The organism is Paenibacillus sp. FSL H7-0756 (genome assembly GCF_038006765.1).
In the GTDB taxonomy this organism is placed as follows: domain Bacteria; phylum Bacillota; class Bacilli; order Paenibacillales; family Paenibacillaceae; genus Paenibacillus_AQ.
The window spans coordinates 519,044-576,714 of record NZ_JBBOVT010000001.1 but is presented as its reverse complement, the minus strand read 5'-3'; the positions used below and the strand labels follow the sequence as shown (position 1 = coordinate 576,714).

The following is a 57,671-nucleotide window of genomic DNA, read 5'->3' as shown; positions in this document are numbered from 1 at the left end:
GCAGAGATTCCAGCTGCAGTGGATTCGGCTGAAGCTGAATCTGGTCCGCTGGTATATGGATAATGCAGAATATGAACAGGCCTTCAAGCACATTGAACAGGTCTGCACCCGCTATCCGTTAGAGGAGCAAGCGCAATTATTGTACATGCAGATTTCGGACAGAATGGGCTTTCATTTTCTGGTGCAAAGACAGTATGTGTTGCTGGAAACGGTGATGGAAGCAGAGGTTGCGGAGAAACCAAGCCGGGAGATTGTCAAATGGTATAGGGATTGGGATAACAAGCGTCAAAAAGGGTGAGTCCTTGGATTCATCCTTTTTGCCCTATCTAAATTATGATATATTTGATCTTGAATATTTCGTTCTGCAAAGTTCCGGCGAAGGAGAACCCCATGACCCAATTTGTCTACAAGCAGATTATTGCTGACCTCAAAACGAAGATCTTTGCCGGGCAGTACGCCGATATGAAGCTGCCGGATGAGCGCAGTCTCAGCGAGGCGTATCAGGTCAGCCGCAGTACCATCAAGCGTGCGCTGATGAAGATGGAGAGCTCGGGCATTATTTTCAAGAAACGCGGCTCCGGCACCTTCATCAACCCGTTATACATAAAGAACGATTCGATCTTCAACTACGAAGGCTCTAACCTGGGGGTGTCGGATAACTTCCAGATGCACGGCAAGAAGCCGGAGATCCAGGTGCTGAGCTTCGAGGTCATCCGGCCCACGGAGGAGCTTCAGCGGGATTTGTTCCTGATGCCCCATGATTTCGTGTATAAGATCGTGCGTCTGCGCCTGTTTGAAGGTGCGCCCTTCATGATTGAGACGGGATATATTCCGATCAAAATTGTGCAAAATCTCGACCAGACGATTATCGAGGGGTCGATTTTTCATTATCTGGAGGAGTCGCGCAATTTGGCGGTGACCAAATCCTTTTTGTCTATTTTTGCCGAGCCTTCGCTGCCTGAAGATCAGGAATTGCTCCATCTGAAGGAGAATGAACCTGTGGGGATTATGGAGGGGATCTTCTTCCTGGATAACGGCACACCGTTCGAATTCTCGCATATGCGGTTCCATTATGAGTATCTGAAGTTCAACACGTTCGTATCTGTGCATTAACGGACGGACGGTGTAAATAGCCTAACTGAGGTAGAGCAGGCCGGGAGGAGTCCCGGTCTTTTTTTGCATCTTTTATTTATACCAAATTAATCCATAATTATAAAAATGAACATCTTTTTGTGCGTGATTTGCAGCGAATTTCATACTATGTTCAAAATTTCACAATATTGGACCGTATTAATTTCTAAAAAGATTGAATTTCTGAAATGCCGATGTATGATGTAACTGTAGAAGTGATACATTCAATTTACAAAGAAAAAGATTAGGGAGTGGAAGACATGGGATTAACAATCGAACAGGTGGATTATTCCTCCAAAACGTATCTGGCAAAGCTTGACGCTTACTGGCGTGCAACGAACTACATCTCCGTAGGCCAGCTTTATTTGAAGGATAACCCGTTGTTAAGAGAACCGCTGAAGGATGCAGATGTCAAAGTGAAGCCGATCGGACACTGGGGCACCATCCCTGGGCAAAACTTTATCTATGCACACCTGAACCGTGTAATCACTAAATATGATCTCAACATGTTCTATATTGAAGGCCCGGGTCATGGCGGTCAGGTTATGGTGTCGAACTCTTATCTGGATGGCAGTTACACCGAAATCTATCCGCAGATCACTCAGGACATTCCTGGCCTGAAAAAGCTGTTCAAGCAGTTCTCCTTCCCTGGCGGTGTTGCTTCCCATGCTGCTCCCGAAACACCTGGATCCATTCACGAAGGCGGCGAGCTGGGTTACTCCCTGTCGCATAGCGTGGGTTCGATTCTCGATAACCCTGATTTGATCTCCGCAGTCGTTGTAGGTGACGGCGAAGCAGAGACCGGCCCTCTGGCCGCTTCCTGGCTGTCCAATCGGTTCATCAACCCGATTACAGACGGTGCTGTATTGCCGATTCTGCATTTGAACGGCTTCAAGATCAGTAACCCGACCATCCTCTCCCGGATGAGCAGAGAAGAATTGACCGCCTATTTTGCCGGAAACGGCTGGGAAGCATTCTTCGTAGAAGGCGAGAACCCGGATCTGATGCACCCGGAAATGGCTAAGGTGCTGGATACGATCGTAGAGCGCATTGCCGCAATCCAGAAGAATGCCCGTGAAAATAACGATACTAAACGCCCTGTATGGCCGATGCTGGTCTTCCGCTCCCCTAAAGGCTGGACCGGTCCGAAATCGTGGGACGGCGTGCCGAATGAAGGCTCCTTCCGTGCCCACCAGGTGCCGATTCCGGTTGATCAGAAGAACATGAAGCATGCTCCGGCCTTGCTTGAATGGCTGAACAGCTACAGACCTGGAGAATTGTTCGATGAGAACGGCCGCCTTAACGCAGAGCTGGCTGAAATTCTGCCAACCGGGGACAGACGTATGGGAATGAACCCGGTAACCAATGCCGGCAAGCTGATCAAAGACCTGCACAAGCCGAATTTCCGTAACTACGCCCTGGATAATTCCGTTCCGGGTCAAGTGATTGCGCAGGATATGGCTGTACTGGGCAAATACCTGAAAGAGGTTGTTACCCTCAACGAAGAGAACCGCAACTTCCGGATTTTTGGACCGGATGAGACGATGTCTAACCGTCTGGGACCTGTATTCGAAGTGACCAAGCGCCAATGGATGGATGCCATTCAGGAACCGCAGGATGAATTCCTCGCTCCATACGGCCGTGTCATTGACTCCCAGCTGTCTGAGCATCAGGCTGAAGGGATTCTGGAAGGTTATGTCCTGACTGGACGCCACGGTTTCTTCGCCAGCTATGAAGCCTTCCTGCGCGTGGTCGATTCGATGATCACCCAGCACTTCAAATGGCTGCGTAAAGCGACAGATCAGACCTGGAGAGAAGATATTCCTTCCCTGAATGTGATCGCTACATCTACCGTGTTCCAACAGGACCATAATGGCTATACCCACCAAGATCCGGGTCTGCTCGGCCATCTGGCTGACAAGAAGCCTGAATTCATCCGTGAGTATCTGCCGTCTGATGCGAACAGCCTGCTGGCCGTATTCGACACGATCCTGAATGACCGTCAGAAGATCAACCTGATCGTATCCTCCAAGCATCCGCGTCCGCAGTGGTTCTCGGCTGACGAAGCTCAGGAGCTGGTAACTAAAGGCCTCAAGATCATTGACTGGGCCAGCACCGACAAAGGCGGAGAGCCTGATCTCGTCATTGCTTCTTCGGGTACAGAACCAACTATGGAAGCCTTGGCTGCCATTTCGATCCTGCATGAGAAGCTGCCTGAGCTGAAGATTCGTTACATCAACGTGGTCGATCTGCTGAAGCTGAGAAGCCAGAAGCTTGATCCGCGCGGCTTGTCTGACGAGGAGTTTGATCAATTTTTCACAAAAGATAAACCGGTCATCTTCGCCTTCCACGGCTATGAAGGCCTGATCAAAGACCTGTTCTTCGACCGCCACAACCACAACCTGCATGTGCATGGCTACCGCGAGAATGGCGACATCACGACACCGTTCGATATGCGCGTACTCAACCAGATGGACCGCTTCGATCTTACGAAGGAAGCAGTACTCAGCCTGCCGGAAGCAAGCAAATACCAGGCTATCGCTGACGAGATGGATGCCATCGTGCAGAAGCATCATGCATATATCCGCGAAGAAGGCATCGACCTTCCAGAGGTTGAGAACTGGGTATGGAAGGCTTTGAACTAAGCTTCATACGATAGTGTTATTTCATTAATAATATAGCAAGCTTCAATCAGGGAGCGCCCCGGTTAGTCATGTTGATGTCTGCGGGGCGCTTTTTGTGTCTGATGATTGAAGTTGGATGTCCGGGATCGATGAGGTCTCCGGCTGCAATGCCTTCTTCTTCTGCCCCGCAGTAAGTACAGGCACACCGCCCCTGCCGTTCATCTCCACCATGTGCTTCCAGTAGCGCTTCGGCATTAGTGAGGAACGCAGCCGGTCGTTGTAGCGCTCCTTGATGCCGATGGCATTGTAAAAGCCGGTCCATAAGCGGCGGTACGCTTCCTCCGTCTCATCGGGCTCGGGCGGGGTCCACCCGCTTAAGGGCACGATGGCCTCCCGCCCGGGCTCATGAATCAGCGCCGCTCCATGCGTCTGATCGTAGATCATGAAGCTCTCCCCCTGGAACCGGTCGCAGAAATGCTCCTGAATTACAGGAAGCACATAGCCCTGCGGTTCAATGACTGCGGCCATGACCGGGCCGTATACGGAGAAGCGGACGAAGCCCGTATACAGATGCGCCTCATGCCGGAGCTGCTGAACAGCCTTCATCAGCGTGTTAACGGTGTCATCGGCCAGCATATTCATCACCTTACGGCCATGCTTGAAGCCGAGATACAGGAAATTCAGCAGCAGCATTTCCTTATCAGGGGTGCAGCTCCAGAAGCCCAGACGCACCAGTTCCTCAGCTTCGCGGCTGATCCGCAACGGCAGGGATTTCAGTACCCGCGCGGCCTTGTCCTTGTCGGTCTCGATCCATTTTGCTTCCAGCAGCAGGCCTATTTCCCCGCCCTCAGCATGAATTGCCAGTGGTATCTCCTTCCAGGCATAGCTCTCAAATACACAGCACAGCAGACCCTCGAAGCTTCCGTCATAGGTGTACGCCAGTGCGGACGGCTTGAACATCAGGCCTTCGCTCCTTTCTTGAGCAGGTTCCAACCATCCGCTGCCGGAAGGGCCGACAGGTTAAAGTCGTCGAACAGCGTGAGCTGCTCCACCTTCGGCTGCTGGAGAGCAAGCTGTTCCCCGGACATGAGTGAGCGAAGCAGCGTATGTTCGCTTACCTTCAGCCCCTCCAGCGGCTTATCCTTACAGGTGATGAAGAACTGGGCACGCTTCAGGACCACTCCCAGCTTCTTCAACGCATGGAAATCGAGCGATCCGGCCCGTCTGGCCTTTACGATCCGCTGTGCGCTTCTTACGCCGATGCCGGGCACACGCAGCAGCATTTCGTACGGGGCGCGGTTGATCTCAACGGGGAACTGCTCCCGGTGGTTAACGGCCCAGCTGCATTTGGGGTCCAGCAGCGGGTTGAAGTTCGGCACGGCCTCATCCAATAATTCATTCGCCTTGAAGCCGTAGAAGCGCAGGAGCCAATCGGCCTGATAGAGCCGGTGTTCCCGCAGCAGCGGCGGCTTGGTGTCTAGAGCGGGCAGGAGGGAATCCTCCACAACCGGGGTGTAGGCGGAGAAAAAGACGCGCTTGAGCGAGTATTTACGGTATAAGCCTTCCGTCAGATTAAGGATCTGGTAATCTGTATCTGGCGTTGCACCCACGATCATCTGGGTGCTCTGTCCAGCCGGAGCGAAGCGGGGTGCATGATTATACCGGACGATATCGGAGCGGTTCTCCTTGATCCGGCTGCTAATCAGCCCCATCGGCTTCAGGATGGACACCTTGCTCTTATCGGGAGCGAGCCGTCCGAGGCTCTCCTGGGAGGGCAGCTCGATGTTGACGCTCATGCGGTCGGCGAGCAGACCAAGTCTGGACAGCAGGGCTTCGTCTGCTCCAGGGATGGCTTTTACATGGATATATCCGTTGAAATGATAGACATTGCGAAGCAGCTCAAGTGCAGCAATTAACTGCTCGGTGGTGTAGTCCGGACTGCGCATAATGCCTGAGCTGAGAAATAATCCTTCTATATAATTACGGCGGTAGAATTGCATGGTGATATCTGCGATCTCTTCGGGGGTGAAGGCCGCCCGGCGGATGGGGTTGGACTTGCGGTTGATGCAGTACGCACAATCATACACACAGCCGTTGGTCATAAGTACCTTCAGCAGCGAAATACAGCGGCCATCCGCCGCGAAGCTGTGACAGATGCCCATTGCGGAGGTGTTGCCGAGTGCCCCGGCCTGGCCTTTGCGGTCGGAACCGCTTGAAGTGCACGCCACATCGTATTTAGCTGAAGCGGTCAGAATCTCTAGTTTCTCCATTACATCCACGGTCTCAATCCCCCTCATATGTGAGCATTATATACCGAACATACGTTCTTGTCAAAAGTATAAACCACCACTCCGGCCGCCTGCAAAATGTATGCGCATTCCTTCTTGTGCTATAATAGAAATTGATGGTTCACGGAATGAGGAATCATACGGTTATTGAAAATCAGGTTAGGAGTGTTGCTGAAGTGAGAGGATATAACATCTGGCGGCCTATTATGCTGATAGCCGTCGCCCTGCTGACAAGACAGCTAGTGACAAGTGTGTGCCTGATGTTCGGTATGTCGCAGGAATCGGCAGGCAGTGTAGCCATGCTGGGTATGATCGTCGCTGCTCTTATTATGTACAACCGCATGATGAAGGGCCGCCGCCGCAGATAAAATAAACAGAAGATCCGGACGTATCTATTCAATACGGTACGGATTGCATAGGAACAGGCTTAAGAGACGCCCGCACAGGTGTCTTTTTATTTTAGATGTGTCTTTTTTACTAAAAAAGTTTATACAAACACGTGCGAATCCCGGCGATCCGGCAAGCGGTGCTTGAATAATATGGCTGAAGCTTATATTCTTAGAAGGATATGCTATATGAAGGACCATACAGATTCAAGGTAACGTACATTCCCTTCGGGAGGGCGTTATTTATAGAATCAACCCACAGCATGGGAAATGAACATACAGGAGGAAACCAATTGAGTACACAGAACATTGGAGTGCCGTTAGAGGGTTTTGCAGAATTTAGCCGGACGGTAGCCGCAGAAGGTGCGGTACTGCTGAAGAATGAGGGACAGGTGCTTCCGCTGGGTAACGGTGAGAGCGTTGCTGTTTTTGGCAGAATACAGGTGAATTATTACCGCAGCGGTACTGGATCGGGCGGTAGCGTTCACGTTGCATATACGACGAATCTGCTGGATGGACTGCGCAGCAAGAAGAACATTAGCGTGAATGAAGAACTGGCTGCAGCCTACGAGGCCTGGATCGGGCTTAACCCGTTCGATGACGGCGGCAAGGTATGGGCTGCGGAGCCGTGGAACCAGAAGGAAATGCCGCTTACGGACGAGCTGGTGAAGCAGGCACGAAGCCAGTCAGCCAAAGCGGTTGTGGTGATTGGACGTACGGCGGGCGAGGATCAGGATAATGCCGACACCGCAGGCAGCTACCGGCTGACGGAAGATGAGAAGGCGATGCTGGTCTCGGTTACGGCTTATTTTGAACAGACAGTTGTGGTACTCAATGTGTCCAATATCATGGATATGAGCTGGGTAAATGACGCTGCTTATGTGAATCCTATCTCTGCTGTGATCTATTCCTGGCATGGCGGCATGGAGGGCGGTCACGCGATTGCTGATGTTCTGGCCGGAGAGGTTACGCCAAGCGGCAAGCTGACGGATACCATTGCCTATTCCATTGACGATTATCCGTCGACCCGCAACTACGGCAATGAATTCAAGAACCTGTACGAGGAAGATATCTATGTAGGCTACCGTTATTTCGAGACCTTCTGCCCTGATAAGGTTCAGTATGAATTCGGCTACGGGATCTCGTACACGACCTTTAAGCTGGAGCCGGGGGAAGCGAAGCTGGTAAACCAGGCGGGTGAGCCGCAGATCGAAGTCGGCGTCACTGTAACGAATACGGGAGCCGTATATGCTGGTAAAGAAGTCGTGCAGGTGTATTACGAAGCGCCGCAGGGACAGCTGGGCCAACCGGCCAAAGCGCTGGCAGCCTTCGCTAAGACCAAGCTGCTGGAGCCTGGTGAGTCTCAGCGCCTTACCGTGAGCTTCCCGCTCCATTCCATGGCTTCCTATGATGACGCCGGAGTGACCGGGCATGCTTCCGCTTATGTGCTCGAAGCCGGTACCTACCGTTTCTATGCAGGCACCAGTGTCAAAGCGGTGTCAGCAGTGCTTCTGGACGGACAAGAAGGTTATGTGCTGGAAGAGCTTAAGGTCGTGGAACAGCTGGAAGAAGCAATGGCGCCTACTGAGAGCTTCATGCGGATGAAGCCGGGTGCCCGTAAGGCAGACGGTTCGTATGAGCTTGTCTCGTCTGAGGTACCTACACGCAAGGTGGATCTGGCGGAGCGGATTGAACGCAATCTGCCGCAGACGCTTCCGCAGACCGGCAATCAGGGATATACTCTGAGAGATGTTCATGACGGAAAAGTCAGCATGAGCACTTTCATTGCCCAGCTAAGCGACCAAGACCTGGCGGCGATTGTCCGGGGCGAAGGAATGAGCAGCCCGCTGGTAACTCCGGGTACGGCGTCTGCGTTCGGGGGCGTCAGCGACAGTCTGTTCAGCTACGGCATTCCGGTTGCAGCTACAGCGGACGGCCCATCCGGTATCCGTATGGACAGTGGAGCGAAGGCTACACAGGTATCGATTGGCACCCTGCTCGCCGCTACCTGGAATGCAGAGCTGGTGGAAGCACTGTATGTCATGGAAGGCCAGGAATTATTGCGTAACCAGGTGGATGCGCTGTTGGGACCGGGGCTGAATATCCGGCGCAGCCCGCTGAACGGGCGTAACTTCGAATATTTCTCCGAAGACCCGCTGATTTCGGGGATCTTCGCTGCCGCATGCACACGCGGAATTATGAAGGGCGGCTCTAATGCGACGCTGAAGCATTTTGCCTGCAACAACCAGGAGAAGCACCGCAGTAAGGTCGATGCTGTCGTATCGGAACGTGCGCTTCGTGAGATCTACCTGAAGGGCTTCGAAATTGCAGTCAAGCAGGGCGGAGCCAATTCGATCATGACCTCCTACAACCCGGTGAACGGGCATTGGGCGGCTTCTAACTATGACCTCAACACCACGCTGCTTCGCGGCGAGTGGGGCTTCCAGGGGATCGTCATGACCGACTGGTGGGCGATCATGAATGATGTGGTGAACGGAGGACCGGCAGACCGTAAGAATACGAACTGGATGGTTCGCGCCCAGAACGATCTGTACATGGTTGTTAGTAACTATGGGGCAGAGGTTAACGCTTACGATGACAATACAATCGCATCTCTGGAGAACGGTACGCTTACCCGCGGGGAGCTTCAACGCTGCGCGATCAACATCTGTGAGTTCATTATGAAGGCTCCGGTATTCTCCAGAAAGCACGAGATTATTGAAGCGGTTGATACGTTCAAGGCTGATCCGGCTATCGGAGCTGAGCAGGTGCAGGTACTGAGCGAGAACGCACAGGTAACCCCTGCGGTGTCCGGGCCGACCTACATTCAGGCTGACGAGGCGGGCCAGTACCGCATTATTGTCAGCATCATGTCTCCTGAGCCTGAGCTTGCACAGAGCGCCTGCAACCTGACGCTGAATGGACAAGCGGTAACCACTATTCAGACGAACGGAACGGAAGGCCGGTGGATCCGGCAGAAGCTGGTCAAGGTGGAGCTGGAAGCCGGACGGTATGAGCTGAAGCTGGACTTCGTCAAGCCCGGCCTGCAGATTGAATGGATTGAATTCAAGCAGGTATAGTGTCAGCACCATTTATAGCAACAGTATTAAGGCACCCTCCGGGGTGTCTTTTTTTGCAATATAAGAATTTACATGAGCGGCCTGATTTCGCATACCCGCAGGGCCGCCGAATAAAATAGAGATAAAACGGCTACTATGAAGGGATGGCAGGAACGTATGCAAATACATGTAGTGCAGCCGGGCCAGACGCTGTATGGCATTGCGCAGGCCTACGGAACCAGCACGGATACGATAACTGAGGCGAATCAGCTCTCTGCGCCGGGAAGGCTGGTGGCGGGGCAGGCGCTGGTAATCCCGATTGCCGGGCAATATTATTGGGTGCAGCCTGGAGACAGCTTCTATAGCATCGCCAAGCGGTTCGGCCTGAAGGCAAGCGAGCTGGCGGAGGTGAACGGGCTGACGCTGAATCAGCCGCTGCAGGCCGGGCTCCGTCTGTACCTTCCCCCTGGACCCAGGCGGCAGGCGGAAGTGAACGCATATGTGGAGCCCCGGGGGGAGAGTGTCTCCCAGCCGCTGCAGAATGCTGCACGTGAGGCCGCTCCTGAGCTGACGTATCTCGCACCGTTCAGCTTCCGGATCAAACGGGACGGAACACTGGTGCCGCCGCCCCTGGACGGCCTCGCTTCCATTGCCGCAGAGCATCAGGTGACGCTGATGATGGTCGTGACGAATCTGGAGGATGCCCAGTTCAGCTCAGAGCTCGGGCGCATCATTCTGAACGATCAGGAGGTCCAGGACCGGCTGCTTGAGAACATCATCGCGGAAGCGAAGCGGCTGAACTTCCGGGATATCCACTTTGATCTGGAGTTTCTCCGGCCGGAGGACCGTGAGGCGTACAATGCTTTTCTGCGGAAAGCGGCAGAGGCCATTCACAAGGAGGGCTTCCTGCTGTCCACCGCCCTTGCTCCCAAGACCAGCGCGTCACAGGTTGGGGCCTGGTATACGGCGCATGACTACAAGGTTCACGGTGAGGTGGCCGACTTCGTCATTATTATGACGTATGAATGGGGCTATAGCGGGGGACCGGCAATGCCTGTCTCGCCCATTGGGCCCGTCCGTCAGGTACTGACCTATGCAGCAAGTGAGATGCCCGCCGGTAAAATCATGATGGGCCAGAATCTGTACGGTTATGATTGGACGCTGCCTTTTGTAGCAGGGGGGCAATATGCCAAAGCGCTCAGTCCGCAGGCAGCCATTGATCTGGCCAGGAACAGGAATGCAGCCATTCAGTATGACTATAGAGCCCAGGCGCCGCACTTCAATTACACCGATGACGAGGGGCGGCAGCATACGGTATGGTTTGAGGATGCCCGCTCGATTCAGGCCAAGTTCGATCTGATCAAGGAGTTAGGGCTGCGGGGCATCAGCTACTGGAAGCTGGGACTGCCGTTTCCGCAGAATTGGCTGCTGCTTACGGATAACTTCAAGGTGGTAAAAAAATAGACCGGAGACGCTGCGGCCAGCGGCGGCGTAAGAAGCTCCGCACCAAAACGGATGTGCCCATGCGAAATGGCAGCACATCCGTTTTTTTGAGCATATACGTGTTAGCCCATTAAGCCCTTGAGCCCGCCCAGAAAAGGCCGGATGGACTTGATCATGTTGTAGCCCATCTTCATCACCGGCATCGCCTTCTGCACCATTCCGAACATGCCCATGAACCGTCCGAGACCCCCGCCGATACCGGCCGCCCCGCCTCCTCCGCCCATCAGCGAGCCGAGTAAAGGCATGAAACTGGACACCTCTGCTCTGCGCGCAGATGAAGAGGATTTGCGTTTCGAAGGTGGCCCCTTACGCGTGCTGGGTCTGGACAGAATCACCGCCTCCTGGTTCAGGTCTGTAATCCACCCTACGTAGGAACGCCCATTATGCAAAGTGATGCAGACCGGCTGGCCTTTCAGCTGCTGTGCCCGCTTGCGGAGCTTTGTTGAATTTGCCATTCGTCATTCACCTCACTGTTCTATTTACTTTATTTTACTCAGAACCTGGGGGGCGGCTTGTGCGGGTATGGAGTTCTGCGGATTATTTTTGAACAACCCGGGGGTGTCTTTGGGAGCGGGATGTTCTAAAAATATACAAATTGTGAATTCAAATTAATTGTAGTGAAATATTTTACAGTGAAAAAAAGGGAAACGGATATCCATGTAGAATTACCCTGAAGTACTGGGTTTAAAGTGGGAAACCATGACTTTAGTCCCGGTTCTAATTCTATTGGGGAGTGACCTAATCTCTTGGCTATCCATCGTTTATTAAGAAATACTTGCTTCATCGTCTTATTATTTGTTCTGCTACCCTTTACACGGAGTTACGCCGCTGCCGGGCAAATGGCAGACATCAAAGGACACTGGGCAGAATCGGATATTCAGGAATGGCTGGATCAAGGACTTATTACCGGCTATCCCGACCATACCTTCCGGCCGGGGGCTGAAGTGTCCAGAGGTGAGTTCGTAGCGCTAGTGAACAGAGCGTATAAGTATTCGGATACGAAGGCTATCAGCTTCAAGGATCTGAAGCCGGCGAATTTTGCGTACATAGAAGTGCAGAAGGCTACCGCTCAAGGATATATCAGCGGATTCAGCGACAATACCTTCCGTCCTGACAAGCCAATCACAAGACAGGAAACTGCAGTGATCCTATCCAGAATATTAGGCTTTGACAGTAAAGGTGCAACGGTCTCAGTCTCTGTACAGGACGCGAATCTTATCCCTGCCTGGAGCAAACCCGCTGTCCAGTATCTTCTGGATCAGGGGATCATGAGCAAGAATGCGGATGGAACCTTCCAGCCTCAGCGCAATATGACCCGTGCCGAAACTGTAGTGGTCATTAAGAAGGCGCTGGCTCTGAGTACAGTGGTCTATGATCAGACAGGTACTTTTGGAGAGTCCGCAGTTAGCACAGTACAGCACAATGTAAGAATTACAGCTTCCAATGTCACGCTCCGCAATATGCATATCCGGGGTGACCTCGTTATTGCTAAAGAGGTGGCAGACGGGGACGCCTACCTTGAACAAGTTCAAGTAGACGGTGTAACCCGTATTGAAGGCGGAGGCAGCAACAGTATTCATATCCGGAACAGCAAACTAAACACGGTATCTGTGAATAGGCTGAATCATGCGGTGAGAGTTGTAGCTGAGGGTACAAGCGCTGTGCAGGACGTACAGATTCTATCCAGCGCGGTTATTGAGGAGAAGGATATTGCCGGCGATGGTTTTGTGAATGTAACCGTGCTTCCTGCTGCCCAGACAGCTTCATCAGAGCGCACAGTGGTGCTTGCCGGAGACTTTAAGAAGGTTTCTGTAGGCGGCAGCCTCAAAGAGTTCAGTGTTCGCTCAGGCAGCGTAGCTAATTTGCTTATTCAAGAAAATCTAGTAATCTCTACTCTGAATTTCAGCAAGAATGTTGTTATTGAGCAGCTGGAAATGAAGAGTAAGCTGACAATCTCCGGCGAGGGCCAAGTCAAAGGAGTTGTATTGTCGCAAGGCGTACCCGACCCTACGCTGCCAAAAGACCAAACGCCTGCTGCACCTGCAACTGGCGGCGGGGGTGGAGGCTCCTCTAACCCTGGCCCAGGGGGCGGTAGTGGCGGTGGTTCTCCTGATCCGGGTACTGGCGGCGGCAACGGGGCTACTCCTGTACCGGCGTTGGCTGTAACCGGAATTACTGCTGCAAACGGCATGGTAGAAGTCCAATTTAACCGGAACCTGGACAGCCTGCCGGATGCTGCTGATTTCGCCGTTCTCGAACAGGTCAATCATGGCGAATTTCATAAGGTTGAGGTAACTTTGGTTACGCTGCTTGACAATAAAGCAACAGTTCAACTTACAATTCCTTCGATAGCGAATAGTGAGGCTGAGCAACTGGCGGTATACTCCGTGTCTTATAAGGGTGGAAGCCCTGTATTATCTGAAGCGATTACTGTGCCTAAGGCTAATGTAAACGTAACTGGGCGTTTGTTTATTCAGCCTTATACGAAGGATAAGCCGGTTCCTGCCTACGACCTTCGTATCTATTTAAGAGGAGTGCAGGATACTCGGGGGACTTATACAGCTATCGTTGAAAAAGGCGGAGAATTTACTTTTGAAAATGTGGTGCCGGGTACTTATGCAGTATTTATGCCGCTTTCTACGTACAACTATTATTCAGATGAATTTACTGTGAAAGCAGGTGAAAATCTGGTTCTGCCAGATTTCACGATCATAGAGAATCCGCCTGAAATACAGGTTGAACAAATTACTTATACGGATATCCCTTATATCAACGGAAGGATTATGAACGTTTATGATTCCTTCAGTGTGAAAATTGAGCTTGAGAACGGGGAACAGTTGAACAGTCCTGCCGAAAAATACAGAGTGTACTTTAATATTAATCTATTTGAATTTAACCCGGACCTGCACCTGAAGGCTAATGATAAATTATTTGTGACCGTGTACACGGATCGCGGCTGGTCCAGCCAGCGCTTTGAGGTGAATGTAATGGAACGGCCGCAGACTAAGGCGCCTGTAGTAACCAGCGTAGTGTATGACGATACCAATAGGATAAAAGGCACCATAGAAGAACCTTATGCTGATATTACATTAACCAGGGAAGATGGAACAATAATTGGGAGAGCTAATAGCTATGGTAACATGTTTGATATCTACCTTAGTAATTCTAATTCCCCGCTTTTCCATGTTGGTGAGAAGCTGAAGGTTTATGCTCAGGCGAGAGATAAAAGAAAGAGTGAGCCTGTCAACATCACTGTCGCAGTACCTACGGCTGTAACAGCACAACCGGTTGTTACGAAAGTTGTGTATGAATATGATTGGGAAATCTATGGCACAGCCGAAGGATACTCAGACATAGTTGTCACACGTGCGGACGGAACCATTTTGGGGCAGGCAAAAAACTTTGGCCCATCCGCCGGATATTTTTGGATGTCACTTGATTCACAACTTGTTGCCGGAGAGACTCTATTTGTAACCGCCAAGGGATACGAGAAACTCCCTAGCAAGCCTGTTGAGGTTGTAGTAGCCAGCAAACCAGTTACTCCGACACCTACGGTGGTTGGTGTGGTGTATAGTGATAGTACGAAGATAGACGTATATGTCCCTGGTCTATCCGGCGAATCGCATTTCTTTCTTAAAACTATGGATGGTAATGTAATTGGAGAGTTTTTTATGTTCGGTGAACGAGCTTCCTACTGGTATTTTACTAAGCTTGCTCCTAATACCCAATATCAAGCGACGGTTGCTGGCCTACTAATGAAAGAGAGCGAACCTTTCTTCTTCACAGTGATAGACCGAACCAAAGATGCTGAATAATGAAGCAATTATAGTAAAATATCAAAAAAGGACACCTGCGGGTGTCTTTTTTGATTGACCTTTAATACAGTGCAACTCAAGTCATATCTACACTCTAGGCCTCTGCTAAAATCAGCAATGGAAGGAGGAGAACAACAATGTACGAATGGAATGAGATGGTTCAGCGCATGATTGACTGGGTGGAGGAGGATCTTGCGGCTTCGCCCACCCTATTGAAAATGTCTGAGCAGCTGGGGTATTCGCCGTATTACTGCACCAGGCAATTTCATGCGCTGACCGGGATGACGCTGCGGGATTATGTCTGGCAGCGCCGAATTGGCCGGGCGGCACTGGAGCTTAGGGACACGGAGGCGCGCATCCTGGATATTGCCGTGATGTTCGGCTTTTCCTCCCAGGAGGCGTTCACACGGGCCTTTCTCAGAGCCTTCAAGCTCACTCCCCATGCCTACCGCAAGGCTCCACAGCCGATTCCGCTGGCCATTCGTGCCGAGGTGTTCTCTCCTTATCATTATCTGATGAAGGAGCGGGATAGAATGAGACAGGTGCATTTGCAGGAAGCGGAGATTAAGCTTGAGTGTATACCGGCGCATAAGTTTATCGGCATCCGCGATATTGGCTCTAACAACTACGGAGGATTCTGGGAGAATGGGCATGACTGCGATGAGGTCTCCGGAACCCTTGAAAGTATGTCGCATCATACGCTGCCCGGCCAATTGGGCCAAACGGCAGGCTGGTTCTATCGGGAAGGGCGTAAAGGCTATCTGTATGGTATCCTTGTCGCGGCCGACTACAACGGGGTGGTTCCGGAGGGCATGGAGTGCTGGGATATCCCGGAATCGGAGTATCTGGTCTTTTTTCATCCTCCCTTTGATTATTTGCAGGACAATGGGCAGGTGATGCGTATTGTTGAGGAAGTGGCCTGGAATTATGATCCTGCGGTTATGGGCTATATGTGGGACGAAGAGGAGAAACAGGATTATCAGCGGCATTTTCCGGAGGGTTACGGGTATGCGGTGCTGCGTCCGGTGCGTAAATTAGACTAACTCTGAACAGTAGCAGTCTGGCTTAAGCAAAAGCGTCCGGCGCTTTTGCTTAAGCTGCTGCCTGTTGCACAACAATTCTACGTCGGGCCAGACCCGGCACAAGAGTCGTTATACATCCATACTCTATTAGATTAGGCTCAGAACCGTTTGTGCAAGTGTATCTCCCCGATGTTCCAGCGAAGCGATCATCGCCAGCAGCTCTGCCTGCTCTTCACGCTGCCGGGTCGTCCAACTGGCTCTGGGGGCAGCGCCGGTTGTGCGGAGAACTGTCGGGTCGGACATCTCCTTATAGTATCTATCCAGCAGACCAGCCATCTCTTCGTAGATCTCAGTCATCTCCGCTAAGGCAGCATTTTGTTGCAGATCATGCAACAGCGGCAGGGATTCACGCAGGTAAGCGGCGCCACAGCGGCGGGCATCTGCCAGGGCCATCATGCAGAAGTGATTAACGGATAACCTGCGGCTGAAGGCTGCTTCGTCCGCTGCGGCATACCATGAATAATCCAGTAGCCCTTCTCTCCATAGCTCCAGTGCTTTGTATCCTACAGAATATGTGCTGTTGTTGGCTATGGTCTCAGCCTGCATAGATTCGAGCTTAACGCGGAGCGATGCATACAGATTCTCAAGCGCAGACGGGGCTTCTGACTGATCGCCAAGGCGGAGCAACCGGTAAGGCCATTGATCCACATAGAGATACCCTTGGCTTATCCTCATATGAGCCTGGAATTCAGGATCAGCTTCAAGCTCACTGAAGGTCTCATCGTCAAAATAACTGCGGCACAGCAGCACATCCCCCTCCGCCAGATATCCTGTAATGACTCCCCACTCCGGCGCTACCCTGAGGTTAATGGCAAGGGGCAGCCTGCCTTGGTGGATATCCTCCAGAATCGCCAGCTTCTCGGCTGTGCGCTGCTGCGGCTCTAACCGGTTGGCTTGGCGGGTGATTAGTCCATAAGCCTTGCAGGCGGGGATAGAGTAGTCATAGATGACAAGGGCATCTGCAGCGCTGTAATCCCATACCGGTTCAAAAGCCACTCGCCAGCAGGCTCCCGAATAGCCCATCACCTGCTCATAGGTGGTCTCTATGCCTCTGGCGGTAAGAGCGAGCGTCATGGCCCCTGCCCAGGAGCAATCCTGTCGCCGTCCGAAGCCCAGTCGCGGAATCCCTTCAATGATGCATTGATCCCGGGAGGAGCGGATCTGAGAGAGATGACTACGGTCCCGGCTGTAATGAATCTGTTCGCCTTCCGCGCAGCTTACGGCATGAATACCTTCGGCATTCAGGTAGACCAGCAGCAGGTAGTCTTGACCCCCGCAGTCGATCAGACTGGGAAACAGCTCATGTGTGGCGGTGAACTGAGTCCACCGGAAATGCTCGTAATGCTTCATTTTGGCCGCAACGCTGCGGTGTGCCTGTTCATTCCCATAATGTGCAGCAATAATCTGCAGCTCATTACTGCTTGAGACATACCCGTTCGAATGGATATTTATCGTAAGCAGCTGGTCCTTCAGCACAAAGGCCGAATACATGCCGTCAGGGGTCTCGTAGGTAACAAGCAGCAGCTTCAGGCGGCTGTCATTCCATGAGTGGGGAAAGAGGTGCTCCCCGGGGATTAAGCTTAAGCGGTCTGAAGCTACGAACTGGTTCACAAGCTGGGTAACATCCAGCTCCTGCTGTCCATCCGTATAGATTGCAGAGAGCACTACAAGCTCCTGGGGCAGCAGAATGCTGTCAATCGAGTGATTCAATGCGGAGGATAACAGGGGGAGGGTGGCCGTCTCCGGCAAGGACTTGCCGGTCTCCCATTTGGATACCGCCTGGGCGCTGACATGGAGTAATTCCGCTAATTGTTCCTGGGATAAGCCTTTTGTTTTGCGGAGGGTAGCAATCCGTTTGCCAACTTTTTCGCTAACGATCATGTGCAGTACAACTCCTATAATGGATTCCGACGTCGTAAGTCTATTATAATATCAGCTCTAGAAATAACCCATATACTGGAGTAGGGCGCGCGGTATAACAAAATCAACCATTAGTTGAAGCAAGCTGTGATGCGCCAATTAACCCTTCCCAAAGCGCCTATTTTTCTCCTTAACCATGATAAACAAGTGGAAACGGCATTGCCGTCCTTTTAAAGGATGGTACCGTTTCAGCGAGAAATAGAAGGATAAGTTATCGTGTGCAACATATAAATTCTTATATTTTAAAAAAAGACTTGTTCTTCTGAAGAATTCATGATATATTACTTCTTGCGTTGCATTGATTGTTTTCTTTGCGGTCATGGCGGAATTGGCAGACGCGCTGGCTTCAGGTGCCAGTGGTAGCAATATCGTGGAGGTTCGAGTCCTCTTGACCGCATAATGGTTTTAACCGTAATGCAAGCGAAGGCCCTTCTTAAATGAAGGGTCTTTTTTTGCTGAGAAAAGAATGTATTCGAACACAATGTGCTGCCGTGAAGGTGAACGTTACAAAGCCCCTTTTCCCCACATCCAAGTGGTAGAAAGGGGGCTTCTGCATGATCGCACATGGTTCATCGCTGCTGCGAGACCATGGCCACGCGCCAGACTATGCCTTCCAGATGTCGTCTATTTTCACCGGCTGGCCGGTCTTCATGGAGCGGTTAGCGGCAATGCCGGTCATAATCGACATCGCGCCGTCCTCGTGTGAAGCTGCGCGGTTAAAGCGGTCTTCCTGCTTTTTGTCAAAAATATCGCTCAGCAGCACCGGATCACCGCCGCCGTGTCCACCGCTGCTGCTCTCGAACTCTACGCGGTAAGGCTCCTTGAAGTGCGGATAGATCATAATGCTGACGCCTTCCAGCGCGCCTTCGTTTTCTTTTTTGCCGCCGGAATTGACGTAGGATTGCTCGGTAATCCGGACTTCCATCCGTCCCTGTGTGCCGTTGAACACGATGATGAAGCCCTCCCACGGCATATATGCGTTAAGCGAATAGTTCATGACGGTCTTGTTCTTGTATTTGACCATGACATTCATGGTGTCCTCGATGCTGATATTGTCCCCGAATACACTCTGGTCGCGCTGGTACCCGTCCTCGTGTTCAGCATCCAGGTACATGCTCTTCAGATGTTCGTTACGGTCCAAATGTAGCGCGAACGGGTCGTTCTCGGCAGCCTTGCTGCCGTAGGCACGCTGGTAGAACTCGGTGATGCCCCGTTTCTCGGCATTCTCTCTGCCGTAGAAGCGCAGGTCGCCCATGGCGAAAACGGTGTCCGGCTGTGACCCCAGCCAGAAGTTCATCAGGTCAAAGTGATGTGTCGATTTGTGCACCAAGAGGCCGCCGCTGTTCCGCTTGTCGCGGTGCCATCTGCGGAAATAGTCCGCTCCATGCTGGGTATTCAGCAGCCATTCGAAGTTCACGGACAGAATTTCGCCCAGCACACCGTCCATAATGACCTCACGGATCTTCGTGTTATGCGGCGCGTAGCGGTAGTTGAAGGTTACCCGCAGATTCTTGCCGGTGCGCTCGATCGCATCGAAGATCTCCCGGCATTTCTCCTCATCAATTGTCATCGGCTTCTCGGAAATGACATCACAGCCCAGCTCCATCGCGCGGATGATATACTTGTGATGCGTCCGGTCAATCGTAGTCACCAGCACGAAGTCGGGCCGGGTCTCGGTGATCATCCGGTCGAAATCCTCGGCCTTGTACGTAGGCACCTCATGGTAATCGTATTTGCCTGTAAGCATATGATTGGCGAAATTCATCCGTGTCTGATTGACATCACAGAAGGCCACCAGCTCGGAGGTTTCGTTGTAAGCGGTAACAAGAGCGCCGTAGAAAAATTCAGCCCGGCCGCCGGTGCCGACAAGTGCATATTTCTTTTTGGACAAGGGGATCACTCCATTTACTTGGATTTGATTCTATTTTATAGTATAGAAAATGCAGAAAGTGAACGGTTTTTAGTCTCTTTTACTCCAAAGTGTGCATATCTTATCCTGGCAGGGGGCTTGGTGCAGGGTGGAACCTATTTTCCAGATTGAGCAGCTGAAGCGCATCGGGCATTTCAATATGGATACTGACCATTTCCATGATTTCTACGAAATATATTATCTGCTGTCCGGCCAGCGGCACTACTATATCCGCAACCGCATGTACGCGCTGGAGGCCGGAGACCTCGTGTTTATTAATAAAAATCACCTGCACCGCACAACCGGCGGAAGCCGTCTTCCGCATGAGCGGGTCCTGATCAGCTTCGATGATGCCTATCTGGATCCTGTGGCTCCCGGCCCGGGCTGGATGAATGTGTTCGAAGGGGAGAGCTTCCTGCTGCGGCCCACGGCGCACGAACAGGGGGGAATCGCCGATCTGCTCCAGGCCATGCTGGAAGAACAGAAGGACGGTCAGCTCTGGAGCACCGAATATACGAGACTGCTGCTGCAGCAACTGCTGATTACGCTGGAGCGGATACGGAGGGCGAAGCCGGCCCTGGTCTCACCGGAGCAGAGCGAGGGACAGCGCCGGGTGTACAGTATCATCGAATATCTGGACAACCATTACAGCGAGCGTCTGAGCCTTGGGGGAATTGCCGAGCGGTTCTTCATAAGCGCAACGTATCTGTGCCGGATTTTCAAGCAAACGACCGGCTTCACGATCATCGAGTATCTGAATTATGTGCGCATCCGTGAGGCGAAGGTGCTGCTTACACAGACGGATAGGCCGATAACCCGGGTGGCGGCGGAGGCGGGATTTGAGAGCATTGCGCATTTCGGTCGGAAATTCAAGGCCATTACGGGGCGTTCCCCTCTCCAGTACCGCAAGCAGCACAGGGGGTGACGACTACGGCTCGCATCCGATGTTTCATTCGACAATAGCTGTGGGGGATGCTACATATCTTTCTATCTTTTGACACAGAGTCTGTCTTATAATAAATGAAGGTTGAAATACAGATATTGGAGTGTGTTATGAAAATCCAACCAGGGAGTCTCTGGCTTGCTGCTGCTATGCTTGCGGTAACCGTAACCGGCTGTTCTTCGGGCAGTGCAGGCGCTGGCAGAGAGCTCACGGAGAAGCTGAAGGCAGAGATTAGTGAGCTGAAGAAGGAGAATAAGTTTTTAAAGGAAGAGAATGAAGCGCTGAAGAAGGATCTTGTTGTAAGGCCTGTGACAGCGAAAGAGGAAGGCGGCACGGCTGAACTTCTAAGTACCGGGGACAGCCCGGCAGCCGCTGATTCCGGCGATGAATACAAGCGGATCGTAAAGGGCACGCCACTCAGGATTGATGATACGGGTGAATATACTATTACCAAGACATCATTCAGCAAAATAGTTTATCCGTCGAATCCGGGTTCATACTACACCTACTATGAAGCCAAGGAACCGGGGACAACCTATCTGGCGATCACCTTGAAGGTGAAAAATCTGGCAGGCCAAGCCATCAATGCGGGTGGAGTAGCGGATGTGGAAGTGACATATGACAACAAATATGTGTACAGCACCTTCGCGACGATGGAGAAGAACGGTGGTGAAGAATTCACCTATACCAATATCTCGACGATTGGACCGCTGAAGTATGGTACGCTGGTGTTCCTGGCCGAGGTTCCTGATGAAGTGAAGTCGAGCGGCAAGCCGCTATATGCGGATTTCGAGATTGAGGGCGAAACCTACCGTTATACCATAAAGAAATAAGAGAAGAGCCTGTGCGGCCGCAGAGTGAACTGTGGTTGGCACAGGCTTTTTTATCAGAAGAAGGAAATTATAAGACGGGTGCAGGGGCGGCCGCTTCTCCGAAAAAGGCCGGCAGATACTCCCTATTCGCCTCCAGCATCTCATCCAGCATGGCGATGGCTACTTCCACAGAAGGGACGAGCGGGTGGTGGGCTAACGCCTGGATCGCCAGGCTGCGGTCTCCGGTGACAGCGGCGTCGATGGCTAGCTGCTCATAGGTTTTCACGGCGTGGATCAGTCCTGTGGCCATCGGCGGAATCTTGGTCAGCGGGAGCGGGAGGGGGCCAGTCTTAGTCACGACACAGTTGACTTCGATGCTGGCATCATCCGGCAGGAAGTCCAGAATGCCCCGGTTCGCCACATTCAACGTCTGAATGTCATTGGTCCCGTTGTAGAGCGAGCGCATCAGGTTCACGGCTGCTTCCGAATAAAAGGCTCCGCCGCGCTGCTCCAGCTGCTTCGGCTTCTCATCCAGCGCAAGGTCGCTGTAGATGGCGAACAGTTCCTCTTCCACACGCTTGACGACTTCGGCGCGGTTCCCGCCTTGCGCGGCGGCTTCCTGCTGCTCTGCGAGCATCGCATCGGTCATGTAGAAGTACTTCAGATAATACGAAGGCAAGGCGTGCAGCGACTGCAGGAACTCGGGGTTCCATTCGCGTGCCGGAACATTCTTTGCACTGTAGCCAGCGGTATCCTTCAGCATCTCCTGCAGCTTGTCTTCACCCTCCACATCAATGCGGGTAATCCAGTGCAGGTGGTTCAGGCCGACGAACTCGGCATAGATCCGGTCCGGGGCAGTGTCATACTTGGCTGATACCTGCTTAATCAGGCCAATCGGGGCATTGCACAGGCCGATACTCTTCACCTTGGAGTACCGCAGCACGGCTTCGGTGACCATGCCTGCCGGGTTGGTGAAGTTGAGCAGCCAGGCGTCCGGCGCCAGCTCCTCGATATCCCGGCAGATGCCGAGAATGACCGGGATGGTGCGCAGTGCCTTCAGCATGCCGCCGGGACCGGTCGTCTCCTGGCCGATCACGCCATATTTCAGCGGAATCGCCTCGTCGCGGGCGCGGGCATCCAGCATACCGACGCGAATCTGCGTGCTGACGAAGTCCGCCCCGGCAATCGCTTCGCGGCGGTCGGTAGTGAGGTGGACCTTGATCGGGAGGCCGGACTTCTCCACCATGCGCTTCGCCAGAGCGCCTACGATATTCAGCTTGTGCAGGCCTGCTTCAATATCTACAAGCCATAGCTCCCTGACCGGGAGCTCCTTATAATGCAGAATGAAGCCTTCTACCAGTTCGGGGGTATAGGAGGAGCCCCCGCCAATTACGGCAATCTTAAGACCTTGGTTCGCTGTCAAGATGAATCACTCCTGTCTGGTGATGATCGTTGGAATAAGCTCAAATTCCTTGTAAGCACGCATCGTCTCATACATTTCCTGGCTGACGGTGATCCCGTCACTCTCCAGCGCCGACCAGAGAGCGCCGACTACAGGCTCGGTGGACAGTGTGACCACTGCCCCCCTTGGTGCCGCTTCGCGCACTGCCTGCTCAATCGGGCCGCGAATCCAGCCGCGGTCGCCCCGGGTCAGCAGGCTTCCGGCCAGCACCACATCGAACTCATCATTCTCCATGCCGAGCCGATGAATGACAGCCGCCGCCGATTTGCCCAGCTCTACGCCCTGGCGGTTCAAGATCGCCAGCGCGGCGGCATCGCCCTCCGCCGCTGCCGGGAACAGCAGGCGGGCCGCATCCAGCGGCACCTGCTTCCCGTGATCCAGGAAGTCGTCGTACATGTCTTCCACCCGCTCATAGCCGAGCAGCTTCAGGAGCGGCTCCGTCAGCAGTGTGGGCGCTTCGCGGCCGTCCCAGGCGCGAATAACGGTGCGGAACACCTCGATGTTCAGCGCGCCGCCGCCGCCGAAATCGCCGTACATATAGTCGAAGCCGCCGCACTGGAAATGTCGGCCCTGCGGACTCAGGCCTGCCGCATTGGTACCGGTGCCGCAGATCAGGGCTACGCCGTAGGGGCGGTCTGTCCCCGCCCGCAGGCCGATCATCGTATCGCCGCTGATCGTGTACTGCGCGAAGCCGATCCGGCGGATCAGCGGATGCAGAATGTTATAATCGGTCTGGCGGTCCGCCCCGGCCAGCCCGAGGTAGGCCTGGCGGAGCTGGTCCAGCCGTAGCCCGGCTTCGGCCAGCGCGCTGAAGGCTGCTTCGCGGATGCTATTCTCTGCCTGCGTTACGCTGGTCTGGTGATTGCCGTTGCCGCTCCGGCCTTTGCCGAGGATGCGGCCTTGTTCATCGCATATGAGGGCGTAGGTTTTGCTGCCTCCCCCGTCGATCCCCAAGTAGTAAGCCAATGTTTGTCACTCCTAGAGTTTTGTCTTCGTGGATTCCCGTACAATAAGCTCCGGATCAATCCGGATACTGGAGCCGCGCTTCATCTCCCCGCTGATCCTGCGCAGCAGCATGTCGGCGGCTGCGACTCCGATCTTGTCCGCCGGCTGGCGCATGGTGGTCAGATGCGGGTGGAGCTGGGAGGCGATATAGTGGTCGTCGTAACCGACTACAGCAACCTCCTCCGGCACCTGTACGCCCGCCTCCATCAGGGCATTGATCACCCCGAGGGCGATATTGTCATCTCCGGCGAATACGGCCCCAGGCAGCTTGCCCTCCGCGAGCCAGCGCTGCGCCGTGTTGTAGCCCATGGCGATTTCGAATTCGCCGGGTACGATCTCGAACGGGGCGAGGCCCTGCTCCTGCAGCGCTTGCAGGAAGCCCGCGCGACGTTCCCGCGTACTGCGGAACATCTCCTGCCCGCAGAGATGGGCGATGGAGGTATGCCCCAGCTCCAGCAGGTGGCGGGCTGCGGCATACCCGCCTTTGAAGTTGTCGATGGTAATGGAATAGCTGTCATTCTCCGGCAGCTGGTTGTCGATCAGCACATAGGGAATGCCCCGCCGCTTCAGCTCGACAATATAATTATCCTCTTTGATCGGGGAGAGCAGGATGAGCCCGTCTACCCGGTCTTCCTGGATCAGATAGTGGCTCTCGCCGGAGCCAATGCCATCCGACACAGAGATGGCCAGATAATATCCATGCAGGGCCAGTGTTTCATTCAGCTCCTTGACCACTGCATCGAAAAAGGAGTCCTGCAGGGTCGTTACGATCAGGCCGATAATGCCGGTCTTGCCGCTGGCCAGACTGCGGGCTGCTGCATTGGGGCGGTAATCGAGCTCCTTGATCGCGTCGAGCACCTTCTGGCGGTTGTTCTCCCGCACAGACGTTGCTCCGTTTAATACCCGCGATACGGTAACCACGGACAGCCCTGATTTTTTGGCTACATCAAAAATACTTACTTTCATCTCAAGCGCTCCTTGCGGCGGATTTGCCGGTGCTTATAGTCTATCTCCAGTATACAGGCCGCACCGGGGTTCCGCTAAACATATCACCATCGCCAGGCCGCTACCGCTTGATGATCTCCGTAACCTTTTTCTGAATCACTGGCATCACCTCTTCCAGGGTCTTGTGTCCCGTCTCGACCGGCTGCAGCTCATTAATGAACATGTCGTTGATCTGCGAGTAGTTGGTAATCAGATGGTTGTAGGATTCATAGCCGTATTTGACTGCGCCCTCGTAGACCTTCTTCACATCCTCCGGATCAATGCCGTCAAAATGCTTGTAATACACCTCAGCCGCTTCCGTATTGACTGGCGGATTGCCGCCGCTCAGCTCGATGGACTTCTCCTGGACTTCGGTGGTCATCAGGTATTTGATCCATTCAAAAGCCTCCTTTGGATGCTTCGAATCCTTCAGAATCAGCAGCGGATCGACGTACAGCGTGCTGCGCACCTTGTCATTGCCTCCCCATGGCACGGCGGCTACGCCGACCTTAAACGGGAAGTCATTGGCCCCGGCGAGGTTCCAGGAGCCGCCGATCGACATACCGATCTTGCCGGCGACGAACGGGTCGCCGTTCTGTCCGGCAACGCTTTTACTCCACTCGGAGGTCGGGGATACCTTCTCCTTGAACACAAGATCGAACAGCTTCTGGTAAGCGGCAATCACCTCAGGGGAATCAAAATGCGTCTCGGAAGGAACACCGCCGTTGGTCCAGGTATCCTCAGAGTAAGGCTCGGCCCCGAAGTACAGCGGCCGCATATCCCGCTCTGACCAGGTGAAGTCTACGCCGTACTGTGTTTTGGCAATATCGTCCGAAACGAGCGTCATCTTCTTGGCATCCTCCACCATGCGGTCAAACGTCCAGCTCTTATCTTCATAATCGCTTGGCGGGTAGGAGACGCCCGCAGCATCGAACATATCCTTGTTGTAGAGCATCAGGGTGACGTACATATTAACAGGTATGCCGTAAGTATGACCGTTTACGGTATAGATTTTCATCAGATTCTCGGGGATGTTGTAGTCCTCCGCCTTGAAGCCGTCTTCCTTAATGAGGTCCGTCAGATCCAGCAGCATATCCTTGTTATAATATTCGGCAAAGCCGCCGTATCCGTAATGACTCGTCACATCCGGGGAATTACCGCCGGCAATCAGTGTCTGCAGCTTGCTGTCGAACTGCTCATACGGTGCCTTCTCTACCTTGACCTTGATGTTCGGGTGCGCCTTCTCGAAATCCGGGATCAGCTTCTCGATAAAAGTCCGGTCCTCGGAGTCAATCGTATAGTGGGATATCGTCACTTGCTTCCCCGGATCGCCGGTACTCCCGGCTCCGCTGTCCCCAGCCGCCACATTGCCTGCCGACTTGCCGCCGCCACAGCCCGCCAAGACTGTCGTTACTGTCAGGGCTGTTGCCAGCAGCAGCGCATACCTCTTGCTCTTCATCATATTCTTCATTGTCTAATCCCTCCTGATTTCAAGTGTTGTAACCCGGGATTACTTGATACCCGTCAGTACAATGCCTTCTACGAACTGCTTCTGGGCGATGGCGAACAGGGTGACGATTGGAACCATAGCCAGTACCGAAGCGACCATCAGCAGATGCCACGGCGGAATGCGGAAGCGCGATGAGGTGAGGGAGGCCATGCCGACGGGAAGCGTGAATTTGTCCGACGAGCTTAAGTAGAGCACAGGGGTCAACAGATCATTCCAGCTGTAGATAAAAGCAAAGATTGCCACGGTTGCCAGCGCCGGTGCAGACAGCGGCAATGCGATGGTCCGCCACATCCTCAGCTCGCTGCAGCCGTCCATCCGTCCGGCGTCGAACAGCTCCTCAGGCAGCGTGGAGAAGAACTGCCGCAGCAGGAAGATGTTATACGCCGAGCCGAAGAAGGCGGGAACGATCAGCGGCAGGAAGGTGTCGATCCACTGCATCTGAGAGAACAGGACGAACTGCGGAATCATGATCGCCGGATACGGCAGCATCATCGTGCTCAGGAGCAGGATGAACCAGAAGTTGTTGCCGCGTCCCCGGTATCTGGCGAACCCGTAAGCGACCAGAGCCGAAGAGAGCAGGGTGCCGAATACGGAGAACCCGGCGATGATCAGGCTGTTTTTGTACAGTGTGCCGAACTGGAGCGTCTCAAAAATATCGGTATAATTGCTCCAGGCCCAGCTCTCCGGGAGAAAGGTCGGCGGGAACTTCAGCATCTCCCGTTTCGACTTCAGCGAGGTAGAGACCATGAAGAACAGCGGCAGCAGCATGAGGAACGTTGTAAGGAGCAGTGCGGTGAAGCTGGCAATCTTAACGGGTTTGATTCTCCGGCGCGGCCGGGAAGCCGGGCCAAGCGGGCGGGTGGCCTTAACAGTACTCATCGGCGGCTCCCTCCTTCATAGTGGACATAACGGCGCGACAGCCTCATAATGACCGCCGTGAACAGCATGACGACAATCAGCAGCACCCAGGCAAGCGCGGAGGAGTATCCGGCACGGTATTCCTTGAAGGCGCTGGTATACAGATTGTAGACGTAGAACCAGGTGGAATAATTGGGGCCGCCCTGCGTCATGACGAAGGCCTGCGTGAAGACCTGGAAGGAGTCGATCAGACCCATAATCAGCTGGAACAGCAGGACAGGCGAGATCATCGGCAGCGTAATATTCAGGAAAATGCGGAAGCGCCCTGCGCCATCCAGATTGGCGGCTTCGATCAGGCTGGCCGGGACGCCTTGCAGACCGGCGAGGAAGAGAATCATGCCCGAACCTGCTGTCCAGAAGGACATGATAATTAGGGCATACAGCGCCGTATCGGGATTCATCAGCCAGGCCGGGCCGTGAATGCCGAACCAGGAGAGCATATAGTTGAAGAGGCCGATCTGCGGATTGAAGATCCAATACCAGAGGAGTGACATGGCCACGCCCGAGACCATGCTGGGGAAATACATCGCTGTCCGGAAGAAGCCGCGCCAGGGAAGAGTCTGATGCAGCAGCAGGGCGAAGCCCAGGCCAAGCAGCAGCTGGACCGGAACGCTGATGAAGGTGTACCTTAAGGTGACTGTCACGGAACGCCAGAACAGCTCATTGTGGAACATCTCCGTATAGTTGGCGAGGCCGATGAATTGGGGCGGATGAATGATGTCATAGTCGGTGAAGCTGTAATACAGCGATGACAGGATCGGGTACAGGGCGAAGATCAGGAAGCCGACCAGCCAGGGGGAAATGAACAGATACATGTAGAATGTCTGCCGCCGGCTCTCACTCTTAATCACGAACACACCAGCCTTTCTTCCTATAAAGTATAAGCGCTTTAACTTTAGTGATAAATAAAAATATAATTTGCCGATATAATTACATTGGATAAGTTAAAAGTTAAACCGCTTTAACTTTTTGACGTCCGTTGATCTAATCATAGTGGATGAATTGGAAATAATCAACCCTTTATTTCGTGAATAAAGCGCTATCAGTCAACAAATATAACAAATGAGTTGATAGTTTTGCTGAAAATGATGAAAATCCTAATGTGAATAGGAGTTTTGTGTGAGGTAATGTGACTTGTGTGGCGTTGTTTCGGGAACAGCACGCCTACGGGCGGCCGATTGCTAACCGGTTCTTCGCCTACAATGGGCCCGGTAGCCCGCACGCCGCCCAATGTAATCGGTTTTCCGATGACAATCCGCCTGATAGCCCGCGCGCCGCCCGATGTAATCGGTTTTCCGATTACATTCAACCCGGTAGCCCACACGCCACCCAATGTAATCGGTTTTCCGATGACAATCCGCCTGATAGCCCACACGCCGCCCGATGTAATCGGTTTTCCGATTACATTCAACCCGATAGCCCACACGCCACCCAATGTAATCGGTTTTCCGATGACAATCGCCCCGTCAGCCCGCGCGCCGCCCGATGTAATCGGTTTTCCGATTACATTCAACCCGGTAGCCCACACGCCGCCCAATGTAATCGGTTTTCTGATGACAATCGCCCCGTCAGCCCGCGCCGCCCGATGTAATCGGTTTTCCGATTACATTCAACCCGGTAGCCCACACGCTGCCCAATGTAATCGGTTTTCCGATGACAATCCGGCCGGTAGCCCGCGCGCCGCCCAATGTAATCGGTTTTCCGCATCCCTATCATTTCCTGAACGGCAAAAACCCGTACGGCATTGCCGGACGGTCCTTGCACCCGAATCAGCCGGTGCGGCTTAATGCCACTGGTGATCGCCGGACAGATACTTCTCGGTCAGTACGGACAGCAGCTCGATTCCGACTTGATTCTGTCCGCCTTCCGGGATGATCAGATCGGCGTATTTCTTGGAGGGCTCGATGAAGGCCTCGTGCATCGGCTTCACCGTGGTGAGGTATTGCGTATGGATCGAACGAATGGTCCGCCCGCGTTCCTCGATATCCCGCAGCACCCGGCGCAGGATGCGTACATCAGGATCGGTGTCCACGAACACCTTGATGTTCAGCTGCTCGCGCAGCTTCTCGTCGGACAATACATGTAACCCTTCGAGAATGACGATATTGTTCGGGGCAAGCTCCACGGTCTTCTCGGTGGAGCGGGCATGAACTGTGAAGTCATACACCGGGGCGAAGGCGGCTTGTCCCGCTTTGAGACAATCCAGATGCTCGATCAGCAGTTCCGTGTCGAAGGCCAGCGGGTGGTCGTAGTTAATCGCCCCGCGTTCAGCCATGCTGAGGTAAGAATGGTCTTTATAGTAGTTATCCTGGGATATGAATGTTACTTTGTCAGAGCCAAGACGGTCAATCACGGAGCGAGCTACCGTTGTCTTGCCGGAACCGGTCCCGCCGGCGATACCAATAATGAGCATGGTGTAATTATAAACCTCCCTAAGCGATTGCCTTTGCAATTCCAATATTGTAGCACAGCGTTCAACTTATTTCACCTTGATCGAGAGGAATATCATGTGAACATTCAAAACATTCGGTTATTTTGTAGGAGAATGATATAATTTCAAGGATTCATACAGATCGGGCGCTACGGAGAAGGGGGCTAGGATAACAAAATGAACGAGGAGAATGCTTTAATGGAGGCGTTCGGCCGGACGCAGGTGCAGCTTGCAGGCCATGGCGGACGGGACGCAGCCGTACTCAAGAAAGCGCTGGCTAGTGTAGAGGATAGCCTTGCTGCGGACATGTACGGGACAGGAACGGTGATTGAGGAATTCCAGGCGGAGATGGCAGAGGTGCTGGGCAAAGAATGCAGCGTGTTCTTCCCCAGCGGCACGATGGCACAGCAGATTGCTCTGCGGATCTGGAGTGACCGTGAGGGGAGCAAAAGGGTCGCTTATCATCCGCTATGCCATCTGGAGATTCATGAGCAGGACGGCCTGAAGGAGCTGCATCATCTGGAGCCGTTGCTGCTGGGCAGTGCAGACCGCCTGATTACCCTAGAGGATGTGCAGGGGATGGGGCCTGGAATCGCCTGTCTGCTGCTGGAGCTGCCGCAGCGGGAGATCGGCGGACAGCTGCCGGAGTATGCGGAGCTGGAAGCGATATCGGCGTCTTGCCGGGAGCAGGGAATTAAGCTCCATCTGGACGGGGCGCGGCTGTTCGAGGTGCTGCCTTACTACGGCAAGACGGCGGCCGAGGTCTGCGCGCTGTTCGATAGTGTGTATGTCTCCCTGTACAAGGGCATCGGCGGGATTGCCGGAGCGATCTTAGCCGGAAGCCGGGAGTTCACGGAGGAGTCGAAGATCTGGAAGCGCCGCCACGGGGGCGACCTGATCAGTCTCTATCCCTATATTGTCCCGGCCCGGTATTATTACCAGCAGCGAATCGCCAGGATGTCAGAATACTATGAGCAGGCCAAGGAGCTGGCGGCCTTATTCAACAGCTGCCATAAGGTATCCACGCTGCCGGAGGTTCCGGTCTCGAATATGTTCCACATCCATTTCGCACTGCCACGGGAACAGCTTGCCCCTGTATTGATTGGGATCTATAACGAGACGGGCATTGGCCTGACACCACGGCTCAAGCCAACCGGTGAGAACGCCTGTTATTACGAGCTGAACATAGGCGATGTCTACGGCGGCGTCTCGGGGGCGGCGCTAAGGGAAGCGTTCCGGCTGCTGGATGAGCGGCTGAAGCCGCTCTGACTCTGATAGATAAGTAACAAGCCTCTGCGGAAGCCCGCAGAGGCTTGTTTGCTGATGGCAGTACAGGTGGAAGCAGGAACAGCGAAAGGCAGCGACTTGGTTCAAAGAATAAGAATGTATATGCATCGCGCAATAAAAATTTCTTATCTTTCTTCTTGGAGGTGCAGGCTACGCCTGGCTCCGCAGAGTCATTTTTCTCACCGGTCCGGCCACCATCTGCTTCTCTGCCCCGTTCAGTCCGAACAGCCACATGGTAAGCACATAGATGAGGGAGTACAGGATGACATACATACCCAGGTACACGTAAGAAGTGATACTCACGAAGCTAAGCAGGAACCCGCACGCACCGGTCAGCAGCACCACCGGAATGAAGACGCGGATGATCTGCAGCCAGAAATGAAGAATATCGAACTTCAATTTATATTTGTAGTACACATTATTTAGGCATACATTGATGATCATCCCGATAGCCGTAGCAATGGCGCAGCCTGTAATCCCCCAGATCCGGATGAACCAGAAGGTTAAAGCCACCTTCAGAATAGCAACAGAGAAATAGATGAAGGCCTTCACCCGGTGCATATTCATCGCTTCCAGCATGGTGGCGAACAGCGATTGCACAATCGATGTGATCTGGGGAATGATGATGATCAGCGCAACCGTGTATGCATATTTGTAATCCGGACCGAGCCAGATCAGAATGAAGCTCTGTCCGAATAACACGAAGCCCGAGACGATGTAGCCTACGATCAGCGCCTGGATTCTGCCTATTTTGACCAGCTCCAGCATTAAAGCCGCCTGATCTGCACCCTTGACGATCATCTTGGTGAGCTTGGGCAGATAGAAGCTGGCCAGCACATTGGAGAAGTTGAGAATATACGTGTTGAGCTGGGCGGCGATGGCGAAGACGGCGATAGGCGTAGCCCCCAGGAACATCCCGATGATCAGCGGATCAGCATTCGTATAGATCTGGAAGGCGATCGAAGACAATAAGATATACGACGAATAGCTGAAGATCTCCTTGAACAGCTTGGTATCGAAGCCGTGGAACCGGACCCGCAGATTCAGCTTGGTGCGGCAAAAGACTACATTAATCACGCCGATTGCCAGGTTCAGAACAAGTGCGACGGTGACCATTCCTGTTGATCTGAAGCCGAACATCAGGACCAGCACCATCATGGCCGGAGACAGGACCACGCGGATCAGGTTGATGATTTTGAGATAGACGAACCGCTCATAGGCCGTAATGATCGAGCTGAAGATATTCAGCGGGAACGAGACAGCCACATTGATGGCAGCAATGATGAATATGGTCTTCAGAATGCCGAGCTCAGCTGCATCGAGGCTGCTGAAGATCGAATCGAAATTGAACACCAGAATCACACTGGCAAGTAAGGAGAGGAATCCGATGGCAGAGAAGAGCAGCAGGAACATTCCGTTTATATTGCGCTGGCCTGTGGAGTCATTCTCAGAGATGTATTTCGCATTGAAGCGGATGACCGCGCTGCCGAAGCCCAGATCCAGCAGGACGATATAGGCGATGATGGAGTTCACCAGCGCGAATAATCCATATTCGGATTTCCCCAGGGTCGACACAATGAACGGCGTCGAGCCCAGGGAGATAATAACGCCTAAAAATACGGAAGCATAGGTTATGATTGCAGCAAGTTTAATATTGGTTTTCAAACAGATCGCTTCCTCGCTACAGAGAGTGTCTTGTGCTTATTTTAAGCGGTAACGATGGACGAAGCAGGTTCTTCAGCGCTGCTGCTTGCCATGGATTCAATGATCTGGCTGTAATGCTGGACCGAGAATTCATTATTGTACCGTGGGCGCCGGATCGTTTTCAGTTCTTCCAGCAAGGCCGGGATTTGCTTTACATCGTTCGTGAATTTCACATAGCCCAGATGCTTGATCCATTCGTAGCTGCCTACCACTTTATAATTGTAATTCCCCAGCGCAATACAAGGTGTGGATGTAATCGCCGCAAAAATCATCCCGTGCAGACGGTCCGTAATCACAACCTCGGCCTCCTTGAACTGATTCCATAAGGTATTCAGCTCGTGGTCCCGGTCTTCCAGGGAGACAGGGCGGAGGATGCAGGTATCCGTGAAGGTAGTGGAGCTGTAGTGCTTGGAGGTGTATTCCTGGATGACCTTTTTATCCTGCTCGCTGAAAATACTCTCCTTATCCGCTCTAATGCACAGAAGGGCACCATGGCGCTCCTTAGGAGGATCTGTGATGTCGAGGGACATTACAATGTCCGGCGTTAACAGCACTGCGTTGTTTCTGAAACCTGCTTTCATAATTTCGTACGACGTTGCCTCTCTGGCGACCAACGTGAGGTCCTTGTGGGAGCCATAGAGGTCCTGTGTCTTCTTGAACTCCGCGCGCCCAAGCTCGGTATCACCGAAGTAGATGGTCTGCGGGAAGACGATGATTTTGTTATTTGGGAACTCAGAGATAATCTTGCGGCGTACCTCTTCCTCGCGGAAATACTCGATCCCGAAGTTGCCTCCGCCCTGAAGCACGAAGATATCCTCCGGCGAACAGAACTCCTCCAGACACTTCATGTTATGCATCAGCCGGTTGGCGACAATCTCAATCAGGGTATAGTCAGGAAAAGCTTTCCGCAAAAAATTCATCTGCGCATAAGTGATGGCGTGATCGCCCAGATTGTCATGCTCAGGGGAGCCGACGACGTAAATGGCTTTCGTCTTGTCTTTATATGCATTCCGGTAGCTCAGATAGCCCTTATAGTATTGGTAAACGGGAATATTGCTTACATAATTGCGGAAAGACAGCGGCAGGATCTTCTCAAGGGCTTGGCTCATATCATATTACTTCCCTTCAAACGGAGTTTGGAATAATACAGCATTTTGTATACCGTGGAGCTGGTCAGAATAAGCAGGGCTGCAGTCTTCATCTCCCGGCGGATGATGCGGTTGCGCAGGATTGCGGAGGTATGCTTGCTCAGGAACCCGCCCAGCTCGGTCAGATATTCCTTGTTAACTGCAGTCTCGCCGGTAATCAGCTGGAAGTTGCACAGCTCAATGCCTTCGGTTACGGTCCGGGATAACGAGATTTCTTTGGCGACCGGATAGTTTTTATCCTGAATCGTCTCGTAGATCTCCAGCGCCGCACGGAAGCGGTCGTAATATTTCCGGTTGTTCATCGCTCCGGTGATGCTGTCGCTTCGCTTGAGATACAGGTATTTGGGGGAGTCCAGCGAGACGGTCTTGTTCGCCTGGAGGAATAATTTATAGGTGGTAAAAATGTCCTCGAAATACCGGCCGACCGGATATCTCACCTGGCTGAACAGCTCAGCCTTGTACAGCTTATCCCAGGCAAGGTTCTGGATCTCGGTATCCTCAAGCAGCTTGTCAATGGCTTGCGCATTATCGTATACACGCACCTGGTGCGTGAAGGACTTTTCCAGCTTGACATCATCCTGTACCTCGCAATGGCCGCATACAGCGATATCTGCATTGTGGGCGGTGATGAGTCCGTACAGGGCTTCGTACATGTCCGGTTCAATCCAGTCATCGCTGTCGACGAACCCGATATACCGGCCCTCTGCCACATCAATTCCATAGTTGCGGGCATCGGACAATCCGCCGTTCTGCTTATGAATGACGACGACACGCGGGTCCAGCTCCTTGTAATACTCGCAAATCTCGCCGCACTTATCGGGTGATCCGTCATTGACCAGAATCAATTCAAAATTGCGGAAGGTCTGCGCCAATATCGAATCCACACACTTCCTCAGGTACAGTTCCACGTTGTAGATAGGCACAATAATACTTATCTCTGGCTTCACTCGAGCAGTCACTTCCTTTCCCGGTTCTGATTCGGGTCTACGCGTCACTATATTTGTGATAATCTTACTATCCGGGTCAAAAGGTTGTATATACTACTAAAGTGTACTTATCGCTTGAGGAGGGGCGTGAGCTGCCTGACGGGAAGCCGCTGTTCCGCAGCAAAAAGACCGCAGCACCATGGGGTGACTGCGGCCTTTCGCCTGCTGAAATTTAGTTAAACGTAATCGCCAGCGCGCTGGTAAACTGGCCGCCCGGCGGCAGGGAGATGGCGTTCTGCTTCTCCCGGAAATCGCCGGTGAAGCCTTCGAGATCGGCCACGCCATGCCAAGGCTCGATACACACGAACGGTGCATTCTTCGGCTGCCAGATGCCGAGATCAGGGAAGCCCGTGAAGGCGACCGTTACGCTCTTAGCAGACTGTTTGCTTTTCAGGGCAACCGATTTAGACTGGACATTGCGGAACACAAGGGCGTCATGCGCAAACATCTCGTGGTTCAGCGGCAGCTTGTTATCCCCGTCGAGCATGGCCTCGCCCTGGCCCGGAGTGATCAAGCCATTCTCATTCAGGAACAGGCGCTCCAGGCGTTCCGTCTGCTCAAATTCAAGATAGTAGTCGGTGAAGCGGCCTTCTCCGCCAATCGGGCAGTTGAACGCCGGATGGGTGCCGAGCTGGAAGAACATCTCCCCTTCACCGGGATTCTCCACCCGGTAACCGATGTCCAGCGTGCTGCCGTTCAGATTATAGGTGAGATACAGATGGAATGGATACGGGTAGCTGGCCAGCGTGTCCTCGCTGTGCGATAGCCGGTAGACCGCTTGAGTCTCGCTTGCCTCCACCAGCGTGAATTCGTTGCGTCTGGCGAAGCCGTGCCGGGCCAGCGGATAAGTCTGTCCATCTACACGGACCACTTCGCCTGCGGCTCCCCCGATCATCGGGAACAACACCGGAGAACGGCCTGTCCAATAGGCGGCGTCTCCGTTCCACATATATTCAGTATCTGTATCCGTTCTTCTGAAGCTGACCAGCTCAGCACCGAGTGAACTGATCTCGGCCACGGCCAGGCTGCTGCGTAAAATAGTGTTCATGCTTTTACCCCTCTCGCCCTGCAATATGTAATCCTGATGTCTCATATTCTAACAGACTTCCCCGCAGGTGCCAGCAAATAACGGAAATTCTCCAGCCTATAATTTTTACAGTATGTACAATGACAAACAGGTGGAATTCGTTAACATAGAAGGATAGCAATGATTCCATATCAGCGGAAACGGGGGAATAAGCCGATGCAGGTGAAGCAACTATTGGTGAACGGTGAGCGGCTGAAGAATACCATTGAGGCCTTTGCCGATTTCGGGCGGACAGACCATAACGGAGTTACCCGGCTATCGCTGTCAGAGCAGGATGTGCGGGTGCGCGGCTATTTCACCGCCTGCTGCGAAGAGCTGGGCATGACCGTGAAGGTGGATGATATGGGCAATATGTATGCCACTCTGGCTGGCAGTGAAGAGGGCCCCCCGATAGTGATGGGCTCACATCTGGATACCGTGAAGAAGGGCGGCAGATTCGACGGTGTGCTGGGGGTGATTGCCGGCCTTGAGGTCGTGAGAACCCTGGTAGATCAAGGGATTAAGCCCCGGCTGCCTGTCACGGTGATGAACTTCGCCAATGAGGAAGGTGCCCGCTTCGAGCCGTCCATGATGGCCTCAGGTGTCTTATCCGGCAAGTTCGATAAGGCAGCCATGCTGGAGAAGAAGGACGCGGAGGGCGTCAGCTTCGGCGAGGCGCTGGAGGCCAGCGGCTATGCCGGCGATGCAGAGAACCGGATCAGGGAAGCGGCGGCTTATCTGGAGCTGCATATCGAGCAGGGCCCTGTGCTGGAGAAGGAGAACGTTAAGATCGGCCTGGTTGACTGTGTCGTGGGCATGGCCTGCTATGAGATTGAAGTGACCGGGGAATCGGATCATGCCGGAACTACGCCGATGGATATGCGCCGGGATGCGCTGTTTGCCGCTACGGATATTATTGCGGAGCTGCGCCGCAAGCTGTCCGTGCTGGACCCTGAGCTGGTCTATACGATGGGACGGATAAATGTGCTGCCGAACATCCATACCGTGATTCCGAACAAGGTAATCTTCACCGTGGAAGCGAGACATAAGGACATGGATGTGGTCCGGGAGGTCGAGGCGGTCATTCACGGCCTGCCGGAGGAGCTGTTGGATTGCAGCGTGTCGAAGACGAAGCTGTGGGGCCGCGACACGGTATGGTTTGATCCGGGGATCTGTGCGCTAGTGGAGCAGGCTGCGCAGAAGCTCGGTTACAGCAGCCGGAAGCTGGCGAGCGGTGCGGGGCATGATGCCCAGTTCGTGGCCGGGTTCCTGCCGTCGGCGATGATCTTTGTCCCAAGCGTGAACGGGAAAAGCCATTGCGAGGAAGAGCTCACCTCCTATGAGGATTGTGAGATGGGCGTGAATGTGGTGCTGGAGACTTTGCTGTCGCTGCTGTCCCGGGACTGAGGGGCGGGCAGGGCAAGCTACGCCGGGTTAGGCGAATTCCATAGATTGGCGATAAAGACACTTAAGGGTGTCTTTTTTTCGTGTTGCTGGCGGCGCGTGGGCTAAATGTAATCGAAAAACCGATTACAACGGGACCGGGGGCGAGGCGTGGGCCAAATGTAATCAAAAAACCGATTACAATGGGAATGGGAGCGGCTTGTGGGCCAAATATAATCGAAAAACCGATTACAACGGGACCGGGAGCGGAGCGTGAGCCAAATGTAATCGAAAAACCGATTACAATGTGACGGCGAGCGGCGCGTGGGCCAAATGTAATCGAAAAACCGATTACAATGTGACGGCGAGCGGCGCGTAGGCCAAATGTAATCGAAAAACCGATTACAATGGGACCGGTGGCGGCGCGTAGGCCAAATGTAATCGAAAAACCGATTACAATTTGCTGACGCGATGCTGCGTGGGGTCGGATACAGCCCAAAGGGAGCGAATGTGGAGCACTACTGCACTAAAATCGGCCGGAATAGGGCGGTAAATGTGCTCCCCTAGAAGGCTGGCCGACTGGGTTAAGTTAATTAGCTGTAAAGTTAAGGGAAAAGTGGCGGAGGGGAATTTTGGAGCTGTAGGAGCGGTAGCGTCCGCCTGAAAGCTTTCCGAAGGAAAGCTCGCATCGTAAGCATCAGCTAGTCACCGGATTTCTACCGCGAACAGCGGTTCTAATCAAGAAATCTGGGGACAACAGCGGCCGGAAGTCCAAAACTTCTCTGGAGCCGCGGCTCATCCCAAAACGCAAAAATTCCTTAGCTCAATCTCTCTAAACAGATTCAATCCCAATTTATCAACATCCATATGCAATTCCTGTGATGGACAGGGTATAAGCAAGATATCGATATCGCGGCAAGAATGGGAGATGGTCAAGGCGGGGGCGGAAACGTTAAGTTAGATGAGCGGGAGGGCTGAACATACCAGGGCGGCAAGCGTATCGAAACAAATCGAGTTGTTCACCTCCGGCAACAGCATAGCAATTACGAACAGATGGGGGAGATGAGAAGATGAAGAGAGCTTGGAGAAGGCGGATGCTGCTGAGTGCCAGCTTGCTACTGACGATAGGCGGATTGGCAGGCTGCTCGGGTGGCGCGGACGGCAACAAGAATACAGAAGGAGCAGCGGCGGATGGGCCTACACCCATCTCGATCTGGGCTTCGCTGAATACGAATGTCTCGATCACGCTGAAGAATATGAGTGAGATTACGGCGATCAAGGAGTGGGAGAAGAAGACCAACATTAAGACGGAATTCCAGCACCCGGCGGTCGGGGCGGAGACGGAGCAGTTCAACGTCATGCTGGCCTCCAATAAGCTGCCGGATGTGATGTTCGTCTATGGCGATTATTCCAAGCTGTACACGGACGGCAGCATCATTAAGCTGAACGACCTGATTGACCAGTATGCGCCTAACCTGAAGAAGATTCTGGACGAGAATCCCGAGGTGGCGAAGCAGTTGAAAGCAGATAACGGAGATATCTATGCCATCCCGCATCTGCGGCTGGGCAAGTATAAGACCTTCGGCGGCATGTTCATCCGCCAGGACTGGCTGGATGAGCTGAAGCTGCCGCAGCCGGAGACGATTGCGGAGTGGGAGACGGTGCTGAAGGCCTTCAAGGAGAAAAAAGGCGTCACCGCTCCGCTCCTGTACGGCGCTCCGCCCAAGCTGACAACGATGGGTCCGGCGGCCGCGAATTTCCTGGAGGCCTACGGCATCACCAATACGATCTTCCTCAAGGACGGCAAGGTGGTGTTCGGGCCGGTGGAGCCGGAATTCAAGGATTTCCTGACCACCTTTCACCGCTGGTATCAAGAGGGGCTGATCGATCCAGACTTCGCTACCAACGATCAGAAGACCTTTGATGCCAAGATTCTGAGCAGTCAGGCCGGGGCCTTCTTCACCTACATCGGCGGCGGCATCGGACGTTATCTGCCCGCCCTCCAGGAGAAGGAGCCGGAGGCTAACCTTACGGCCGTCCAGTTCCCTGTAGTGAACAAGGGCGATGAGCCGATGTTCACCGGCCGGTCCTGGGAGTGGAGCGGTGCCGGAGCTACGATCACCAAGAGCAACAAGCACCCGGAGGAGACCGTGAAGGCGCTGGATTATTTCTTCAGTGAAGAAGGCCATATGCTGAAGAACTTCGGCGTAGAAGGCGTGACGTACACGATGAAGGACGGGTATCCAACCTATACGGATGAGATCCTGAAGAATCCCGACGGGCTGTCGGTGGTCCAGGCGATGGCGAAGCATTTCATTGCCAACTATCCGTTTGTCGGGGAGGATGACGACCGGTACAACGAGCAGTATTACCAGTACCAGCAGCAGAAGGACGCGGTAACGCTTTTTTCGAAATACAGTGACAATACGCTTAAGGTCGGTCTACCTCCGGTCAGCCTGACTACTGAGGAATCCAGCGAGTACAGCAAAATCATGAGTGACATCACCACCTACCGCGATGAAATGTTCATCAAGTTCGTCATCGGCGCTGAACCGCTGGAGAACTTCGATAAGTTCACAGCCCAGATCGGCAAGTTCAATGTGAAGCGGGCGATTGAAATTCAGCAGGCGGCGGTTGACCGCTACAATGCAAGATAAATCAGGATGAAGGCCACCTGCGGAGCGGCAGATGAAGCTACTTGTGCCCTCGCAGGCCGGTCCTGCAAAAGAAAGGAGGGAGACTTGTGACCCGTAAGTTATCCCTGGTATGGCTGAATTACAAGCAGAACAAAGTGATCTACTGGATGGCGCTCCCCGTGGTACTGTATTTTCTGGTCTTCAAGTATCTGCCGATGTATGGCGCGGTCATCGCTTTCAAGGAGTACACCGTCGGCAAGGGCATCTGGGGCAGCGAGTGGGTGGGGCTGCAGCATTTTCAAGATTTTTTTCAGAGCTATTATTTCTGGCGGGTGCTCAAAAATACACTGATCCTCAGCTTCTACCAGCTGTTATTCGGCTTCCCGGCCCCGATCCTGCTGGCGCTGCTGCTCAATGAGCTGAGGCATGAGATGTTCAAGCGCACGGTACAGACGGTCTCTTATATCCCCCACTTTATCTCCCTGGTGGTCATTTGCGGGATGGTGGTTGATTTCTCCTCCCGTGACGGGCTGTTCAATTCGATCATTACATTCTTCGGCGGGGAGAGCAGCGCGCTGCTGAGTGAGCCGGGGAATTTCCGCACGATCTACACGGCTTCCTCCATCTGGCAGGAGCTTGGATTCTCGACCATTATCTATCTGGCGGCGCTCAGCGGAATTAATCCCGAGCTCTACGATGCGTCGATGGTGGACGGGGCCAGCCGGCTTCGCCGGGTCTGGCATATTACACTGCCGGGGATTATCCCGATGATTGTGATTCTGCTGATTCTGCGCATAGGCGGGCTGATGGAGATCGGCTTCGAGAAGGTGATCCTGCTCTATAACCCAAACGTCTACGATACAGCGGATGTCATCTCCACCTTCGTCTACCGCAAAGGGATCAGCGAAAGTGCAGAGTTCAGCTATACGACGGCTGTCGGCCTGTTCCAGTCGCTGGTCAATTTCATTCTGCTCATCGGCGCCAACCGCCTCTCCAAGGCGGTATCCGACAATAAGCTGTTCTAAGTGGAGGATGCTCATGACGATTAAACGAACGATAGGGGAAAAGCTGTTTGACAGCCTCAACGTGCTGCTCATGGTCCTGCTCATTATCATCACCTTGTATCCGCTGTGGCATGTGCTGAACGCCTCGCTCAGCGACTCCAACCGGCTGATGGCCCACAGCGGGCTGCTGCTGCTCCCGGACGGGTTCAATCTGGACAGCTACAAGCTGGTGCTCAGTAATCCGAGCATTCTCTCCGGCTACAGAAATACACTGGTGATCGTGGTGCTGGGCACGGCGCTCAATTTGCTTTTTACCATCCTGGGGGCCTATACCCTGTCCCGCAAAAGCTTCATGCTGCGCAATCCGATCATGCTGGCCATTGTGTTCACCATGTTCTTCAACGGCGGCATTATTCCGACCTACCTGCTGATCAACAATACGCTTCACCTCGGCAATAATCTGCTGGCACTGATTGTACCGGGGCTGGTCAGCAGTTATAATCTGATCATTATGCGTACAGCCTTCCAGGGAATCTCCGAGAGTCTGCTGGAATCGGCCAGAATTGACGGTGCGGGAGAGATGCGCATTCTCTGGCGGATTGTTGTACCCTTGTCGATGCCGGTCATTGCGGTCATGATTCTGTTCTATGGAGTAGGCCACTGGAACTCCTGGTTCAGCGCCATTTTGTATATCCGCGACCGTGATTTGTATCCGCTTCAATTGGTGCTGCGTGAGATTCTCATCCAGAACAGTACGGATTCGATGACCACCTCGGCCGCCATGGGCGACAAGGAAGCAATCGGAGAAAGCGTGAAGTATGCAACCGTGATAGTGGCGACGCTGCCGATTCTGTTTATATATCCGTTTCTGCAGAAGTATTTTGTGAAGGGCGTCATGATTGGCGCAATCAAGGAATAGACCAAAGCCAGGCCAGCACTGTACTCACATCATGAACAAGGAGGAGGAGCGCCATGAAAAAGAAAAGCATCCTGTTGTCCTGGGGCCTCTCTTATCTGGTCATCCTGCTCATCCCCGTTGCCATCGGGGCGGCAGTCTTTGCGGAGTCCCGCAATCTGCTGAAGGAAGAGGTGAACCGCTCCAATATGGTGCTGCTGTCCCAGGTGCAGGAGACGATCGACAGCCAGATTCAGGATATCAGCAGCATCAGCAGCCAGCTCATGGCCGATTCTCAGCTCAGCAGCTTCATTAATCATGCGTCCGAGCAGGATGCCAGGTGGCGGCTGATGGGGCTGGAGCTGATCAAGAACCTCAAATCGATCCGGATCGGGAACGGGCTTATCCGCGAGCTGTACATCTATGTGAAGTCCTCGGATGTGGCGCTGTCCTCCTCTTCGCTGGTGTCCAAGAAGCTGCTGTATGAGATTTATTATGAGGGGACCGGGGTTAGCGGGCCGGAGTGGACCAAGCTGATGGAGCAGTCAGACCAGAGCGCCTTCCGCAAAATGAAAGTCCTCAGCGAGGACCTCCGCATAGAGGAGACATTGGTCTACCTTCAGCCTTATCCGGTTCAGGTGTCGCCGGACAGCCCGGCTACCTTTGTGGTTATGCTGGACCCGGAACGGTTCCAGCAGGCGATCAACAATGTGCGGCTGGAGCCGGAGAGTATAGTATTCATCCTGGACCGTGACGGGCGTACGCTTTTCTCCACAGGAACGGTTGAAACCCCTTACACCATACATCAATATTTGCAGCAGAATAAGGACAGCGAACGGCGGACCGGCACGGCCGACTGGAATGGGGAATCGGTGACGGTCTCGCAGATCTCCTCCCAGGTGGAGGACTGGCAGTACGTCTCTGTCGTCCCGACCCGGATCTATGCCAAGAAGCTGATGGTCATCCGCAGCATCACCTTCGCCGGCGTGGCTGCGGTCCTGCTGCTGGGCGGTGTCGCCGCCTGGTGGTTCACCCGGCGGAATTACCGGCCGCTGGGCCGGATTATGAATATTATCTCCGACAAGGTCAAGGGGAAGCTGGAGCAGCCGGATGATGAGTTTGGCATCCTGCAGACGGTGCTGACCCGGGCCTGGGAGGAGCAGGACCAGTTCGCCACGCGGCTGAAGGAGCAGCAGACGATGGTGCGCAGCAGCTTCCTGGCGAGGCTGCTGAAGGGACGGGTGCAGCCGGGCGAGGAGCTTGTCGGGGAGATGGAGCGCCTAGGCCTCTCTTTGGAGAGTGATTCCTTCGCCGTGCTGCTGGTACACATAGAGAATTATGAGGGTCTGTTCCGCACAAGGGCCCCGGAGGACAAGGAGGAGAAGCGCCAGTTCGTCCATCTGATTCTGACCAATGTGCTGGAGGAGCTGCTGAGTCCGGCCGGTCCGGTCTATTCCGCCGAAATGGATGGGCGGATCGCGCTGCTGGTCAATCTCCGGGGGGATACGGCGGAGGCCATTCCGCAGCTGATCCGGGCGACTGGAGAGGCACAGCATTTTATCCAGTCCCGCTTCCTGATTTATTTCTCCGTTGGCGTGAGCAGTGTCCACACCTCTCTGGCAGACATCTCCGCCTGTTTCCGGGAGTCGGAGGAGGCGCTGGAATACCGGCTGATTCTCGGCATCGGCCAGATTATTGACCAGGACCGCATCCGGCAGCCGAAGGAGGAGCTGTATTATCCGCTTGATCTGGAGCGCCAATTGGTCAATTATATCGCCACAGGCAACTATGCCCGCTCTACCGAGGTCATGAATGAGATTCTAATGACTAATTTTGCCGGGGAGCCCTTATCCGTTGAGCTGGCCCGCTGCCTGATGTTCGAGCTGATCGGTACCATGCTGAAGGCCACGGAGCAGCTCAAGACCGATGACCAGAAGGAGCTGACCCGGCGCAATGAGCTGATCCGGCGGCTGTTTGCCTGTGAGACCTTCGAGGAGATGGAGACGGAACTGCTGCAGATTCTGGAGACGGTCTGCCAGATGGTGCATGAACGCAAGCGTTCCCACAACACTGAGCTGAAGGAGCAGCTCCTGGAATTCATCCATGAGAATTACAATGATGTGAATTTGGGGCTGACCCACATCTCGGAACGCTTCCGCTTCCATCCAACGTATGTCTCGAAGTACTTCAAGGAACAGACCGGCACCAACGTTATCGATTATATCAACCAGTACCGGATCGAAGAAGCCAAGCGGATTCTGGAGGCGGATGAACTGAATGTGCAGGAGGTTTCAGAGCGTGTGGGCTTCCTGAACAGCAATTCCTTCATTCGCGTGTTCAAGAAATATGAGGGGATCACTCCGGGCCAGTATAAACAGGCCAATCGGCTGATCCAGCAAGGGTAACCTATAACAAGGAGGATATTCTGACATGTGGCAACAAGCGATTGAAGACGCACTACGCGTAACGAAACGTAATATTACAAGATTCGGGGACCGGTTCCCCCATGTGAGTGCCGGGGATGAGCATTATACACTGAATGACAATACCGAGTGGACTGCGGGCTTCTGGTCCGGCATCCTCTGGCTCTGCTCTGAGTACAGTGAAGATCCGGTCTACCGCGAACAGGCGTTAAGAACCGTCCAGAGCTTCCGCCGCCGGATGGACCACAAAATTATTTTCGATCATCATGATATCGGATTCATGTACTCTTTGTCTTCCAAGGCCCACTGGATCATCGAAGGGGATGAAGGGGCCCGGCAGCTTACGCTGGAGGCGGCGGACATGCTGATGAAGCGCTGGCGCGAAGGGCCCCGCCTGATCCAGGCCTGGGGACGGGAGGGCGATGCTGTCAACGGCGGGCGGATCATTATCGACTGTCTGCTCAATCTGCCGCTGCTGCTCTGGGCGCATGAGCAGACCGGCAATGAAGATTACCGGCGGGTGGCCGAGCTTCATGCCCTGAAGTCCCGCCGCTTCCTGGTGCGCGGGGATGATTCCAGCTATCATACCTTCTTCTTCGATCCTGTGACCGGTGACGCCATCCGCGGCGGCACACATCAGGGCTACAGTGACGGCTCCACCTGGACGCGCGGTCAGGCCTGGGGCATCTATGGCTTCGCCCTGATCAGCCGTTATCTGACAAGCCCGGAGATGCTGGAGACGGCGAAGCGGCTAGGCCGCTACTTCGTGGCCCGTCTGCCGGAGGATGGGGTCGCATACTGGGATTTCGACGCTCCCGTTGAACCGGGAACGAAGCGTGACAGCTCGGCCTCAGCCATTGCTGCCTGCGGGCTGCTGGAGATTGCGGCGCAGCTGGAGACGGCTGATCCGGAGCGCCTATTCTTTCAGGAGGCGGGAGAGGCAGCGGTGCGGGCACTGGCAGAGCATTATTCGACCCACGGCAGCGATCAGGCCGAGGGTCTGCTGGAGCATGGCGCGTATTCGGCCAGAGCCGGGGACTCGCCGGATGATTACACCATCTGGGGCGACTATTATTATCTGGAGGCGCTGATGCGGCTGGAACGGGGGATTCCGGGGTATTGGTATGAGCGGACCGTGCTATAGATCCCAGCTATGTGGGATGGCGGTTCCGGGGCCCGGCCCTGATAATCGGTACATGACCTGTTGGGGTCATGTACCGATTATCATTTTCGGAGGGGATGGAATGAACAGCAGCACATCTAACACAGCCAATACAGCCAATTTAGCCAATGTAGCCAATACAGCCAGCCCGTGGCAGAAGGCAGACGGGGATCAGTATGTACAGAATATCAGCCGCAAAATTCCCGGGTACGCGCTGCAATATGACCTGATGGATACGCTGTTAACAGCGCGGCTGGATAAGTGGGAGAAGCAGGACAAGCCAAGGCTGTTGGTCGTGGGAGCAGGCGGGGGACAGGAGATACTGAAGCTGGGGCTGAGCCACCCGGACTGGAGCTTCAGCGGCCTGGACACCTCACAGAGTATGCTCCAGGCTGCCAAACAGCGGCTGGCGGCAGCGGGTCTTATTGATAGAGTGCGGCTGCATCATACAGAGATAGCCGCTTGGAGCAGTAATGCGCTGCATGATGCCGCAACCTGTATGCTGGTGTTGCATTTCTTGCAAGGGCAGGAGAGTAAGCTGACAATGCTCCGCAGCATTGCCGCGCGGCTCCGGCCGGGCGCACCGCTGTGTATTTCCGCCATCTGCGGGGAGCCGGGCACGCCTGCATGGGAGCTTCAGATGGCGGGCTGGCGGTTGCATATGCTGGGGAACGGGATCGCAGAGGATGAGTGGCAGACCTTCGAGCAATCGTTCGGAGTCACCTCCCATCCTCTCCCTGCTCAAGAGATGGAGGTTTTGCTGCTGGAGGCCGGGTTTACGGCCGTATCCAGATTCTTCGGCGCTTATCTGATTGACGGCTGGGTGGCCGTGAAGGCGTAGGAACAGCAGTTGGAATAACGCATCTTAATTCGCCGAATTTACAGGAATAACCGGAAGCAGGTGGAGAAACAACATCTATTCATGCAAATCCTCGCTGCTTTGGTTGAAATGGGATGATGTAAGTGTTGTTTATCTACCTGTTGTTATGGCAAGAGCCATCCGTTCATCAGCAAATGTAGGCAATCCACTTAATTTCTTCTGCCCGGTATCGGGCTAGATTAATCGGTAACTGCACTTTGTACAATAGAATGCTGTAAAAAAGGCTTTGAAATAGAATCTATTGTATTCCGTACAATGGAATATTGAGCAAAAGCCACTTTTCACCCAAACACAATATTCTACTGTATGAAATACAATAGAACCTCATTTAGCGGTCAGCAATGCGTATTCTATTGCAGGAAATACAATCAACTACTTGAATTGAAGAGTGGAAGTCGGCAACGGGTGCAGTATCAACCTAATAGTAGCTCGAACTTCCTGCTCAATCATTGCAGTAAGGTATGAAGCTGCGTTTGCAGCGAATAATCAGAGCTAAGTGTATTCTGTGCAACTAAAAACAGTGAAACCGAAGGCTTTCCCCTTCTGACTGTACAACTAAACTTGCCCGAATGAGCAGAAATCCAGATATAGAGGCATTTTAGTTGCACGAAATACAGCTAAACAGAGATTCGGCGGTACATCCGGCGATTTAGTTGTACAGATTGCAATTATGCTTGCCCCTTGCACCTTAATCGTGCACGATCGGGCGCGGCAACCCCCAGCAAGCGATGAGCTAAAAGTAATGTTCACAGGTTTAAAGCTAATGCAGTACAATTTCATAGTTCCCGTTCCCGTTCCCGTTCCCGTTCCGTCACCCCTTCACCGCCGAGCTGGCCACTCCTTCAATAATGTATTTCTGGCCGAGCAGGAAGACGAGAATCATCGGAATGATCCCGGCGGTGGCGGCAGCCATCATGCCGTTGTAATCAACATTGTTCTCCAGGATGAAGTTCTGCAGCCCGAGCGGAACGGTGAACAGGTCCTGGTCGATCAGGAAGACGAGCGCGTTCTCGTAATCGTTCCAGTGCCAGGAGAAGTCGATAATCGCCAGTGTCGCCAGCGAGGGCTTGGCCATCGGCAGGATAATCCGCGAGAAGATGCGGAAATGGCCGGCACCGTCGATGAAGGCAGCCTCCGAGATTTCATGAGGGACGGAGAGGAAGAACTGCCGCATCATGAATACGCCGAAGATAGTGAACATGCCGGGCAGAATCAGCGCCCAGTGGGTGTTATAGATGCCGGCCCAGTCGAACATGATGAACTTGGGCACGAACAGCACCTGCGGGGGAACCATCATCATAGACAGATAAACCAGGAACATCGTGTTGCGTCCCTTGAACTCAATCCGGGCAAACCCATAGGCTGCCAATGCGGACAGGGAGACAGCGCCGATGGTACTCAGCACAGCGACCTTAAGGGAATTCAGATAATAAGGCACGAAGCTGCCCTGGCCGGACCAGACCTTGATATGATGACTCCAGTTGAAGTAGTCGGGAATCCACTGGATCGGATAGCGGAAGACCTCTGCAGGGGTTTTGAAGGAGGTGCTGATCATCCAGAGGAAGGGCACAATCATGACGATGCTGAAGAACAGCATGATTAATGTGGTGATGATTTTGATAACGGCGGCTTTATTCATATTCTCAGCTCCTTAGTAGTGAACCCAGCGTTTCTGGCCCAGCCATTGAACGACGGTGAAGATCAGAATGATCAGGAACAGGGCCCAGGAGACCGCTGACGCATAGCCCATCTCGTAATAGCGGAAGGCATTCTGATAGATGAACAGGGATAATACGGTGGTACTGTTCCCGGGACCGCCCTGCGTGATCGCCTGGATGATGCCGAACTGCTTGATCGACATGATCAGCCCGGTAATCAGCAGCAGAAAAGTAGTGGGGCTCACCAGCGGCCACAGGATGCTGCGGACCGTCTGCCAGGTGCGGGCACCGTCGATAGTGGCTGCCTCCAGCAGCTCGCCGGACACTTCCTGCAAGGCGGCGAGGTAGATAATCATGTTATAGCCGAGCATGAACCAGATCCAGATGATATCAATCGCATACATGGACGTATCCATCGTGGACAGCCAGCCGGGAGGGTTCTCAATGCCCATAGAGCGGAGAATGCCGTTGATCGGCCCGTTATTCGGGTGGAACAGCAGCATCCAGACGAAGGCTACGGCTACGCCGCTGGTAATATAGGGCATGAAGTACAAGGCGCGCAGCAGCTTTTTGAGATAGACAGAACGGTTCAGGATGACAGCCACCAGGAACGCCAGCCCAATGGATACAGGAACAGAGAGCAGGAACAGCAGCGTGTTCTTGATGGCAATATAGAAGACCTCATCCCCCAGCATCCGCCGGATATTGGCCAGCCCGATGAACTTGGTATTAGGACTCATAAACTTGTAATCTGTAAACATGAGATAGAACGAATACATAGCCGGTATGATAAAAAACAGTATCACGCCAATCATATTGGGCCCGATAAACAGATAGCCCAGCAGCTGCTGACGTCGCATCCAGGTTGCCTTCACAATAGCCCCACTCCTTTAGTCTTATAAGTACATTACAAGCATAGCAAGCGTTCCCGTGAGGGTTAAGGAACAAAACCACCCACTTCATGGCACAGAAATATACAATTACACAAGCGGCAGCAGGCACTTCGGTCTTAGTTATGTTCTATTGGCGTTCCGGCAGCAAGAAAAAAGCGGCATTCCCCGAAGGAATGCCGCTGGAGTGACACAATGCTCGTTATCCGAAAAGAAACAGGCTACAGGCTTAAGCTATCCGGCTTCTCCCGCTGTTGATGCCGGTACTGGCTGGGCGTCTGCGCGGTCAGACGCTTGAAGATCTTAATAAAGTAGTTATCGCTCACGAAGCCGACCCGGTTGCCGATCTCATAGACCGGCAGGTCGGAGCCGGTCAGGAGCCGGATCGCCTGATCTACCCGTACACGGTGCAGATAGTGGATGAGGGTGTGGCCGGTTTTCTTTTTGAACAGGGTGCTGACATAATTCTCGGCCATCATGACATACTGGGACATCGACTTCACGGTAATATCCTCAGCGTAGTGTTCATGCAGATAGTGCAGGATCTTCTGAATCTCCGGGTGGCTCGTAATCTCCTCATGGGCCGGCGGTGGCGGGGGAGACTCCTGAGGGATATCCGGTTCAACCTTGCGGTTCTTCTCCAGCTCTCCGCTGACCTTGCGCAGTGTGTCCCGGAGTGAATTGACGCTCATCGACAGCTTCAGAATATAATTGGACGCCCCGTATTCCATGGCCTGCCGCACATTCTCGAAGTCATTCATGCAGGTCAGCATGACGAAGCGGGAATCGAACCCCTCCTCACGGGTTCTGCGCAGCAGCTCGACGCCATCCATCTCCGGCATGACGATATCCGAAATCACCAGATCGGGTACATCTTCGCGGATCATCTCCAGCGCCTCTGCCCCGTTGCCCGCTTCCCCGCTGACCGTGAAGCCAAGCTCTTCCCAGGCGATAATCTCACGCACGCTTTCCCGTACGAATACCTCATCCTCCACCAGCAGTACCTTCCACATGTGTAATCCCTCCCTTAGTTATGCGCTTCAAGCCGGATGTTCGTTGCCGTAAGGTGTGGACATTAGCAGCGGCAGCGTTAAGCGGACCGTAACGCCTTCGCTGGTAGAGAGAACCTCAAGCTGTCCCTCTTCCCGGAACAACAGCCGCAGCCGCTCCTGAATGTTACTCAGTCCGATGCCCGGACGCTTGCGCGGAGCCTTGGGCCCCCCGCCCTGCTCCATGCCTACGCCGTTGTCCCGGATCTCGACAATCAGCCTGTGCTCTTCGCGGCGGACGTTCAGCTCAATGAGGCCGTGGCCGGGCAGCCTGCTGATTCCATGGATAATGGCGTTCTCGACCAGCGGCTGGAGGCTGAGCTTCGGCACCAGGGCATACAGAATGTCCTCGTCATACATGAAGGTACAGTCGAATTTGTGGGCGTAGCGGACCTGCTGAATATGGACATAGGCCTCTACAAGCTCGATTTCATCTTTGAGATGGATCAGATCCTTATCGGTATTCAGGCTGGCCTCCAGCAGCTTGCCGAGCGACAGGGTCATGTTCGTAATGTCCTCGTTATGCTCGCGGATGGCGATCCATTTGATCGTATTCAGCGTGTTCAGCAGGAAGTGGGGATTCGTCTGGGCCAGCAGCATCTGAAAATGCACCGCCTCCTTCTGCCGCTCCTCCGCCTTCAGCTTCTGGATCAGCAGGTTGGTATCGTCCAGCATCGTATTGAAGGTCCGGGTCAGCTCCAGGATCTCCCCGCTGAACTTGTGCTCCGGCAGGCGGATCTTCAGGTTCTTTTGCACCGCCGCCTTCATCTTGTTCTGCAGATGGGACAAGGGCCGCGTTATGGTCGTAGCAATCACGAAGGTCATCATCAGGAAAATGCTCGTCAGCACCAGAAACGTAAGGAAATACTGCTGCTTCAGCCCCTCGATCTCCACGAACAGCACGGACAGCGGAATCCGGTTGACGATATACCAGTCCAGCGACTCCACATAGATATAATTAATCAGGGCGTTCGAGTCCTTGTCGATGTAATACTGCTGTCCCGGCTGCCCGGCGAATCCTGCCTTCACCTTGTCAGACAAAAGGCTGCCCGGAACCGACTGGGAGATATCCTCGCCCGAGCGGGTAATCAGGAAATACTGCTGCTCCAGATCGGACTGCTTGTGAATGGAGCGCAGCCAGTACGTATAATCAATGCTGATCCGGGCCATGCCATACGGCTGGTTCCGGGCATCCTCCAGATAGGCATATAAGGAGAGGAGATAGGCGCTGGTAGAGACATCGCGCAGCACATAGTTGGTATCATTCGGCACCCAGTGATAGGAGCTGTTATTCATCTGCGCTCTGTCGAACCCCGGATTTCCCCGCAGATCCGAATAGACCAGTGAATCCTTGGGCGGATATGAGGTGTATGCGCTTTCAGATAAGTCCAGAATCATGAAGTAGACCGAAGGATTATACAGGAAGAAGCTGTTGTTCAGGTTCTTGAAAATATTCTCCATCAGCCTCTTATTCTCCAGCTCATTACGCTGTTCAGGATGGAGCAGCACAGACTTCACAGTGTCATCCTGCTTCAGGAACAGCAGCGTCTTGAAGGCAATGCTGATCTGGTCCTCCAGCGTGCGGTACATCTGCTCCAGCTGATAGTGGCTCTGCTGGCTGATTTTCTTCTGGACGAGCGTCTCAATACGCTGATAGTTATAGATATTCAATGCGCCGAACGGCAGCAGAATCAGGCACACGAACGCGGTGAACAGACGGTATTTCAACTTCTGGGGAATCAGCACACGCAGCAGCTGTGACACAGGGAAGCACCTCCAAGCCTGACTGAACCTGCCCGGTTCGGGCCGGTTGATATGCTAGATTATAGCATAATCCCTCCGCCGGATTGGCGATATTTCAAATTGCATGGTTTTGTTCCAGCGGACAGGGGAGGATGGCGGAAATGCATAGTTTTGTTCTATCCGGGCTGCTTGACAGCGGCAGAAGAAAGACGGAACGGATGGTTATCCGCCCCGTCTTGTCAAGGGACCTCTTGGAGTATACTGGGGGAGAAGATGTCAGTTTAAACGAATGATGTTGTACTTCAGCGCAAGCAGAAGGAACACGCCAGCCAGGAGAAAGCCCCCCGCCGATACTAATCCGCCTATAATGATTGTCCTGTCAAAGGGTTTGAAGCTTTTGAGCATTTCATCCCTCCTTTGCGAAGATGGTCCCTCCTCCCAGATTATAAACGATCTTCCAGTGTGCGTGGTAATTAGGGTTACCGGGCGCATGTGCCGCCTATGTTTGTGGACCGACGGACGCAGGTGCTCTTATCTGGCGAAATAATCAGCTTTATGCCGGTGGGCGGACTCAGAGGCCGCTATATCCCCCAGGTAACCGGAAATGAGGAGGCAAATGGTGATTAAGCGCATCTGAGTCCGCGTAGCCTCCAAAATAGCGCGATTCGGCCAAATAAGCGCATCCCAGTCCGCAAGCAAACTGCATTCCTCTATGGCTTCACTAACATCACTATCTTCGCTAACTCCGCTATCATCGCTAACTCCGCTGTCTGCACCCGAGCCGCTACTTCTTCTGCTTCAAATACTCGTTATGCCGTGCTGCCATGGCCTGCACAGTCTGGTCGAGCGACTGTGAGCCGAGGAAATATTTCTCGTACTCCTGTGAGCGCAGGTCCATCACCTCTTGCGGCAGGCTGCGGACGTAGGTTGGCGTCTTGTTGTCGAACATCACGTACATCAGGGAGTCCAGATCGTAGGAGTCACTTTTGTCGCCGATGAGGCTCTTGAGTGCATCTTCCTGCTTGGCATCTTTGGAGGCCGGGAGTCTTCCGCCCGCTGCCATCGGGGACATGCCACCATCGGAATACCACTTCAGGAACTCCCAGGCCGCTTCCTGCTTCTTGGACTTGGCATTAATGGAAATGTAATCGCCGAGGCCCCCGCGGGTTACGTAATCACTGGCGGATTCAGTGAGCCGGGGTACCGGAGCGAAGGCGATTTTGAAATCACGCGGGAAGTCGGTGAAGTTATTGGAGCTGCGCAGCAGCCACGCCCCGATATTGAGCATTGGCACCTCTCCGCTGAGGAAGACCTGCTCCACCGGCATCTTGGAAGTTAATTGCTCGCCGAGCGGCGGCGTGGTCTTGTCGTCCTGCATCATCCCGTTCAGCGTCTCCAGCCATTGTCTGACCAGCGGATGATCCAGATTGGAGGTGCCGTCCGGCTTGGTATAGCCCTCCTGGGAGAGCACGGAGTCGATGGGGTCCACGAAGGGCTCCATATTTTGAATAAAACCGTACGAATTGCCGCTCTTCAGCTTCTTCGCATACTCGCGCAGCTCATTCCAGGTCCATTCCTTCGGAACCGGCAGACCGGCCTTGTCCAGGGCGTCCTTGTTCAGGGCGATGAAAAACGGGCTTTTGGTCGTCGGAACGCCGTAGAATTTGCCGTCAATTTTCCAGCTCGCGGTGTCTGCGCCCATCTTCTCTTCAATGTTGTAATCGGAGAAGCCGCTGAGGTCCAGGGCCAGCCCTGATTCCACCCGCTTGGCGGCATGGGAGATCGTATAGTTCACGAACAAATCCACATCCTGGCCGGTAATCATCGCCGTGTCCAGCTTCAGATTGCCGTCATCATCATTGACATAGCGTACATATTCCACCTGAATATCGGGGTGCTCCTTGTTCCAGTTGTCCACCACCTGCTGCGGACCGGATTCCGGCGGGACACCGCCCCACATTTTGAGCGTAACCGCTGTATTCTTACCTGTAGCAGAGCTTCCATTGTCCGCTGAAGATGAATTGCTGCTGTTCCCGCAGCCTGCGGCCAGGCCCATAATCAGAACGAGTGAAGTGATTCCGGCAATAACACGGCTCTTGTTCAAAAGCGACAACCTCCCTGTGTGTACTGTATAAGCTTGCAACTCAAGAATAGCAGATGGCCGGAAGCGTCAGAAGGAACAAAAAACAGGAGAATATGGAACATAACTTTACATTCTCTCCCCGGATTAGGGCAAGGGCGGCGATAGTGCAGGGAAACGTTCTATTCCGGGAGCAGCCGTTGCAGAGCTTCAAGCCCATTGTGTAAAAACACAATCATGTCAGATCATGTTTTTCTTTTTACCCAAAATGCCGCTGAAGATCTTATGTTATGATTCTTCACATAAGAGAACCCTAACCTGACAGGAGCGATGAAAGATGATTATTGGCGTACCGAAAGAAATCAAAAACAACGAAAATCGTGTAGCGATTACCCCAGCCGGTGTGGTAAGTCTAAGCGCAGAAGGACATAAGGTGCTTGTTGAAGCCGGAGCGGGTGCGGGCAGCGGATTCCTTGATGAAGAGTATGGCGCCGCTGGTGCGGAATTGGTTGCAGAAGCTGCCGCAGTGTGGGCTGCCGCTGAAATGGTCATGAAGGTAAAAGAACCGCTGAGCAGCGAATATGGCTACTTCCGCCCGGGGCTTATCCTCTTTACTTATCTGCATCTGGCTCCTGAGCCTGCTCTTGCTGCCGCCCTCAAAGACAAAGGCGTATTTGCCATCGGCTATGAGACTGTAGTAGATGGACGGACCCTGCCGCTGCTCACCCCGATGAGCGAGGTAGCTGGACGAATGGCCGTACAACTCGGTGCACAATTCCTGCAAAAGAACTACGGCGGACAGGGCATCCTGCTCTCCGGTGTTCCCGGCGTAAGCCGCGGCAAGGTCAGCATTATCGGCGGCGGAGTGGTCGGTACCAATGCCGCTAAGATGGCCATCGGCCTCGGCGCTGAGGTGACCATTATCGATTTGAGCGCAGACCGGCTCCGTCAGCTCGACGATATTTTCGGTGCCCAGATCAGTACCCTGATCTCCAATCCGTACAACATCGCTAAGGCCGTTGCTGAAGCGGATCTGCTGGTAGGGGCAGTGCTGATTCCAGGCGCGAAGGCGCCTAAGCTCGTAACGGAAGCGATGGTGCAGACGATGAAGCCGGGCTCCGTCATTGTCGATGTGGCGATTGACCAGGGCGGGATTGTGGAGACGATTGACCGGGTGACTACGCACGACAACCCTGTATTCGAGAAGCATGGGGTCCTGCACTATTCGGTCGCCAATATGCCGGGCGCAGTCGCCAAAACCTCCACCATCGCCCTAACTAACGTCACCGTTCCATACGCCCTGCAAATTGCCAACAAAGGCGTATTCCAGGCCATCGAAGACAATGCCGGTCTGAAGAGCGGCGTCAACGTAGCCAACGGCAAAATCACCTGCCAGGCCGTAGCCGAAGCGCTTGGGGAAGAGTACTTCACGGTTGAAGCTGCTGTAGAGCAGGAGTTCACGCTGATTTAACCTGCGTAAGGTAGAGTCGGGTAGAGTAGAGGAGTATCGCAATAGACAAATCAGGGAATAGAAAAGTAGACAGGAAAGAGTACGTCTATGCCTATTGCAGTCCGGTGAGTGATCACCGGGCTTTTTTTGTGGTGAGCGGGCCGGATGTAGTCGAAAAACCGATTACAATGGGCACGTCGAGGGTGCGAGGGCAGGTGTGCCAAATACAACATCCATGTAAGCTATCGCTGCACACTATTTTGCTTTTGACGCAAATTCTTCATTGGATGTCAGGTTTCCTCCACATTTCTTGTGTCTCCCTATAGGCAACTGCTAAGCGCTGTAATATAATGTAATCACTTATATAAGCTTCGGCTATTCTTTGGGGTTGGGGTGGGAGCATTGACAGAAGCAGAGCCATCATTTGACCGTTTTTTTGACAGTATGGAATCCTTGGCGGATACCCTCAGTGAATCGCTTCAGGCTCAGGTTACGATTGAGGACAGCAATCATCATGTGATCGGCTACAGCTCCCATCAGTTTGAGAGTGATCCGGCGCGAATCTCGACCATTATCGGCAAAAGAGTACCGAGTACCGTGATCATTGGCCTCCGCAAAAAAGGTGTGATGCACAATCTGGAGAATACCGCCCATCCCATCCGCATCCCCGCCGTGATGGAGGTCGGTCTGGGTCCCAGACTAGCCATGTGTATCCGGCACCAGCAGGAGATTCTCGGCTATATCTGGGTAGTGGACGGTGGGAATCTTACCGAAGGTCATGCAGAGCGTATCGTGGAGAAGGCTGCCGGGATTGCCGGACGTTATCTGCTGAAGCAGCGCGGCTGGAAGACGAAGCAGGAGAAGACGTTCGAGGATTTCTTTTGGAAGCTGCTGACCTCCCATTATGAGAGTGAGCCGCGAATCCGGCAGGAGGCAGAGGCCGGGGCGATTCTGCTGCCGGAGCGATATTATATGGGGGTGCTGGAGAGCAGCAGGCCGGTGGATGAGCATTTTTTGCAGAGATTCCGCAGGGTGATGGATACCTATACCGGGCAGCGGCTGCTCTTTCAGACCGCTGAGCAGAACCGGCTGATTATTCTGTTCTCCTTTATGTTTCCGGTGGAAGGGACGGGGCGTCTGTCTTCGTTCCTGCACAAGCTGCTTGGGGAGCTGGGTCAGAGCGAAGGCGGCAGGCTTACGGCAGGCTGCAGTCCTGAATACCGCGAATATACCTCGGCCGCCGAAGCGTACCGCGAAGCGCTGGAGATTCTGGAGTTGAAAAAGCTGCTGCCTTATCACACCCGTGAGCTGCTGCTCTATGAAGAGATCGGGTTCTGGGCGTACCTTCCGGCTATTCTGGAACAGAAACGGAGCCGCCCCCGCCGGAGTCTGCTGCTCTATCCGTTGAAGGAGCATGACCGTGAGCATAAGAGCGATTTTCTGAAGACCATCGCTGTATATCTGTCGCTGAACGGAAATCTGAAGGAGTCGGCTGCTTTTCTGCATATTCATACCAATACTTTAATGTACCGCCTGAACCGGATCGCCGAGATTACAGGCCGGAGCCTCAAGGAGACGGATTACCGCACCTCTATTTACCTGGATCTTCTGACCGAAGAGACCGCGCAGGTGAACCTGTGGTTCCAGGAGGCTGCCGGTTCCAGAGCGTAGCTAATGTTTGCGGGCAATCCGAAACGCATTGGTAGCCTGTTCAAAGCCGATTTGAGGATAGAACGTTAAAGCCTCCTCAGAAGATAAAAGCACGATGGATACTTGATCTCCTAAGGTCTGCTGAAGGCGTTCTACCAGGTCCTTACCTATATTTTTCTTCTGATACTCTTTGATAACCGCCAAGTCTGAGAGGTAACAGCAGTAACAATAGTCCGTAATGGCCCGTGCTACTCCGACTACCTGGCCGCCATCCCAGCAGCTAATTAGGATATCGGCCTGATCAATCATTTTTCCCATACGGTCTAAATCATGGTGAGGTCGTTTGAGTCCTGATAATCTAAACACCTCGGCCATTTGTTCAGGCAGCAATTTCTCGTTGACCTTAAATTCTAATGCCATAATGACGCTCCTTTTACATTCATTTTTATTATTCTAAACTATACATGAGCAAGATTGGATGAAGAATACTCTTGCATCGTCTATGATTAAGAATATAAAGAGCCTACCTTTCTAATGGGTGGGTTCTTTATGTTGAAAGGACTTTCTTGACCCGGAGGAAGCGAGGGCCTGATACAGGAAACGTTGACATAAATTTAACTTTATACGTAAATAATGTTATTATTACGTCATTCCTCTAACAGTTCGCTCTGATATAATTTCTGCTAGGTAAGGGAAAGGAGATTAGAATATTGAAAAAAGAGCTAGGATTATTGATGTTATTGAGTGCCATTTTGCTTTCAGGATGTGGATCAGATAAGCCTGCAACAGTTACAC

The 57,671-nt window shown here is 53.5% G+C and carries 44 protein-coding genes and 1 tRNA gene (2 of these 45 running past the window's edge); 22 read left to right on the top strand and 23 right to left on the bottom strand.

Annotated features, from left to right (window positions below; all coding sequences use genetic code 11):
• The 3 genes from NST04_RS02470 to NST04_RS02460 all read left to right on the top strand — a co-directional run.
• Positions 1-298, top strand: the 3' portion of a protein-coding gene (locus NST04_RS02470; RefSeq protein ID WP_341183045.1) for a response regulator. It extends 845 nt beyond the left edge of the window; the window shows 298 of its 1,143 coding nt (coding positions 846-1,143); its start codon lies off the left edge, out of view; its stop codon occupies positions 296-298.
• 92 nt (positions 299-390) lie between these two features.
• Positions 391-1,113 (top strand): GntR family transcriptional regulator, encoded by a 723-nt coding sequence (locus NST04_RS02465; RefSeq protein ID WP_341183044.1) that lies wholly within the window; start codon positions 391-393, stop codon positions 1,111-1,113.
• 278 nt (positions 1,114-1,391) lie between these two features.
• Positions 1,392-3,776 carry a phosphoketolase family protein gene (locus tag NST04_RS02460; RefSeq protein WP_341183043.1) on the top strand — a complete coding sequence of 795 codons (2,385 nt, stop codon included), beginning with the start codon at positions 1,392-1,394 and terminating at the stop codon, positions 3,774-3,776.
• Between the two features lie 66 nt (positions 3,777-3,842).
• Here NST04_RS02460 and NST04_RS02455 read toward each other — a convergent pair whose 3' ends face one another.
• Together NST04_RS02455 and NST04_RS02450 are read right to left on the bottom strand one after the other, a co-directional pair.
• Positions 3,843-4,715 carry a TIGR03915 family putative DNA repair protein gene (locus tag NST04_RS02455; RefSeq protein ID WP_341183042.1) on the bottom strand — a complete coding sequence of 291 codons (873 nt, stop codon included), beginning with the start codon at positions 4,713-4,715 and terminating at the stop codon, positions 3,843-3,845.
• Complete coding sequence (locus tag NST04_RS02450) at positions 4,715-6,025, bottom strand: putative DNA modification/repair radical SAM protein (protein WP_341183041.1); 1,311 nt, start codon at positions 6,023-6,025, stop codon at positions 4,715-4,717. The genes NST04_RS02455 and NST04_RS02450 overlap by 1 nt, the downstream gene beginning before the upstream one ends.
• 194 nt (positions 6,026-6,219) lie before the next feature.
• On the opposite strand from NST04_RS02450, the gene NST04_RS02445 reads away from it, so the two are divergent.
• The 3 genes from NST04_RS02445 to NST04_RS02435 all read left to right on the top strand — a co-directional run bounded on the left by NST04_RS02445 (position 6,220) and on the right by NST04_RS02435 (position 10,952).
• Positions 6,220-6,411, top strand: a complete 192-nt coding sequence (locus tag NST04_RS02445; RefSeq protein WP_036691301.1) for a hypothetical protein — start codon at positions 6,220-6,222, stop codon at positions 6,409-6,411.
• A gap of 311 nt (positions 6,412-6,722) precedes the next feature.
• Complete coding sequence (locus NST04_RS02440; RefSeq protein WP_341183040.1) at positions 6,723-9,509, top strand: glycoside hydrolase family 3 C-terminal domain-containing protein; 2,787 nt, start codon at positions 6,723-6,725, stop codon at positions 9,507-9,509.
• Positions 9,510-9,665: 156 nt separating this feature from the next.
• Positions 9,666-10,952, top strand: coding sequence for a glycoside hydrolase family 18 protein (locus NST04_RS02435; RefSeq protein ID WP_341183039.1), 1,287 nt, complete (start codon positions 9,666-9,668; stop codon positions 10,950-10,952).
• 101 nt (positions 10,953-11,053) lie between these two features.
• Here NST04_RS02435 and NST04_RS02430 read toward each other — a convergent pair whose 3' ends face one another.
• Positions 11,054-11,446, bottom strand: a complete 393-nt coding sequence (locus NST04_RS02430; protein ID WP_341183038.1) for a hypothetical protein — start codon at positions 11,444-11,446, stop codon at positions 11,054-11,056.
• A 291-nt stretch (positions 11,447-11,737) separates the two neighbouring features.
• Here NST04_RS02430 and NST04_RS02425 point away from each other — a divergent pair, with 291 nt between their 5' ends.
• Together NST04_RS02425 and NST04_RS02420 are read left to right on the top strand one after the other, a co-directional pair.
• Positions 11,738-14,806 (top strand): S-layer homology domain-containing protein, encoded by a 3,069-nt coding sequence (locus NST04_RS02425; RefSeq protein ID WP_341183037.1) that lies wholly within the window; start codon positions 11,738-11,740, stop codon positions 14,804-14,806.
• Between the two features lie 137 nt (positions 14,807-14,943).
• On the top strand, positions 14,944-15,849 hold the full coding sequence (locus tag NST04_RS02420; protein WP_341183036.1) for an AraC family transcriptional regulator: 906 nt from the start codon (positions 14,944-14,946) through the stop codon (positions 15,847-15,849).
• Positions 15,850-15,975: 126 nt separating this feature from the next.
• On the opposite strand, the gene NST04_RS02415 is transcribed toward NST04_RS02420, so the two are convergent.
• A complete protein-coding gene (locus NST04_RS02415) occupies positions 15,976-17,769 on the bottom strand; it encodes a helix-turn-helix domain-containing protein (protein ID WP_341183035.1) in 1,794 nt (597 codons plus the stop codon).
• A gap of 352 nt (positions 17,770-18,121) precedes the next feature.
• On the opposite strand from NST04_RS02415, the gene NST04_RS02410 reads away from it, so the two are divergent.
• Positions 18,122-18,205 (top strand) — tRNA-Leu (locus NST04_RS02410).
• A gap of 207 nt (positions 18,206-18,412) precedes the next feature.
• On the opposite strand, the gene NST04_RS02405 is transcribed toward NST04_RS02410, so the two are convergent.
• Positions 18,413-19,699 carry a Gfo/Idh/MocA family protein gene (locus tag NST04_RS02405; RefSeq protein WP_341183034.1) on the bottom strand — a complete coding sequence of 429 codons (1,287 nt, stop codon included), beginning with the start codon at positions 19,697-19,699 and terminating at the stop codon, positions 18,413-18,415.
• A 127-nt stretch (positions 19,700-19,826) separates the two neighbouring features.
• Between NST04_RS02405 and NST04_RS02400 the strand changes: the two genes are divergently transcribed.
• A complete protein-coding gene (locus tag NST04_RS02400; protein WP_341183033.1) occupies positions 19,827-20,642 on the top strand; it encodes an AraC family transcriptional regulator in 816 nt (271 codons plus the stop codon).
• 128 nt (positions 20,643-20,770) lie between these two features.
• Positions 20,771-21,493: a bZIP transcription factor gene (locus NST04_RS02395; protein ID WP_341183032.1), complete on the top strand. Its 723-nt coding sequence runs from the start codon at positions 20,771-20,773 to the stop codon at positions 21,491-21,493.
• A 67-nt stretch (positions 21,494-21,560) separates the two neighbouring features.
• Here the strand turns inward: NST04_RS02395 and NST04_RS02390 are convergent, their stop codons facing one another.
• The 8 genes from NST04_RS02390 to udk all read right to left on the bottom strand — a co-directional run bounded on the left by NST04_RS02390 (position 21,561) and on the right by udk (position 29,764).
• Positions 21,561-22,895 (bottom strand): 6-phospho-beta-glucosidase, encoded by a 1,335-nt coding sequence (locus NST04_RS02390; protein ID WP_076155730.1) that lies wholly within the window; start codon positions 22,893-22,895, stop codon positions 21,561-21,563.
• Between the two features lie 6 nt (positions 22,896-22,901).
• A complete protein-coding gene (locus NST04_RS02385; protein ID WP_341183031.1) occupies positions 22,902-23,900 on the bottom strand; it encodes an N-acetylglucosamine kinase in 999 nt (332 codons plus the stop codon).
• Between the two features lie 12 nt (positions 23,901-23,912).
• Positions 23,913-24,905 (bottom strand): LacI family DNA-binding transcriptional regulator, encoded by a 993-nt coding sequence (locus NST04_RS02380; protein WP_341183030.1) that lies wholly within the window; start codon positions 24,903-24,905, stop codon positions 23,913-23,915.
• Positions 24,906-25,005: 100 nt separating this feature from the next.
• Positions 25,006-26,394: an ABC transporter substrate-binding protein gene (locus NST04_RS02375; RefSeq protein WP_341183029.1), complete on the bottom strand. Its 1,389-nt coding sequence runs from the start codon at positions 26,392-26,394 to the stop codon at positions 25,006-25,008.
• Positions 26,395-26,433: 39 nt separating this feature from the next.
• Complete coding sequence (locus NST04_RS02370) at positions 26,434-27,312, bottom strand: carbohydrate ABC transporter permease (RefSeq protein WP_341183028.1); 879 nt, start codon at positions 27,310-27,312, stop codon at positions 26,434-26,436.
• A complete protein-coding gene (locus NST04_RS02365) occupies positions 27,309-28,208 on the bottom strand; it encodes a carbohydrate ABC transporter permease (protein ID WP_341183027.1) in 900 nt (299 codons plus the stop codon). The genes NST04_RS02370 and NST04_RS02365 overlap by 4 nt, the downstream gene beginning before the upstream one ends.
• Positions 28,209-28,393: 185 nt before the next feature.
• Positions 28,394-28,864, bottom strand: coding sequence for a hypothetical protein (locus NST04_RS02360; RefSeq protein ID WP_341183026.1), 471 nt, complete (start codon positions 28,862-28,864; stop codon positions 28,394-28,396).
• 270 nt (positions 28,865-29,134) lie between these two features.
• Positions 29,135-29,764, bottom strand: coding sequence for a uridine kinase (gene udk, locus NST04_RS02355; protein ID WP_341183025.1), 630 nt, complete (start codon positions 29,762-29,764; stop codon positions 29,135-29,137).
• Between the two features lie 195 nt (positions 29,765-29,959).
• On the opposite strand from udk, the gene NST04_RS02350 reads away from it, so the two are divergent.
• The gene (locus NST04_RS02350; protein WP_341183024.1) at positions 29,960-31,051 is read left to right on the top strand and encodes a threonine aldolase family protein; all 1,092 of its coding nucleotides are present in this window, start codon (positions 29,960-29,962) and stop codon (positions 31,049-31,051) included.
• A 168-nt stretch (positions 31,052-31,219) separates the two neighbouring features.
• On the opposite strand, the gene NST04_RS02345 is transcribed toward NST04_RS02350, so the two are convergent.
• The 4 genes from NST04_RS02345 to NST04_RS02330 all read right to left on the bottom strand — a co-directional run bounded on the left by NST04_RS02345 (position 31,220) and on the right by NST04_RS02330 (position 35,955).
• Positions 31,220-32,734 carry an oligosaccharide flippase family protein gene (locus tag NST04_RS02345; RefSeq protein ID WP_341183023.1) on the bottom strand — a complete coding sequence of 505 codons (1,515 nt, stop codon included), beginning with the start codon at positions 32,732-32,734 and terminating at the stop codon, positions 31,220-31,222.
• Positions 32,735-32,775: 41 nt separating this feature from the next.
• On the bottom strand, positions 32,776-33,882 hold the full coding sequence (locus NST04_RS02340; RefSeq protein WP_341183022.1) for a polysaccharide pyruvyl transferase family protein: 1,107 nt from the start codon (positions 33,880-33,882) through the stop codon (positions 32,776-32,778).
• On the bottom strand, positions 33,879-34,868 hold the full coding sequence (locus NST04_RS02335; protein WP_341183021.1) for a glycosyltransferase family 2 protein: 990 nt from the start codon (positions 34,866-34,868) through the stop codon (positions 33,879-33,881). Before NST04_RS02335 ends, NST04_RS02340 begins: the two co-directional genes overlap by 4 nt.
• Positions 34,869-35,079: 211 nt before the next feature.
• Entirely contained in the window at positions 35,080-35,955 is an 876-nt protein-coding gene (locus tag NST04_RS02330; RefSeq protein WP_341183020.1) for an aldose 1-epimerase family protein, read from the bottom strand.
• Between the two features lie 195 nt (positions 35,956-36,150).
• Here NST04_RS02330 and NST04_RS02325 point away from each other — a divergent pair, with 195 nt between their 5' ends.
• The 7 genes from NST04_RS02325 (at position 36,151) to NST04_RS02295 (ending at position 46,317) form a co-directional block, all read left to right on the top strand.
• A complete protein-coding gene (locus NST04_RS02325; protein WP_341185161.1) occupies positions 36,151-37,380 on the top strand; it encodes a Zn-dependent hydrolase in 1,230 nt (409 codons plus the stop codon).
• Between the two features lie 1,046 nt (positions 37,381-38,426).
• Entirely contained in the window at positions 38,427-40,013 is a 1,587-nt protein-coding gene (locus NST04_RS02320; protein WP_341183019.1) for an extracellular solute-binding protein, read from the top strand.
• A 146-nt stretch (positions 40,014-40,159) separates the two neighbouring features.
• Complete coding sequence (locus NST04_RS02315; RefSeq protein WP_445667902.1) at positions 40,160-41,017, top strand: ABC transporter permease; 858 nt, start codon at positions 40,160-40,162, stop codon at positions 41,015-41,017.
• 13 nt (positions 41,018-41,030) lie between these two features.
• The gene (locus tag NST04_RS02310; protein ID WP_341183017.1) at positions 41,031-41,915 is read left to right on the top strand and encodes a carbohydrate ABC transporter permease; all 885 of its coding nucleotides are present in this window, start codon (positions 41,031-41,033) and stop codon (positions 41,913-41,915) included.
• Between the two features lie 53 nt (positions 41,916-41,968).
• The gene (locus NST04_RS02305) at positions 41,969-44,296 is read left to right on the top strand and encodes a helix-turn-helix domain-containing protein (protein WP_341183016.1); all 2,328 of its coding nucleotides are present in this window, start codon (positions 41,969-41,971) and stop codon (positions 44,294-44,296) included.
• Between the two features lie 25 nt (positions 44,297-44,321).
• Entirely contained in the window at positions 44,322-45,458 is a 1,137-nt protein-coding gene (locus NST04_RS02300) for a glycoside hydrolase family 88 protein (protein ID WP_341183015.1), read from the top strand.
• 100 nt (positions 45,459-45,558) lie between these two features.
• Positions 45,559-46,317 carry a class I SAM-dependent methyltransferase gene (locus NST04_RS02295; protein ID WP_341183014.1) on the top strand — a complete coding sequence of 253 codons (759 nt, stop codon included), beginning with the start codon at positions 45,559-45,561 and terminating at the stop codon, positions 46,315-46,317.
• Positions 46,318-47,167: 850 nt separating this feature from the next.
• Here the strand turns inward: NST04_RS02295 and NST04_RS02290 are convergent.
• The 5 genes from NST04_RS02290 to NST04_RS02270 form a co-directional block, all read right to left on the bottom strand.
• Positions 47,168-47,995 (bottom strand): carbohydrate ABC transporter permease, encoded by an 828-nt coding sequence (locus NST04_RS02290; protein ID WP_341183013.1) that lies wholly within the window; start codon positions 47,993-47,995, stop codon positions 47,168-47,170.
• Positions 47,996-48,007: 12 nt separating this feature from the next.
• Positions 48,008-48,889 (bottom strand): carbohydrate ABC transporter permease, encoded by an 882-nt coding sequence (locus tag NST04_RS02285; RefSeq protein WP_341183012.1) that lies wholly within the window; start codon positions 48,887-48,889, stop codon positions 48,008-48,010.
• Positions 48,890-49,125: 236 nt separating this feature from the next.
• A complete protein-coding gene (locus NST04_RS02280) occupies positions 49,126-49,917 on the bottom strand; it encodes a response regulator (RefSeq protein WP_341183011.1) in 792 nt (263 codons plus the stop codon).
• 27 nt (positions 49,918-49,944) lie between these two features.
• On the bottom strand, positions 49,945-51,717 hold the full coding sequence (locus NST04_RS02275) for a sensor histidine kinase (RefSeq protein ID WP_341183010.1): 1,773 nt from the start codon (positions 51,715-51,717) through the stop codon (positions 49,945-49,947).
• Between the two features lie 763 nt (positions 51,718-52,480).
• Entirely contained in the window at positions 52,481-53,800 is a 1,320-nt protein-coding gene (locus NST04_RS02270; RefSeq protein WP_341183009.1) for an ABC transporter substrate-binding protein, read from the bottom strand.
• 313 nt (positions 53,801-54,113) lie between these two features.
• Between NST04_RS02270 and ald the strand changes: the two genes are divergently transcribed.
• Together ald and NST04_RS02260 are read left to right on the top strand one after the other, a co-directional pair.
• On the top strand, positions 54,114-55,247 hold the full coding sequence (ald, locus tag NST04_RS02265; protein WP_341183008.1) for an alanine dehydrogenase: 1,134 nt from the start codon (positions 54,114-54,116) through the stop codon (positions 55,245-55,247).
• 381 nt (positions 55,248-55,628) lie between these two features.
• Positions 55,629-56,897, top strand: coding sequence for a PucR family transcriptional regulator (locus NST04_RS02260; protein WP_341183007.1), 1,269 nt, complete (start codon positions 55,629-55,631; stop codon positions 56,895-56,897).
• Here the strand turns inward: NST04_RS02260 and NST04_RS02255 are convergent, their stop codons facing one another.
• On the bottom strand, positions 56,898-57,296 hold the full coding sequence (locus tag NST04_RS02255) for a GNAT family N-acetyltransferase (protein ID WP_341183006.1): 399 nt from the start codon (positions 57,294-57,296) through the stop codon (positions 56,898-56,900).
• A 290-nt stretch (positions 57,297-57,586) separates the two neighbouring features.
• On the opposite strand from NST04_RS02255, the gene NST04_RS02250 reads away from it, so the two are divergent.
• Positions 57,587-57,671 carry the 5' end (the start) of a hypothetical protein gene (locus tag NST04_RS02250; protein WP_341183005.1) on the top strand. 515 nt of this gene lie beyond the right edge of the window, so the window shows 85 of its 600 coding nt (coding positions 1-85); it begins with the start codon at positions 57,587-57,589; the stop codon falls past the right edge of the window.

What these genes read in the sequence shown, in the direction of transcription:
- NST04_RS02430 (WP_341183038.1), bottom strand. Translation starts at nt 11,446, where the DNA reads ATGGCAAATTCAACAAAGCTCCGCAAGCGGGCACAGCAGCTGAAAGGC.
- NST04_RS02415 (WP_341183035.1), bottom strand. Translation starts at nt 17,769, where the DNA reads ATGATCGTTAGCGAAAAAGTTGGCAAACGGATTGCTACCCTCCGCAAA.
- NST04_RS02350 (WP_341183024.1), top strand. Translation starts at nt 29,960, where the DNA reads ATGAACGAGGAGAATGCTTTAATGGAGGCGTTCGGCCGGACGCAGGTG.
- NST04_RS02325 (WP_341185161.1), top strand. Translation starts at nt 36,151, where the DNA reads ATGCAGGTGAAGCAACTATTGGTGAACGGTGAGCGGCTGAAGAATACC.
- NST04_RS02280 (WP_341183011.1), bottom strand. Translation starts at nt 49,917, where the DNA reads ATGTGGAAGGTACTGCTGGTGGAGGATGAGGTATTCGTACGGGAAAGC.
- NST04_RS02435 (WP_341183039.1), top strand. Translation starts at nt 9,666, where the DNA reads ATGCAAATACATGTAGTGCAGCCGGGCCAGACGCTGTATGGCATTGCG.
- NST04_RS02395 (WP_341183032.1), top strand. Translation starts at nt 20,771, where the DNA reads ATGAAAATCCAACCAGGGAGTCTCTGGCTTGCTGCTGCTATGCTTGCG.
- NST04_RS02300 (WP_341183015.1), top strand. Translation starts at nt 44,322, where the DNA reads ATGTGGCAACAAGCGATTGAAGACGCACTACGCGTAACGAAACGTAAT.
- NST04_RS02380 (WP_341183030.1), bottom strand. Translation starts at nt 24,905, where the DNA reads ATGAAAGTAAGTATTTTTGATGTAGCCAAAAAATCAGGGCTGTCCGTG.
- NST04_RS02290 (WP_341183013.1), bottom strand. Translation starts at nt 47,995, where the DNA reads ATGAATAAAGCCGCCGTTATCAAAATCATCACCACATTAATCATGCTG.
- NST04_RS02330 (WP_341183020.1), bottom strand. Translation starts at nt 35,955, where the DNA reads ATGAACACTATTTTACGCAGCAGCCTGGCCGTGGCCGAGATCAGTTCA.
- NST04_RS02295 (WP_341183014.1), top strand. Translation starts at nt 45,559, where the DNA reads ATGAACAGCAGCACATCTAACACAGCCAATACAGCCAATTTAGCCAAT.
- NST04_RS02315 (WP_445667902.1), top strand. Translation starts at nt 40,160, where the DNA reads ATGGCGCTCCCCGTGGTACTGTATTTTCTGGTCTTCAAGTATCTGCCG.
- NST04_RS02450 (WP_341183041.1), bottom strand. Translation starts at nt 6,025, where the DNA reads ATGGAGAAACTAGAGATTCTGACCGCTTCAGCTAAATACGATGTGGCG.
- NST04_RS02310 (WP_341183017.1), top strand. Translation starts at nt 41,031, where the DNA reads ATGACGATTAAACGAACGATAGGGGAAAAGCTGTTTGACAGCCTCAAC.
- ald (WP_341183008.1), top strand. Translation starts at nt 54,114, where the DNA reads ATGATTATTGGCGTACCGAAAGAAATCAAAAACAACGAAAATCGTGTA.
- NST04_RS02420 (WP_341183036.1), top strand. Translation starts at nt 14,944, where the DNA reads ATGTACGAATGGAATGAGATGGTTCAGCGCATGATTGACTGGGTGGAG.
- NST04_RS02255 (WP_341183006.1), bottom strand. Translation starts at nt 57,296, where the DNA reads ATGGCATTAGAATTTAAGGTCAACGAGAAATTGCTGCCTGAACAAATG.
- NST04_RS02375 (WP_341183029.1), bottom strand. Translation starts at nt 26,394, where the DNA reads ATGAAGAATATGATGAAGAGCAAGAGGTATGCGCTGCTGCTGGCAACA.
- NST04_RS02460 (WP_341183043.1), top strand. Translation starts at nt 1,392, where the DNA reads ATGGGATTAACAATCGAACAGGTGGATTATTCCTCCAAAACGTATCTG.
- NST04_RS02465 (WP_341183044.1), top strand. Translation starts at nt 391, where the DNA reads ATGACCCAATTTGTCTACAAGCAGATTATTGCTGACCTCAAAACGAAG.
- NST04_RS02370 (WP_341183028.1), bottom strand. Translation starts at nt 27,312, where the DNA reads ATGAGTACTGTTAAGGCCACCCGCCCGCTTGGCCCGGCTTCCCGGCCG.
- NST04_RS02320 (WP_341183019.1), top strand. Translation starts at nt 38,427, where the DNA reads ATGAAGAGAGCTTGGAGAAGGCGGATGCTGCTGAGTGCCAGCTTGCTA.
- NST04_RS02340 (WP_341183022.1), bottom strand. Translation starts at nt 33,882, where the DNA reads ATGAGCCAAGCCCTTGAGAAGATCCTGCCGCTGTCTTTCCGCAATTAT.
- NST04_RS02305 (WP_341183016.1), top strand. Translation starts at nt 41,969, where the DNA reads ATGAAAAAGAAAAGCATCCTGTTGTCCTGGGGCCTCTCTTATCTGGTC.
- NST04_RS02455 (WP_341183042.1), bottom strand. Translation starts at nt 4,715, where the DNA reads ATGTTCAAGCCGTCCGCACTGGCGTACACCTATGACGGAAGCTTCGAG.
- udk (WP_341183025.1), bottom strand. Translation starts at nt 29,764, where the DNA reads ATGCTCATTATTGGTATCGCCGGCGGGACCGGTTCCGGCAAGACAACG.